Below are 53826 nucleotides of genomic sequence, written 5' to 3'. Positions count from 1 at the left end.
GGCCTGTGGAATGTGTTCCGCACCTGCGGACGCGATGACCAGCAGGGTAGCATTGCCGGTGCTTATCTCGCCGCGAACTTCAAGGACGCCAAGATCGCCGTCATCCACGACAAGACCACCTATGGCCAGGGTCTTGCCGACGAAACCAAGAAGGCAATGAATGCCAAGGGCCTGACGGAAGTCATGTATGAAGGCATCAATGTCGGCGACAAGGACTTCTCGGCGCTGATCGCCAAGATGAAGGAAGCCGGCGTTTCGATCATCTACTGGGGCGGCCTGCACACCGAAGCAGGCCTGATCATCCGCCAGGCGGCCGACCAGGGCCTCAAGGCGACACTGATTTCCGGCGACGGCATCGTGTCGAACGAACTGGCTTCGATCGCGGGCGACGCTGTTGCAGGCACGCTCAACACGTTCGGTCCGGATCCGCGCCTGATCCCCGCCAACAAGGAACTCGTCGAGAAGTTCCGCGCGCAGGGTTTCGAACCGGAAGCCTATACGCTCTACTCCTACGCCGCAGTACAGGCTATCGCCGAGGCAGCGACCGCTGCCAAGTCGAACGACCCGCAGGCAGTTGCCAAGGCGCTGCATGAAAACGGCCCGTTCAAGACCGTGCTCGGCGATCTGTCCTATGACGCCAAGGGCGACCCGACGCTGCCCGGCTACGTGATGTACGAATGGAAGAAGGGCGACGACGGCAAGTACACCTACATCCAGAAGATGTAAGACTCGTCAGTCTCCAGACCGTTTGCGGATGCCCGGCGCCTCGCGCCGGGCATTTTCTTTTGCCATTCAGGGGGCGACCGATGGAGCCGGGTCCCTTAGCCGGGAATGATCGTGCGTCACGGCAGAGCCGGCGCTTTTTCTGGCTGTTTGGATGAATGCGATGGCCTCTGGCGCAATGATTCCATTTCAATCGGTTTAAATGCGCGTCAAATTTGTTTGCACTGCAGCATTTTCACGCTAATCATTGCGCCGATTTCTCTTCCTTCCGTTGCTGGAGCCCAGTCCTTGGCCATCACGAAGATCCTCGTCGCCAACCGGTCCGAAATCGCCATTCGCGTCTTTCGCGCGGCCAACGAACTCGGCCTCAAAACCGTGGCGATCTGGGCCGAAGAAGACAAATACTCCCTGCATCGCTTCAAGGCCGACGAGAGCTACCAGGTCGGGCGCGGACCGCATCTGACCCGGGACATGGGGCCGATCGAAAGCTATCTGTCGATCGAGGAGGTGATCCGCGTCGCCAGGCTGTCGGGTGCCGATGCTATCCATCCCGGCTACGGATTGTTGTCGGAAAGTCCCGAATTCGCCGACGCCTGTGCCGAAGCCGGCATTACCTTCATCGGGCCGAAGCCGGACACAATGCGGCGGCTCGGCAACAAGGTCGCGGCGCGCAATCTCGCCATCGAGGTCGGGGTGCCGGTGATCCCCGCCACCGATCCGTTGCCGGATGACATGGAGGCGGTCAAGAAACTGGCCAAGGGAATCGGCTATCCCGTGATGCTGAAGGCATCATGGGGTGGCGGCGGCCGCGGCATGCGCGCCATCCGCGCCGAAGCCGACCTTGCCCGTGAAGTCACCGAAGGCAAGCGTGAGGCGAAAGCCGCCTTCGGCAAGGACGAGGTCTATCTCGAAAAGCTGATCGAACGCGCGCGCCATGTCGAGGTGCAGGTGCTGGGCGACACCCATGGCAATGCGGTGCACCTGTTCGAGCGCGACTGTTCGATCCAGCGCCGCAACCAGAAGGTCGTCGAGCGGGCGCCGGCGCCCTATCTCGAAATGTCGCAGCGCGAGGAGCTTTGCGGCCATGCGCTGAAGATCGCCCGCGAGACCAGTTATATCGGCGCCGGCACGGTCGAGTTCCTGCAGGATGCCGACACCGGCAAATTCTATTTCATCGAGGTCAACCCGCGCATCCAGGTCGAGCACACCGTCACCGAGCAGGTGACCGGCATCGATATCGTCAAGGCGCAGATCCATATCCTCGACGGCTTTGCCATCGGCACACCGGAATCAGGCGTGCCGGCGCAGAAGGACATAAGGCTGAACGGCCACGCGCTGCAGTGCCGCATCACCACGGAAGACCCCGAGCACAATTTCATCCCCGATTACGGACGCATTACCGCCTATCGCGGCGCAACAGGCTTCGGCATCCGCCTCGATGGCGGCACCGCCTATTCGGGCGCTGTCATCACCCGCTTCTACGATCCGCTGCTGGAGAAGGTGACGGCGTGGGCGCCGACGCCGGCCGAGACGATCGCCCGCATGAACCGGGCGCTGCGCGAGTTCCGCATCCGCGGCGTCGCCACCAATCTGACCTTCCTCGAAGCGATCATCAACCACCCGAGCTTCGCCGACAATTCCTACACGACCAAGTTCATCGACACGACGCCGGAACTGTTCCAGCAGGTCAAGCGCCAGGACCGCGCCACCAAGCTCATCAACTATCTCGCCGACGTCAGCGTCAACGGCCATCCCGAGACGCGCGGCCGGCCGCAGCCGAAGGCCGATGCGGCCGCACCCGTGGTGCCTTACCTCAACGGCAATGTGCCCGGCGGCAGCAAGCAGAAGCTGGATGTGCTCGGGCCGGAGAAGTTCGCCGCCTGGATGCGCGATCAGAGGCAAGTGCTGGTCACGGACACGACGATGCGCGATGGCCACCAGTCGTTGCTCGCCACGCGTGTGCGAACGCATGACATTGCCGGCATCGCCGGTACCTATGCGCGTGCCTTGCCGCAGCTTCTATCGCTGGAATGCTGGGGCGGCGCCACCTTCGATGTCGCCATGCGCTTCCTCACCGAGGATCCGTGGGAGCGGCTGTCGCTGGTGCGCGAGGCGGCGCCCAATCTGCTGTTGCAGATGCTACTGCGCGGCGCCAATGGCGTCGGCTACACCAACTATCCCGACAATGTCGTGCAGCATTTCGTCAAGCAGGCAGCAAGCGGTGGCATCGACCTGTTCCGGGTCTTCGATTGCCTGAACTGGGTCGACAATATGCGCGTCGCCATGGATGCGGTCGGCGCCGAGGGTAAGCTGATCGAAGCGGCGATCTGCTACACCGGCGACATCCTCGATCCGGCGCGGGCGAAATACGACCTCAAATACTATGTCGGCCTGGCCAAGGAATTGCAGGCGGCCGGCGCCCACATCATTGCCGTCAAGGACATGGCCGGACTGCTGAAGCCGGCGGCGGCACGCGTGCTGTTCAAGGCGCTGCGCGAGGCGACCGACCTGCCGATCCATTTCCACACCCACGACACGTCGGGCCTGTCGGCGGCGACGGTGCTGGCGGCGGTGGAAAGCGGCGTCGACGCCATAGACGCGGCGATGGATGCTTTCTCCGGCAACACCTCGCAGCCATGCCTTGGCTCGCTCGTCGAGGCGCTGAAGGGCACAGAACGCGACCCCGGTCTCGACCCGCAATGGATCAGGAAAATCTCGTTCTACTGGGAAGCGGTGCGCAACCAGTACGCCGCCTTTGAAAGCGACCTCAAGGGGCCAGCTTCGGAAGTCTATCTGCACGAGATGCCGGGCGGGCAGTTCACCAATTTGAAGGAACAGGCGCGCTCGCTCGGACTGGAGACGCGCTGGCACGAGGTGGCGCAGACCTATCACGACGTCAATCGGATGTTCGGCGACATCGTCAAGGTGACGCCGTCCTCCAAGGTCGTCGGCGACATGGCATTGATGATGGTCAGCCAGGATCTCACCGTTGCCGATGTCGAAAACCCGGACAAGGATATCGCATTCCCGGATTCGGTCGTCTCGATGCTGCGCGGCGACCTTGGCCAGTCGCCAGGCGGGTGGCCGGCGGCGCTGCAGGGGAAGGCGCTGAAGGGCGACAAGCCGATCACGGTGCGGCCCGGCTCACTGCTCAAGCCAGCCGACCTAAAGGCCAACCGCAAGGAAATCGAGGAGAAGCTCGAGCGCAAGCTATCGGAGTTCGAATTCGCCTCGTGGCTGATGTATCCAAAGGTGTTTACGGATTTCGCCGGAGCGCAGGAAACCTATGGGCCGGTCAGCGTCCTGCCGACGCCGACCTATTTCTACGGCATGAAGCCGGAAGACGAGATCTTCGTCGACATCGAGAAGGGCAAGACGCTGGTGGTCCGATGCCTTGCCATCGGCGATGTCGACGAAAAGGGCATGGTCACCGTGTTCTTCGAGCTCAACGGCCAGCCGCGTCGTGTCAAGGTGCCCGACCGGGCGCATGGCGCGTCCGCCGCCAAAGCCCGCCGCAAGGCCGAACCCGGCAACGAGGCGCATGTCGGCGCACCGATGCCGGGCGTCGTCTCGGCGCTTTCGGTGGCTGCCGGCCAGGCTGTGAAGGCCGGTGACGTGCTGCTTTCCATCGAAGCGATGAAGATGGAGACGGCGCTGCATGCCGAGCGCGACGGCACCGTTGCCGAGGTGCTGGTCAAGGCGGGCGACCAGATCGATGCCAAGGATCTGCTGATCGCTTTCAATTAGAGTTCGCAAAACGGACCGGTTGTCGGCTTCTGGCGGCAGCCCGCGTGGCTTGGTCGATAACGGCTTGACCCGCCGCCGCCGGTCGGGCATCGAACCGGCTCAAATTTTGCCGCAGTCGTCCGCGAGTCGCGGAGCCGATGCTTTTGGAGAAAAATATGGCCGACGATATCACCGATACCAGCCAGACTGTTGCCGCCGGCCAGCTGCGTGCCTTCATCGAGCGCATAGAGCGGCTCGAGGAAGAGAAGAAAACCATTTCTGACGATATCAAGGAAGTGTTCGCCGAGGCCAAGGGCACTGGGTTCGACACCAAGGCGATGCGCACGATCATCCGGCTGCGCAAGAAGGACCAGGCCGAGCGGCAGGAAGAGGAAACCATCCTCGATCTGTATAAGGCCGCACTCGGCATGGTGTAAGATCAGCCGGCCCCGGCACCGACACGGTTGCCGGAGATACGGTTTAAGCCATGAGCGAATTCGACTTCGGCGCCCGCCGCGCCTCTGAATTCCGCCAGCGCGGCTTCTGGACGCTGTTCGCTGAGCGGCATCCGGAAGAAAGGGCTCTGATGGCGCGGCGCGGACCCTGGTTCTGGCAGCGCGGGCTGCCCGACTTCGCCTTGGTCCTTTCCATGTATGTCGCGCCGGCGCAGAACCAGGTCGGCGTCTTCTTCGGTCGCAACGAGAAGTTCGGCGCCACGCAAGCCTGGTCGCGGCTGAAGCCGTTTCAGCGTGAAATCGAAGACAGGCTGAAGCTCAGGCCGGAACAGAGTTGCGAGGGCCTCGGCATCAATTCGATGTGGCGGGTGAACTGCTATGCCGAGGACAACTGGCCAGCCATGGCCGACTGGCTGGTGACCGAATGTTCGCGCTTCGAGCGTGCGGTAACCGAAGTCCTGGGGCAGGGATAGATATCCGGTGTTGCCAGAAGGTATCGGCTCCTTTTTCCGCTCACGCTGGCAAGGCCAGGTGCCGCTCGACCGGCTGTTCTGGCGCGACCTTGTCCTCGTCGGCACCGCGGTCAGCATCGTCGCATCGGTGCTGGCGCTCGTCTTGCTCGGATTGAAGTTGCCGCTCGGGCTTGTGCTGGCAGTGCATTTCGCGTCGGTGCCCTACAGCCTGTTCCTGACCTTGGCGGTGTGGCGGACCACCGAAAAGATTCCCGGGGCCAAGGCCTGGATGATGACGCTGGGCGCCACGCTGTGGCTGGTGGCGATGATCGTGGTCTGATCGTCTGCCCAGAGGGGGGCGACGGATATTTAAACGAAAAGGGCGACAGATGCCGCCCTTTCATAGTGTCGAACCCGGATGGCTCAGGCCGAGGGCTCGAATTTCAGCGCCACGCCGTTGATGCAATAGCGCAGGCCGGTCGGCGGCGGGCCGTCCTCGAAGACATGGCCGAGATGGCTGCCGCAGCGGGCGCAATGGCATTCGGTGCGAACCATGCCGTAGCTGCGGTCGACGGTGTTTTCGACCGAGCCCGGCACCGGGTCGTTGAAGCTCGGCCAGCCGGTGCCGCTCTCGAACTTCAGCTTGGATTCGAACAAAGGCTGGTCGCAGCCGGCGCAGGAAAAGGTGCCGGCGCGCTTCTCGTAGAGCAAAGCGCAGCTTCCCGGCCGCTCGGTGCCGTGACCGCGCATGACGGCATACTGCTCGGGCGTCAGCCGGGCGCGCCATTCGGCGTCGGTGCGAGTTACAGGGTAGGTGTGGGTGTCCATGTGATCTCCTCAGCCTTGCCGGCTCGCTCCTACAGCGCCGCGCGTCCATCGGACGCGCAAGGGACGCTGTAGCACTTTGGTTTTGCGCATGATCCTTTCCGAACCGGAGGCTCGGGGTCATGCGCGGATTGCAACCTCATATTCGCACCAAGATAGGCATTTGTTACGGCATTTTCCCGCATTTTCGATCGTGACCTTCATGCGATCGCCGCCAGATAGCGATCGACCGAAGCAGCCAACGCCGCTTTTGCGCCTCCGATGACATTCTGGTTCCACCACGCGCCGTAGATATGCTCGAATGCGAATGGCTCCAGCGCCGCCGCGATGCGGCGCACGGCCGCTGCATTGAGCGGAATGTAGTTCGGATAACTGTACATGAAGCTGACATGGCGGCGCGTCGGCGTCACCTGCAGGATATCGCCGGCCAGCAAGACGTCGCCGCCATCGCGTTTCCAGTGCAGCACCTGACCGCCGGCAAAGTGGCCACCGCAGCGGATGAGCGTCAGCGAAGGGTTTATGGCCAGCGTCTCGCCTTCCCAGCTGACGATCGCCTTGTGCGGCCGCATGATCCACTGGCGGTCATCGGCGTGGAGATAGATCGGCACGCCGCCAAACGCCTCGCTCCAACAGACCATCACCGAATAATAATGGCAGTGCGAGATGGCGATCGCCGCCAGGCCGCCGCGGCGGTTGATCTCGGCCACCGCCTCGTCGCTGACCATCGAAACGCAGTCCCACAGCACGTTGCCGTGTGGCGTCTGTGCCAGCAGCGCCCGCTGGCCGATGGCGAAGCGCGGCTCGATGCCGAAGGCGAGAACGCCGGCATCATCCTTCATCACAAGCCGATGCCCTTCAGCAAGTTCCTCCGGCGTGATCCACGCCTGCCCTTCCCAGCGCACATATTGGCGCTCGTCCTCGCAGATCGGGCAATGTTTTGGAGGCGTCTCTGTCGCCGCGAACTGGACGCCGCATTGCAGGCAGAGAAAGCAGGTCATCGGATCTCCTGTCAGTCTTTCAGTGTTTTCTTGAAAGCTGCCTGGTCGCGCCCTCAAGCCCGGCCAAAGTCAGCGGGAACATGCGGCCGCCGAAGATGTCGCGGATCATCGCAGTCGAATGGGTGTAGCCCCAGTTCTTGGGGTCTTCGGGGTTCAGCCATACCGCGTTCGGCCATTGCTGCAGCAGACGGCCGAGCCAGACACTGCCTGCCTCCGGATTCCAGTGCTCGACCGAACCGCCGGGATGAGCGATCTCGTAAGGGCTCATCGAGGCGTCACCGACGACGATCACCTTGTAGTCCGGGCCATATTTGTGGAGGAGGTCGAAGGTCGGAATCACCTCGGCATGCCTGCGGCGATTATCCTTCCACACACCCTCATAGAGGCAGTTGTGGAAATAGAAATATTCGAGCTGGCGGAATTCGGCGCGGGCGGCCGAGAACAGCTCCTCGACGCTCTTGATGTGGTCGTCCATCGAGCCGCCGACATCGAAGAACATCAAAAGCTTCACCGCGTTGCGCCGTTCGGGCCGCGTCTGCACGTCGAGATAGCCATGTTCGGCGGTGGCGTGGATGGTGCCGGGCAGGTCGAATTCCTCCTCGGCGCCTTCGCGCACCCAGCGACGCAAGCGCTTCAGCGCGATCTTGATGTTGCGGGTGCCGAGTTCGACGGCATCATCGAAATTCCTGAACTCACGTCTGTCCCACACCTTCACCGCGCGGCGGTTGCGGCTTTCATGCTGGCCGATACGCACACCTTCGGGATTGTAGCCATAGGCGCCGAAGGGCGAGGTGCCGCCGGTGCCGATCCATTTCGAGCCGCCCTGGTGGCGGCCTTTTTGCTCGTCCAGCCGCTGCTTCAAGGTCTCCATCAATTTCTCGAAACCGCCCAGCGCCTCGACCAGTTTTTTCTCTTCGTCGGTCAGGTGCTTTTCGGCGATGCGGCGCAACCATTCCTCGGGAATGTCAGCGACATCGACGGCATCCGGCCCGCCCAGCGCTTCGATGCCCTTGAAGACATGCGCAAACACCTGGTCGAAGCGGTCGATATGGCGCTCGTCCTTCACCAGCACCGCACGGGCGAGGTAATAAAAACCTTCGACGTCGTAGTCGACCAGCCCGGCTTCCAGTCCCTCCAGCAGCGACAGATATTCCCTGAGCGAAACGGGAACACGCGCGGCCTTCAGTTCGAGGAAGAAGGGGATGAACATTGTCTATCTACAGCAGATCATACTCGATGAAGCCGGTGCGGCGCGCGACATGGTCGTAGAGTTTGCGCGCGGTGGTGTTGGTTTCGTGCGTCATCCAGTAAACGTTCTTGACGCCGATTTTCGCGGCTTCTTGTCTTACTGCCTCGATCAGCGCAGCACCAATGCCCTTGCCGCGCACGTCAGGGTCGGCGAACAGATCCTGCAGATAGCAGTTGTTTTTTTCCGACCAGCCTGAGCGGTGGTAGAGATAGTGGGTGAGGCCAACCGCCTTGCTGTCCAGCGTGGCGATGAAGCCTTTCGGCTCGAACTCACCCTCGGTGAACAGCCGCTTCCAGGTGATGGCGTAGACCTCTTCCGGCAGCTTCGTCTCATAGAAGGTGAGGTAGTCGGTCCACAGCCGCCGCCAATCGGCGCGGTCGGACTGCGCGAGCGGGCGGACGATAATCTCAGCCATGTCATCTCCTCTGAAGGTTTGGCCGAGGCTGCCTGCCTGTTCGGCTGCTGGCAACGGTCCACAGAAGCGAAAGCGCTGCTGCTACCTATTGCTGCCTTCGTGCCATGAACGCCAGCCGCTCGAACAAATGCACGTCCTGCTCGTTCTTCAGCAATGCGCCATGCAACTTGGGCAGGGCGTTCTTCGGATCGGCGCGCAGATCTTCCAGCGCGATGTCGTCGGCGACCAGCAGCCTTATCCAGTCGAGCGCCTCGGAGGTCGACGGCTTCTTCTTCAAGCCGGGCACGTCGCGGATTTCGTAGAACTGGGTCAGCGCCGCGCGCACCAGGTTCTGCTTGATGCCGGGATAGTGGACATCGACGATTCTATGCAGCGTGTCGACGTCGGGAAAGCGGATGTAGTGGAAGAAGCAGCGGCGCAGGAACGCGTCCGGCAACTCCTTCTCGTTGTTGGAGGTGATGATGACGATCGGCCTGACGGCGGCGCGGATGGTTTCGCCGGTCTCGTAGACGAAGAACTCCATCCGATCGAGTTCCTGCAGGAGGTCGTTGGGGAATTCGATGTCGGCCTTGTCGATCTCGTCGATCAAAAGCACGACCTTCCTGCCGGCGGCGAACGCCTCCCAGAGCTTGCCGCGCTTGATGTAGTTCCTGATGTCGTTGAAGCGCTCGTCACCAAGCTGGCTGTCGCGCAGGCGCGAGACGGCGTCATATTCGTAAAGGCCCTGCTGCGCCCTGGTGGTCGACTTGACGTGCCATTCGATGAGGTCGAGGCCAAGTGCTGACGCCACCTGGCGGGCCAGCTCCGTCTTGCCGGTGCCTGGCTCGCCCTTGACCAGCAAGGGCCGCTCCAGCGCGATCGCCGCGTTGACGGCCACCATCAGATCCTTGTCGGCGACATAGGCCGCCGTGCCTTCGAAACGCATTCTTGCTCCTCGGTTGATCATGGCAACCGTAAGGACGCGGCTCACCCTGTGCAAGGGTGCGCCGGCCGCGACGAATGGGCTTGAACCCTGATGGAAACATATGCCCGTCTCACTGGCGCTTAGCCGGCCGGCAGCCTATATTGGGCGGGACGGTCTGTGCTTCCCGGCAGGAGAACATTTTCCCCGGGGCCTTAACGATCCTTAGGGAGCTGTCCCTGGGAAGACCCGTGGGTTTTCTCACACGGCGCCCACCTACTTTGTAGGTTCCCGGGATCGCTCTCTCCACCGGTTGTGTGGATCGTCACTTATTGCCACGCGTCCCGCATTTCGGTGGATGATTGCGGTGGAAAACGTCGCTCCCAAAACTCCATCCAGATCTGACCTTTTCTAGCCTGGCTGAATGACCTCTCTCAAAGACCTGAAAAAGCAGCTTCGCCGTGAGGCCCTCGGACGCCGCGATGCGCTCGATGAATTCTGGCGGGTGGAGGTCGCGCTTGAAATGGCCGAGACGGCACGCGATCTCCTCCACGTCGAGCCGGGCCAGATCGTTTCCGGCTTCTGGCCGATGCGTTCCGAAGTCGACGTTCGGCCGTTGATGTTTGCCTTGCGTGAAAAGGGCGCGCGGCTTTGCCTGCCGGCCATTCTCGACAAGACCACCATCGTCTTTCGCGAACTGGTGCGCGGCGCGCCGATGGTCGAGATGGGTTTCGGCACGGTCGGCCCTCACGAGGAAGCCGAGGTGCTCGACCCCTCTGTGATGCTGGTGCCGCTCGCCGCTTTCGATGCGCGCGGCCATCGCATCGGCTATGGTGCCGGCTATTACGACCGCGCCATCGCCAAGCTGATCGACAAGGGACAGCCGCCGCGGCTGGTCGGCATCGCCTTCGACTGCCAGGAGGTGGCAATGGTGCCGGATGAGGAACATGACGTCGTCATTCCGGAAATACTGACCGAGAGCGGGTTGCGCCGCTTCGCGCCAAAATTGTAGATAAGTACAAGGGACGCATGATCTTCACTGGCGTCATGCAGCTTTCGCTGACCTTCGGTGCGGGATCATATGAGACTTCTCTTCCTCGGTGACATGGTTGGAAAGACAGGACGGACGGCGGTGTGGGAACAACTGCCCGGCCTGATCTCCGACTTCAAACTCGATTTCGTCATCGTCAATGGCGAGAACGCCGCGGGCGGCTTCGGCATCACCGAAGATATCTTTCGCGAGACGATCGCCGCTGGTGCTGATGTCGTCACCACCGGCAACCATGTCTGGGACCAACGCGACGCGCTCGCCTTCGCGCCGCGCGAAGAGCGCTTCCTGCGTCCCTCCAACTTTCCCAAGGGCACGCCCGGGCGCGGCTCCGGTGTCTATATCGCCAGGAGCGGCGCGCGCGTGCTGGTCGCCAACATCATGGGCCGGGTGTTCATGCATCCCGAGCTCGACGATCCGTTCCAGGCCGGCGAACGCGAGCTTGCCGCCTGTCCGCTCGGCGAGCAGGCGGATGCCGTGATTATCGACTTCCACGCCGAGGCGACCTCGGAAAAGATGTGCTTCGCGCATTTCGTCGACGGCCGCGCCAGCCTCGTCGTCGGCACCCACACCCACCAGCCGACCGGCGATCACCAGGTCCTCAACGGCGGCACCGGTTATATGTCCGACGCCGGCATGTGCGGGGACTACGATTCCTCGCTCGGCATGGACAAGGAGGAGCCGCTCAACCGGTTCCTGTCGAAGGTGCCGAAAGGCCGCTTCGAGGCGGCGACCGGACCGGCGACCTTGTGCGGCGTTGGCGTCGATATTTCCGACCGCACAGGGCTGACCGAGCGGATCGCGCCGTTTCGTCGCGGGCCACGGCTGGAAGAAACCGCACCGTCCTTCTGGTCCTGACATTGATATAGGCACGCTTAGTACCTAACTGCCGGCGACACTGCTCTAGATCGTTAAAAGAGGGGACGACCTCCATGCAGCTCATCGAATTCCTGGCGCCGCATTTCCAATTCGTGTCCGACCCGACCGCCTGGGTCGCGCTGCTGACGCTGATTGTGCTCGAGGTCGTGCTCGGCATCGACAACCTGATCTTCATCTCGATCCTGACCAACAAGCTGCCGGAAGCACAACGGGCCCGTGCCCGCCGGCTCGGCATCTCGGCGGCGCTGATCATGCGGCTGGTGCTGCTGGCCACCATTTCGATCATCGTCCAGCTGACCACGCCGGTGTTCACGGCCTTCGGCCACGGTTTTTCCTGGCGCGACCTGATCCTGATTGCCGGCGGCCTGTTCCTGGTCTGGAAGGCGACCAAGGAGATCCATCACACGGTCGATCCCGACGACCACAAGGATACGATGATGGGCGAGACGCTGCAGATCAGCCTTGCCGGCGCGATCTTCCAGATCCTGCTGCTCGACCTGGTCTTCTCGATCGATTCGATCATCACCGCCGTCGGCATGACCGACGAGATCGCCATCATGTACATCGCCGTGATCGTGGCGGTGAGCGTGATGATGCTGGCGGCCGGGCCGCTGGCCAACTTCATCGCCAAGAACCCGAGCATTGTCATGCTGGCGCTGGGCTTCCTTCTGATGATCGGCATGACACTGATCGCAGACGGCATGGGCTACCATGTGCCCAAGGGCTACATCTATGCGGCGATGGGCTTTTCGGCATTGGTCGAGGGACTCAACATGCTGGCGCGGCGACGTAGGAAGGCGAAATCGGGTGGCGGGCACTGAGCTTGGGCTTGGGCGCATGCCGCGTTTGGATTGACTTTTACGGATTTGTACATACAATACTGTAGTCGATGGTGCTACTTTGCAGTTTGAATGGGATCCTGAAAAAGCGAGGCGCAATCTTGCCAAGCACGGCATCGCCTTTGATCTTGCACGAAAGGTGTTCGATGATCCGCTCCATCTCATCGTGCCTGACCGGTTTGAAGATGGTGAGCAACGATGGCACGCGATCGGGATGATTGAGGCTGTCGCGGTATTGCTGGTTGTGCATACCTACCCCGGTCGCGAAGATGAAGAACGGGTTCGGATCGTTGGTGCTCGGAAAGCGACAACGCATGAAAGGAAGCGCTATGAACAGGAAGGACCTTAGCCAGGATCTGCGCAATCAACTTGCCAAGCTGGCCGATTTGCCCGACAGCGAGATTGATACCTCGGACATTCCAGAAGCTCCGGCCGAGAACTGGATTCATGCTCGCCGTGGACATCTTTACCGACCACTCAAGCAGCCGGTCACCATTAGGCTCGATGCCGATGTGCTATCCTGGTTTAAGGAACATGTCGGAGGCGGTGGCTATCAAACCGAAATCAATCGCGTACTTCGCCATCATGTGACCGAACAGGAAAAGCGGCGAGGTTGATCCGATTTAGTTAGCCGGCACGCCCTTCGGGTGACGGTCGCCGATCAGGCCGAGCGTCAGGCCCTGTTCCAGCCACGCCTTGGCGCCGGCCAGTACCAGCGTGAAGCCGCCGGTTGAGCCGACGGCCTCTTTCACCTGCTCGTCGCCATTGCCGGCAAAGCCGAAATTGCGAACCTCGAGAAAAGTCGTCTCGTCGGGCATTTCGGTGAAGGTCCAGACCACCGTGGTCGGCGGATCGCTCCATTGCATGACGATCTTTTCGTTCGCGACGATCTCGCTGACGTCGACCGTCGTCGACACGCCGTACATGCGCCATTCCCAGCGGATCTGCTTGCCGCTGTCCAGCCGGCCGCTGCCATGAGTGAACCAGAATTTCGTTGTAATGGCGGGGTCGACGATGGCCTCGAACACCTCGGCGACAGGCCGCCGGATCAGCATGCCGGCTTCGGCGGTCGGTTTTTCTGGATGTCCATCGGATGCTCCTTTCGTGGCTTGGCGCTCACCAGGCGTCCGGTTCGCGCAGCATGTGGATGATATTGGCGGGGTTGGTGATCCAGCCGCCGCGGAAGCCCTCGCCCAGGGGCTCGATGGCATCGCAACGCACAACGCCAGCCTTGGCTAAATGATCCGCAGCCATGGGGAAATCCTTGGTGAACAGTTCCAGCCACACTTCGGCGTGGCTCATCATCGGCGCCTCGTCGATCCACAGACGGTTGGGGCCAAGCTCGAAGCCGATGGCCGGCGCCTTGTCCGTGAAAGGCTTCAGGCCGACGACGTCGCGGTAGAAGGCGATCGTCGCCTGATACTGGTGCGGCGGCACCTTCATGGCGATGTTGATGCCGCCGGTGATTTTCGTGGTCATAGCTGGCTCCGTTGTCGTGTTCAGCTGTTGTTGGTCGCCCTTGCCCAGACCAGTCATGCGAGATTGATCTGCCAGGAGACCCCGAACCTGTCGTTGAGCCATGCGAAACGGCGGCTGAAGCCGTAACTGTCGGGCGGCATCAGAAACCCACCGTCCTTGGCCAGTGTCTCGACAATTCGGTTCAGCTCCTCTTCTGAGGAACAGTCCACATAGAGCGAGACCGACGGCGTGAACGTGAAGGCGTGGTGCACGGGGCTGTTGAAGACCATGACTTCCAGGCCAGCGATCGACACGCGCGCCAGCTTGACCGTTCCGTCCGGGCCATCTTCGCCGGGGCCGTAATTTGTGACGTCAAGGACGCCGCTGCCGGGAATGGTCTCGCAATAGAGCGTCATTGCCTCTTCGGCCTTGCCCTCGAACATCAGGAATGGCGTTACTTTCTTCATCGCGGATCTCCATCCTCCCCATGGTGGCTCAGATATTGGTCTCGTTGGCGGGTTCGCCCTTCATCTCGCTGCGATAGTAGCCGTCGCGCAAATTGATGCCGTATTCGACATAGGCCTTCATGCAGGCCAGCATCTGCGACCAGCCCTCGCAATTGAGGTAGGACTTCTTCAGGCCGACCGCGCCTTCCTGCCAACCGCTCTCGGCGATGGTGACGAAGGTGCCGCCATCGTCCAGCGGCTCGAAATTCATCTCGATACGGGTCTTGTAGGCGGGTTTGCCGTCGGCGTCGGTGGCATCCCAGCGCAGCACGATGCGGCTGTCCTTGACCACTTCGTCGACCTCGACCGGCACCTTGCCCCACCAGACGACGCCGGTGCCAGCTTCCAGCGGGGCGCTGGCGCCGCCGATCGTGGTGAAGTAGCCGCTCAGTTTCTTTGGATTGACGACCGCGTCGAAGACGTCGGCGACCGGCTTGCCGATGCGTCCGGAAACACTGAATCCAAGTGACATATCCACAACTCCTTCCCTTGATCGGCCCAACAATATGTTATAGAAAGATAACATGTCAAGCCGATCGCAAGACGACAATGTTTTCAAGGCGCTGGCGCATCCGCGCCGGCGTGAAATACTGGATCAGCTGAAGGACGCGCCGAGGACGACCGGCATGCTGTGCGAGGCCTTTCCCGACATCGATCGCTGCACCGTCATGCTGCATCTCAAGGTATTGGAGGAGGCCGACCTGATCGTTGCGCGGCGCGACGGCCGCGAGCGCTGGAACCATCTCAACGCGCTGCCGATCAAGCAGATCCATGATCGCTGGATCAGCCAGTATGCCGGTCATGCGCTCAGCATCATCGACCGGCTGAAGTCGGATCTCGAGGCGTGAGCGGTCGCAGCATGCCATGCAGTGCCATGTCTTGCGCGGTGCGGCTGGACGAATTGAGCCGATTTATCTATAAGCCGGCCATTCCGACAGAGAACGTCGTGCTTCCACGAGTTGCACCTGGGACGCTCTGAAATTTTGAATTCGGGCATTGCGGCAGACGAGGTCAGATCACTTCGCTTCGGGATGCTCTAGCCGAGAAGACGACAGGGGTGCCATGGCCGGCCATTCACAGTTCAAGAACATCATGCACCGCAAGGGCCGCCAGGATGCGGTGCGGTCGAAAATGTTTTCCAAGCTGGCGCGCGAAATCACCGTCGCCGCCAAGAGCGGGACGCCCGATCCATCGATGAACCCGCGCTTGCGCCTTGCGATCCAGAACGCCAAGGCGGTGTCGATGCCGAAGGACAACATCCAGCGTGCCGTCAACAAGGCCTCGATGGGCGACGCCGAGAACTACGAAGCCGTGCGGTATGAGGGCTATGGCCCGGGCGGCGTCGCGGTCATCGTCGAAGCGCTGACCGACAACCGTAACCGTTCGGCGTCGAATGTGCGCGCCGCCTTTACCAAGGCCGGCGGAGCGCTCGGTGAAACCGGCTCGGTGTCGTTCATGTGGGACCGTGCCGGCGAAATCTACTATCCGGCCTCCGCAGGCAGTGCCGACAAGGTCATGGACGCGGCAATCGAAGCCGGCGCCGATGATGTCGAGTCGGATGAGGAAGGCCACACGATCTATTGCGCCTTCGAAAATCTCGGCGAGGTCTCGAAGGCGCTGGAAGGCGCACTCGGCGAGGCGGAATCGGTGAAGCTGATCTGGAAGCCGCAAAACAATGTTCCGGTCGACGAGGACCGGGCACAGTCGCTGATGAAGCTGGTTGCCACGCTCGAGGACGACGACGACGTGCAGAGCGTCTACGCCAACTTTGAAGTCGACGACGAGACCATGGCCAAGCTCAGCGCGGCATGAGCGGAAGCCCGGCATGAGCGAGCAGATACTCCCCGCCATCCGCATCACCTACTGCACGCAGTGCCATTGGCTGCTGCGCGCCGGCTGGATGGCTCAGGAACTGCTGTCGACCTTCGGCACCGATCTCGGCGAGGTGACATTGGTGCCCGGCACTGGGGGCATCTTCACCATCAGCTGCAATGACGTGCTGGTCTGGGACCGCAAGCGCGACGGCGGTTTTCCGGACGCGGCCAAACTGAAGCAACTGGTCCGCGACGTCATCGACCCGGATCGCGACCTCGGTCATTCCGATCGGAAGACAAAGGCGTAGAGGCCGCCGGCGCTGCCGTCACTTGCGTGGCCACGCACCGAAGGCGGCGCCAATCGCAATACCCACGGCAACGCCCATCGGAAGGTCATCCAGAGCGGTGCCGATCGCGGCACCGACACCAACTCCGATTGCCATGCCGAAGGCCATATTTGCGTATTGATCCTTCATCGGTCGCTCCATCGTCGTCAACGCGTGGCGAACCAGAAGGATGCCAGCGCGGCCATGCCGCTGATGGCGCGGACATGGTTCCACATTACCCATTCATTGAGGTAGCGTGGCCACAGGGCTGCGCCATTGCTGCTGGCTGGATCGACGGCGGCGAGCGCATCGTTCAGCGGGACGTTGAAGATCATCGTCACCACCACGATGCCGATGAGATAGAGCAGGCTGCCGGCAATCAGCCAGAGCGAACCCGGCTGGCTCCAGCCAATCACCGCACCGATGGCGACAACGATGCAGACGAGCGCCGTGCCGAACAGCGCTGTCATGAACAGCGGGGTTACAGCTGTGACATTGATCGAATTCATCGCGGCAATGCCGCTTGCGGCCGGCATGCGGGCGAGGCCCGGCATGACGAAGCTGGAGAAAGCAAAGAAGACGCCGCCGACGACGCCTGAGCCGAGTGCGGCAATGAAGATGAGGGTGGGAAGAAGTTTCGCGATCATGTCATTTGCTCCATATGCCCGTTGTGTTTTCCTTCGCGTCAAAACATGAATAATCCTCACATTTGCAAAACGTGATAAACCCTCGTATTTTGCGAGTCAAGCGATTTTGCTGGCATTGGAGTCAGTCATGGAAGACACGGCCGCGCCGGTCTCCCCGCGGGAGCAGGTTGCTTCACCGCGCCGCGCGCCGAGCCAGCAGCGCAGCCGCGAGCGGGTCGAGCGCATGCTGGCGGCTGCCTCGGCGCTGATCGGCGAGCAAGGCAGCGATGCCATGCGCATGGGGGAGGTGGCGGAACGGGCAGGGGTGTCGATCGGGTCGCTCTACCAGTTCTTTCCGGACAAGCGGGCGATCATCTGGGCGCTGGCCGAGCGCTACACCGCCGAAAGCCAGTCCTGCATTTCGGCAGCACTGGCTAGTGTCAGCGACGCCGAAGGCCTGCAGTCCGCGTTTTCAGAGTTAGTCGACATCTATTACCGGCTGTTCCTGGCCGAACCGGTGATGCGCGACATCTGGTCGGGCACGCAGGCCGACAAGGCGCTGCGCCAACTCGAACTCGCCGACAGCCGCGCCAACGCCGAATTCCTCACCGCGGTGCTGAAACGGCTGCGGCCGGCGGTCGATCCGGCGACACTGGACACCACGGCGTTTCTGGTCTGGCAGATGGGCGAGGCCGCCATGCGGCTGGCGATCTCCGTCGAGCGCCAGGAGGGCGACAGGCTGGTCGCCGCCTACAAGCGCATGGCGCTAAGGGAATTGCTGGCCGAGTAGCGCCGCGCCGCAACAAAAAACCCGCCACGGAGGCGGGTTTTGATCTGCGAAAGGTCGTTTGGCCTAAATGCCGAAACCTTCGAAACGCTTCTTGAACTTCGACAGGCGGCCGCCGCGGTCGAGCAGGGTCTGCTGGCCGCCGGTCCAGGCCGGGTGGGTGGTCGGGTCGATATCGAGGTTCATCGTATCGCCTTCCTTGCCCCAGGTCGAACGGGTCGTGTATTCGGTGCCATCGGTCATGACGACCTTGATGGTGTGGTAGTCGGGATGAATAGCGCTCTTCATGGCTCGGTTCCTGGCTTGCCGGCGCTGCCGACGGGCATAAGCCTGCGTCGATGCGCCTCTTTTTAAAACTCGAAGCCGCAGCTATTGAGGAGCCACGGCTTCTAAAACGGTCGGCGAGCCTATACATCAGCCGGAATTGAATCACAAGGCCGCGGCAAGCGCATATTGAGGCGTAGACCCCAAGGGCGGCTGGAGGAAACATCGGGATGGCGCAAATCACCAGCGCAGACGAGCGCCGGCGTTCGCTCAAGCCGCTCCGGCGCCTGTTCCCGTACATCACGCACTATCGCACACTGGTCGTCGGCGCCATCATCTCGCTGGTCATCGCGGCGGCAACCACGCTGGCGCTGCCGCTGGCGGTGCGACGCATGATCGATCATGGCTTCTCGTCGGCCAGCACCACCTTCATCGCCGAATATTTCGCAGCGCTGGTGGCGATGGCCGCCCTGCTGGCGGCGGCATCGGCCGGCCGCTACTATTTCGTCATCACGCTGGGCGAGCGCGTCGTCGCCGATATCCGGCGCGATGTGTTTGCCCATGTGACGACGCTGTCGCCTGCCTTTTTCGACACCGCCCAGTCGGGCGAGATCGTGTCGCGGCTTGCCGCCGACACGACGCAGGTCAAGTCGGCGGTCGGAGCGACGGCCTCGGTGGCGCTGCGCAACGTAATCCTTGGTCTTGGCGCGGTGGGGATGATGGTCATCACCAGTCCGAAACTGTCGGGCCTGGTCATCGCAGCGATACCCGTCATCGTGCTGCCGCTGGTCGCTTTCGGCCGTTCGGTGCGGCGCAAATCACGCCAGGCGCAGGATACGCTGGCCGATGCCACCGCCTATGCCAGCGAGCAGATCGGCGCGGTGCGCACGCTGCAGGCCTTCACCAATGAAAAGCTGGTCACCGGGCATTTCTCGGCCGCGGTGGAAGCCGCCTTCGAAGCAGCGCGCTCCTCGATCTTCGCGCGCTCCTTCCTTACCTTCTTCGCCATTTTCACCATCTTCTCGTCCGTTGTGGCGGTGCTGTGGTTCGGCTCGCGCGACGTGCTCGAAGGCTCGATATCGCCGGGTACGCTCGGCCAGTTCCTGCTCTATTCGGTGTTCGCCGCCGGCGCGCTGGGCGCACTCTCGGAAGTGTGGGGCGAGCTTGCGCAAGCGGCGGGTGCCGCCGAACGGCTGACCGAGATCCTGGCCGAGAAGCCGGCGATCCAGGCTCCCGCCGATCCGAAGCCGCTGCCGGCCGTCGCCAAGGGCGCGATCGTCTTCGACAATGTCTCCTTCTCCTACCCGGCAAGGCCCGACCGCGCCGCCGTGCACGGCTTGAGCTTTCAGGTCATGCCGGGCGAGACGGTGGCGATCGTCGGGCCGTCAGGGGCCGGCAAGAGCACGGTGTTTTCACTGATCCTGCGCTTCTACGATCCCGAAACAGGCAAGATCCTGATCGATGGTGTCGACGTGCGCGAGGCCGATCCCGTTTCGGTCCGCCAGCGCATCGCGATCGTGCCGCAGGACGTCACCATTTTCGCGGCAAGCGCGCGTGACAATATCGGTTTCGGCCGGCCGGGAGCCAGCAAGGCCGAAATCGAGACGGCGGCGAAGGATGCACTTGCCGATGAATTCATCCTCAAGCTGGAAAAAGGCTATGACAGCCAGGTCGGTGAGCGCGGCGTGACGCTGTCAGGCGGCCAGCGCCAGCGGGTTGCGATCGCCCGCGCCATCCTGCGCGACGCCCCGATCCTGCTGCTCGACGAGGCCACCTCCGCCCTCGACGCCGAAAGCGAGACGCTGGTGCAGACGGCGCTGGAACGGCTAATGCAGGGCCGCACCACGATCGTCATCGCCCACCGCTTGGCAACGGTGCTGAAGGCCGACAGGATCCTGGTCATGGATGGCGGCTCGATCGTCGAGGAAGGCACGCATCAAAGCCTTGTCGCCAAGGGCGGCATCTATGCGCGGCTGGCCAAGCTGCAGTTCGAAACCGGCGCCAGTGCTTTCAGGGGCGCGGCGGAGTAGGCAGAACCAACTACGTCCTGATGTGCCGCTCTACCCGGCTCCGTAGCGCTGCTTCAGATGGTTCACGAAATAGGTGGCGTTGAGCTTTTCGCCGGTGGCGCGTTCGAGCAGGTCCGGCGTCGACCAGCGTGATCCCTGCGACCAGATCTTTTGGCGGCGCCACTCGTTGATCGCCTCGAAATTGCCTTTGGCGAGATCGCCATCGGCGGCAGGATGATCCCGCGTCAGCGCCGCCCATTGCTGCGCCGCCATCATCGCGCCCAGCGTATAGGAGGGGAAATAGCCGAAGGCGGCCCCTGGCCAATGCACGTCCTGCATCGGCCCGTCGGCCGGATTGTCGATGGTGGAAAGACCGAGGTAATCGCGCATCTTGGCGTCCCAGGCTTCGGGCAGGTCGGCGACCTCCAGCCGGCCCGCGACGAGCTCCTGCTCCAGTTCGTAGCGCAGGATGACATGCAGGGGGTAGGTCACCTCGTCGGCATCGACACGGATCAGGCCGCGCTCGACGCGATGCACATGCGGCAGGATATCGTCGAGCGACCAGGCCTCACCGAGATGCTTTTCAACCACCGGCAGCGCCCAGTTCCAGAAGGCCGGGTTGCGGCCGAGCTGTTTTTCGACGAACAGGCTCTGGCTTTCATGCACGGCCATGCCGCGCGCCTTGCCGAGCGGCCAGTGCGACCATGCGTTGGGCAGGTTCTGTTCGTAGAGCGCATGGCCGGTCTCGTGAAGCACGCCCATCAGCGCCGACAGGAAGTCGGACGTCTTGTAGCGGGTGGTGATGCGCACGTCGCTCGGCACGCCGCCGCAGAAAGGATGGTGCGACACCGACAGCGACCCGTGTGTCAGGTCGAAGCCGACCGCCGCCATCATGGCAAGGCCGAGCTCGCGCTGCCGGTCGATCGCATAGGTGCCTGAGAGCGGCTTCAGCGGGCGCTTGCGCAGCCGCGCGTCCTGGACCGCCAGCGCCTCCGGCACGAAGCTTTTCAGGAAAGCCTTCAGGTCGGTGAAGACTGGCGTGATGTCGGCGGTGCGGTTGCCGGGGTCGTATTGCTCCATCAGCGCGTCATAGGGGGCTAGGTCGAGCACATCGGCACGCAGCGCCGCCTCCTCGCGCACCAGCGCCACGACGCCCTCCAGCGCCGGCTGGAAGCCTGCCCAGTCGTTCTTGCCGCGCAGGCCGCGCCACAGCTGCTCGCAACGCATGCGCGCGGTCGTCTGGCGTTCGACGAATTCGACCGGCAGGCAGGTCAGGTTGGTATATTGGCGCCGCAGTTCCGAGACCGCGGTGCGCTGCTCTTCACCCAACGCTTCCTGCTCTGCCGCGGCGATCCAGTCTGCTATCTCCGGCGCCGTTGCCCTGGTGTGATACATGCCGGCCAGTGCCGACATCGCCTCGGCACGCTTCTCGCCGCCGCCGACGGCCATGTGGGTGGCCTCGTCGGCACCGAGGATGGCCAGCGCATGCTCGAGTGCTTCGAGCTTGTGGCCGAGATTATCGAGTTTCTGAAAGGACATGGCGGCTTCCGTGATTGGGGACGGCGCGAAAAGATACCAACGCAAAGGCGTTGGCAACCCTCAGACGCCGTCCAGCAGATGCACCTTGCGCAGGCGAGGCCGCGCATGAAATGCTGCCGGCAACACATCAAGGGGGGAAAAAATGATCGGCAACATCCTGGTCGGGCTGGTGGCCTTGATCCATGCCTACATCGTCTATCTGGAGATGGTGCTGTGGGACACGCCGCGCGGACACAAGGCTTTCAACCTGACCCGGGAATTCGCCAGTGCCTCGAAAGTGCTCGCCGCCAATCAGGGACTCTACAACGGGTTCCTCGCCGCCGGGCTCATCTGGGGGTTATACCTTGGTGCGGCCGGTTTCCAGGTCAAAGTCTTCTTTCTGGCTTGCGTGGCCATTGCCGGCCTCTATGGCGCGGCAACGGTCGGGCGCAAGATCCTGTTCATCCAGACCGTGCCGGCGGCGGCTGCCCTGATCGCGGTGTGGCTCGGCTGGTAAAAAGGACGCCCGCGGGAGGCCCCCGAAGGCGTCAGGCGGTCCCTTCCACTTGGACCGTTTCAGCCGTCCTCTTGGACCGTTTAGCCGTTCGGGTAATTGCCGCCGTCGGCGCCGTCGCCGATCAGGAAACCACTGCCGGTATCGATCATCAACCGCTGGTCGACATTGTCGAGACGACGCAACAGGTCATGGTATTGCGCGGCCGGTATCCTGCCATGATAGGACGCGGCGACTTTCTCTGCCGCCTGACTGATGTGGGCCGTGCGCATTTCCAGGCGTTCCGCCACGGCCGGGGTGATGTTGTTGGCCTGTCTTGCGTCCACGATGCCCTGCCGGACGCCCTGCACCTGTGCGATAAGCGCCTCGACCGCGGGCCAGTCATGTCGGTCGGATCGGTCGCGTCGAGAGCGCCCTTGTGATGGCCCGCGGCATAGGCACCGGCAAGCGGAACGGCGATGAGGAACGCCGTGAGTGTAGCAGTTCTAAGCGAGGTCTTGAAAGAGCGCATCACGCGTCTCCTCTTGTAGAGGAAAGCGGCGGTTGTCCGCCTGCCTTCCGGCCTTGGGCCGTCCGGTTCCGTCGCGTCGCGATGAGGGGGATTCATCGCCGGCGGTTCTCGGCCCGGGCGGCAAGCTAGGACCGCCCCGCGACAATGTGTAATTAAAAAAAGATAATCTTTTCAGGCCTTGCCGGCCTCGATATGCGCCCTAGAGTTGAGCCGACGAACAAGTTCGCGTGAGTTCGCGTGATGATGGATCAACGTTCGGTGAGCTTCAGTTCAATACGGCGGTTCTTGTTGCGCGCCTCTTCGGTGTCGGCGGGATCGAGCGGCTGGAACTCACCGAAACCGGCGGCGACGAGGCGGTTGGCCGGCACGCCGTTCTCGATCAGGAATTTCACCACCGAGGTCGAACGGGCCGTCGACAGCTCCCAATTGTCGCGGTAACGGCCGGCGCCGGAGAGCGGCTTGTTGTCGGTATGACCGTCGACGCGCAGCACCCAGTTGATCTCGGGCGGGATTTCCTTCTGCAGCTCGATGATGGCGTCGGCGAGTTTTTTCATCTCGACCTTGCCGGCATCGTTGATCACCTCGGAGCCGGTCGGGAACAGCACTTCCGACTGGAAGACGAAGCGGTCGCCGACGATGCGGATGTTCTCGCGGTCGGCGAGGATTTCGCGTAAGCGGCCGAAGAAGTCGGAGCGGTAGCGGTTCAACTCCTGCACGCGCTGTGCCAGTGCGACGTTGAGGCGACGGCCGAGGTCGGCGATCTTGGTGTTTGAATCGCGGTCGCGGATTTCGGAGACGTTGAGCGCATCCTCGAGCGCGCCGATCTGCTTGCGCAGTGCCGCGATCTGCTGGTTGAGGATCTCGACCTGGCTCAGTGCCTGCTGGCTGATCTGGCGCTGGCTGTCGAGTTCGCCGCCGAGCGCCGCGGCGCGCTGGTTGGCGGCGTCGCCGGCGCCCGCACCTTGCGCCAGCAACTGCTGGAGCCGGCTCCTTTCCGCTTCCGCCGCCGACAGCGATGCCTGCAGATTGGCCAGCGAGTCATCCTTGTCCTGCGCCGTCGAGCGCTCCAGCGCCAGCAACTGCGTCAGTTCGTTGATCTGGGAGTTGAGGCGCGAGAGTGCCGTATCCTTGCCGGAGATTTCGCGTCCCAGCAGGAACTGCGCCAGCACGAAGACCGTGAGCAGGAACATGATTGCCAGCAACAACGTCGACAGCGCGTCGACGAAGCCCGGCCAGTAGTCGATGCGGCGATCGGTGCGCCGGCCCCTGGCGAGTGCCACTTCAGTGCACTCCGGGCTTCTTCAGGGCATCGGCGATCTTTTCCAGTGTGTTGCGCATCGCCTTCTGCTCGTCGGACTGGGCTTCGACCCAGTCGCGCATGATCTGCTGTTCCGAGCGCATGTTCTTGACCAGGCCGGAAATGCCGTCGGCGAGATTGGCCATGGCGGTGGCGACGCGCGGGTTGGAGCCGCCGCCATTCTCCTGCATGCTGCGCAGCCGTTCCGACAGCACCCGGATCTCGTCGGAGGATTCGGTCTTGGCCGGGTCGGCGACGACGATGTCCGACGACAGGTCGGTCACCGAGGACAGCCAGTTTTCCAGTTCGGTGTAGAAGCGCGTCTGGGCGCGGCCGGCCTGCAGGTCGAGGAAGCCGAGCACCAGCGAGCCGGAGAGGCCGAACAGCGAGGACGAGAAGGCCGTGCCCATGCCGGCCAGCGGCGCGGAAAGCCCCTGCTTCAGGGAATCGAGCACCGCGGCGGCGTCACCGGTGCCGGGATCGAGCGATTCGATGGTCTCGCGGATCGAGCCGATGGTGTTCAACAGGCCCCAGAAGGTGCCGAGCAGGCCGAGGAACACCAGCAGGCCGACGAGATAGCGCGAGGTGTCGCGGCTTTCGTCGAGGCGGGTGGCGATGGAATCGAGCATGGTGCGCATCGAACTGGTCGAGAAGGCCATCGCCGAGGAACGGCCGATCATCGCCTTCATCGGCGCCAGCAGCACCGGTTCGGTCGTCTCAGAGCCGGCACGGAAGGAGTTGACCCAGCGCACTTCGCGAAACAGTCGCCCGACCTGGGCGAAGGCCAAAAGGATGCCGACCACCAGCACGCCGACGATCAGGCCATTGAGGCCGGGATTGCTGCCAAAGGCGGTCGAGATTTGTCGGGTCAGAATGGCGGCGATGAAGGCGACGATGACCAGGAAGATCACCATGGTCAGCAAAAAGACCTGCGGGCTCGATAGTTTATGCGGGTCGTAGATCAGGACATCAGAACGTCTGCCCATGCCGAAGGATCTGAGAAAAGCCATCCGTGCCCCGTTTCCGATGCCGCCGCCGATCACGTAAACCGCGACTCTAAACGGAATTGTGACCAAATTGAATGGCGCTTGGCAATATTGCCGCGTCGATAGTGTCAGAGGCGATTGATGACCAGACAGTCGACCATGGCGGCCAGATGCAGGCCGGCGCCGGTGACGACGAAACCGTGCCACAGCGCGTTGTGGAAGCGCAGCCCCTTCCAGGCGAAGAAGATGACGCCGCAGGAATAGACAATGCCGCCGGCGACGATCAGCGCTATCGATGTCGTCGGCAGCGTCTGGACAAGCGGCTTGACCAGGATGATGCCGCTCCAGCCGATGGCAAGATAGAAGCCGATCGCCAGCCGGTCGAAACGGCCGGGAAAGAACACCTTGATGGCAATGCCCAGCACTGCCGCGGTCCAGACCAGCACGATCATCCAGCGCGCCAGCGGCGAGCCTTCGAGCTGCGCCAGAAAAGGCGTATAGGTCGCGGCGATCAGCAGATAGATCGCGGCGTGGTCGAAACGCCGCAACACCCATTTTGCCGGAGACGACACCGGCCACAGATTGTAGGTCATCGACACCGAGAGCACGGTGAGCAGCGAAACCACGTAGAAGGCGGCGGCGATGTATTCGCCCGGTCCGACACGAAACGCCGCCAGCGCAAGCAGTGCGGAACCGGCCGATATCGCCAGCACGATGCCGACCGCGTGGACGACACCGTCTGCGATCATCTCGGCACGCGAATAGTGCCAGCGTCCGATGAACGGGATATCGGGGTAGGGTTCGTTGTCTCTCACTAAGCCGGGTTCCTGCACCGCGCCCTCCAATTTGGGCGCATGCCGGGCAGTATTTCAAGCTTTCGTTGCGGTTTTGCGACTGCGGCGCATCAGCGCGGCGTGCCTGTCAGCGCGCCGAGAGCGGCTTCTTGACGGCCTTAAGCAAAGCGCGTTGGATGACCTCGTTGCCGGCGACGACCGAACCGTTGTCGAGCATGTCCTGGCCGCCGTCCATGTCGGAGACGAAGCCGCCCGCCTCGCGGATCAAAAGCAGCCCGGCGGCGATGTCCCAGGCCGACAGGCCGGTTTCCCAGAAGCCATCCATGCGGCCGGCGGCGACATAGGCAAGATCGAGCGAGGCGGAGCCGAGGCGGCGGACCCCGGAAACCTCGGCCATGACGTTGCGCAGTTCGACCAGGAAATTGCCGTGGTGGCCGCGGCCGAGATGCGGCATGCCGCAGCCGATCACGGTGTCGACCAGCTTGATGCGGCCAGCGACGCGCAAGCGGCGGTCGTTCATGAAGGCGCCGCCGCCGCGTTCGCAGGTGTAGAGTTCGTCCATCGCCGGATTGTAGATGACGCCGGCGACGATCTGGCCCTGGCGCTCCAGCGCGATCGAAACGGCAAAGAGCGGAATGCCGTGCAGGAAATTGGTGGTGCCGTCGAGCGGGTCGACGATCCAGCGATGCTGGCCGTCGTCGCCTTCGACCGCACCGCGCTCCTCCATCAGGAAGGAATAGCCCGGCCGTGCCTTGGACAGTTCGGCAAAGACGATGTCCTCGGCCTTGCGGTCGGCCTGGCTGACATAGTCGCCGGGGCCTTTCATCGAGACCTGCAGGTTCTGCACTTCGCCGAAGTCGCGCGACAGCGAGCGGCCGGCCTTCATTGCGGCCTGGACCATGACGTTGAGAAGGGCTGAGCGTGCCATAGTGCTTTTTCCCGGTGCTGCGCTTTAAACTCCGCCTCGATGCATGTCGGTGACCCAGAACCGGGGCCACTTTTGGGCGACATGCGTCAGTCGGCGCGGCGCACGTAAGTGATTTCGTTGGTGTCGACGATGATGCGCTCGCCGGCGCCGATAAAGGGCGGCACCAGGACGCGGATGCCGTTCTCCAGGATCGCCGGCTTGTAGGACGATGCCGCCGTCTGACCCTTCACCACCGGGTCGGCCTCGGTGATGGTCAGCGTCACATAGTCGGGCAGCGAAATGCCGATCGGCCGCTCTTCGTAGAGCTGGACCGTCACCATCATGCCGTCCTGCAGGAAGGCGGCGCGATCGCCGACGAAGTCCTTGTTCAATTCGAGATGCTCGTAGCTCTGGGTGTCCATGAACACCAGTGCGTCTTCCTGCGCGTAGAGGAAGGAAAAATCCTTCAGGTCGAGCCGGATCTGTTCGACCGTCTCGGCCGAGCGGAAGCGCTCGTTGAGCTTGGTGCCGTTGATGAGGTTCTTCAGTTCGACCTGATTGTAGGCGCCGCCCTTACCGGGCTTGACGGTGTTGGTCCTGACCGCCACCCAAAGGCCGCCATCATGCTCGATGACATAGCCGGGACGGATTTCGTTGCCATTGATCTTGGCCATGATGAGATGATCCGGAATGATGACGGCCACGCCGTCGGTATGGGATGTTCGCTGGGAAAGCGATTTCGGGCTCCCAAGACCACAAATCGCCAGAAGAGGCAAGGGAGCGGGCAGGTCGGTGCCAGGCGAGGGGAGCCGAGGTTACACTTGCAATGACCGCGAGAACCGCCGTCAAGGCAGCCGGTTGGCCTTCTGCAGCGCCTGCTTGGTCTGGTCGTCGTCCAGCCCCTGCAGGAAGTCGTCCATCTGGGGGTCGATGAGGCCGGCACGGCGGGCGACGACGTACCAGGCGCCGGCAAGCACAAGGTCCGCATCGGTGCCGATGCCTTGCATATAGAGCTTGGCCAGGCGGTTCTGGGCGGCGACATTGCCGCCCTCCGCCGCCTGCTTCATCCAGCCGAAGGCGGATTTCAGGTCGCGCGCACCGCCGCGGCCTTCGATCATCCAGGCGGCGAGATCGATCTGCGCGGTGTCGTAGTTCTGCCTGGCTGCCTGCGCCAGCAGGCGCCTTGCCTGGGCGTCGTCGCGTGGCTTGCCGCCGACGCCATTGGCGTAGATCTGCGACATCGCATATTGCGCGTCGGCGAGGCCGGTCGCGGCGGCGCGCTCATAGTAGGAGACCGCCTTGGCCATGCCGGCATCGCCGGGGTCCTGCTGGACCAGCATCTGCGCGAAATTGAATTGCGCCAGCCGGTTGCCGGCTTCGGCGGCGGCCTGCATCAAGGCGTAGGCCTCTTTTCCATCCTTTTTGACATAGCGGCCGTCGAGCAGCATCAGCGCATACTGGAACTGCGATTCCGGCACACCCTGTTCGGCGGCCAGCGCGTACCATTTCGCCGCCTGCGCCGAATTGACCGGTACACCGAGCCCCCGCGACAGGATCTCGGCCACCAAGGTCTGCGCCGCCGGATCGCCGTTTTGCGCCCGGACCAATGCCAGATTGTAAGCTGTCTTGTAGAGACCGCGCTGGAAAGCGCCATAGGCCGCGTCGGCGGGTTTTGCGCCGAAGCGGTCGGGATTGACCGTGTCGGCCGACGGCAGCGGCGCCGGCTCGGCCGTGGTGGCGGGTTGCGGCAGCGGCTTGTCGATCGGCTTGTCGGTGTGCACGCCGATTTCCGGCTTGGGCTGCGGCAGCGGGACGGTCTCCGCGGCCGCCGCCTGGACCATCAGCACGGCAAGCAGAGCCTGGAGGGGAAGCCTCGCCGAGGGCACGTCAGTCCTCGAAGCGCGGCGCGGTCTCGTCGAGCAGCGCGTTGGCGGTGGCGACCGCTGTCTTGGGATCGGTGCCGTCGGCAAACACGGCGCTCGACAGCGCCACGAACTCGGCACCTGTGGCGCCCACGGCTTCGACCGAGGCGATGTCGGATCCGGCCATGACGATGCACGGGATCTGGATCATGTCGGCCCACCATCTGCCGAGCGACAGGTTGCGCGGATGCGGTTCGGGCTTGTTGTCGTAGCCGAAGCGGCCGAAGAAGATGTAGTCTGGCCGTGTCTCGCCAAGCTCGAGCGCGTCGTCACGCGTCTTGGCGCCGCCGGTGCCGACCATCATCTTTGCCTGGAAATGCTCGATCGTCTCGGCGAGCTCGGCCTTGGAGACCTCGACATGGATGCCGTCGGCCTGGACGCGGCCGGCTATGCGGGTGTCGCCGGCGATGATGACAGCAACGCCGGCGGCTTGCGCCGCCGGCACGATCTGTTCGGCGAAAGCCTGGAAGGAGGCTTCATCCATGCCGTTCTCGGGCAGGATCAGCGAAGCGACATCGCCGCCATCGAATGCCGCGACAATACGGGCAGCCGGCACGCCGGACGGCGCGATCAGCACGATGCGACAGCGATTGGGGGGCGTTGCTTCATTCATGGTTCTTCGGGTCCCGCGTTTCGCCTATGCCGGGCGAAGATGGTTGGATTGCGGCATAGAGCAAAGTGCCCGCTTTGAACAGGCGGGCAGCCGGGATCGCGACGTTTGACCCGCCGGGCAGCCGGCGGGGCGCTTCATTTGATCGGGTGCGGACTCGCGACGGGCGGTTTGCCCTTCCACAGCGTCCAGCCGAGATTCATGCCGGCGGCGGCGATCAGGATGGCGGTGGCGCCGACGACCTGGCTCAGATGCAGCCGATGGCCGAAGGCGACGACATCGACCAGGATGGCGACGACGGGATAGATGAAGGACAGTGATCCCTGCAGATGCGTCGGCAGCTTCTGGATGGCGCCGTACATCAGTATGTACATCAGGCCGGTGTGGACGATGCCGAGCGTCGCCAGCATGGTCCAGCTCCAGGCATCCGCTGGAAGCTGGGAAAGATTGGCGAAGGGCGCCAGCATGACCACGCCGACGCAGACCTGGATCAGCGCAATCAGGTGCGGTGGCGTGCCCTTGAGCTTCTTGGTGACGATGGCGGCGACGGCCCAGAAGAAGGCCGCGCCCAATGCCATGACGATGCCGGTGAAATAATCCGTGCCGACATCGCCCGAGTCGGGCGTAGCCTGCACGATCAGCACCATGCCGGCGAAGGCGATGGCCAGCCAGGTCAGCTTGGTCAGGGTCAGCCGTTCGGCGAAGAAAAGCGCACCGAAGCCGACCAACATGAAGGGCTGCGTGTTGTAGACAGCGGTGGCGATCGAGATCGACGCGCGCGAGAATGCGCTGAACAGCAGCAGCCAGTTGACGACGATGGCGACGCCGCCGAGCGCGGCGATGCCGATGATGCGCAGCGACAGCTTGTTGCGCAGCAATCCCAGCCCAGCGCAGATGATGAGCAGCGTCAGCGCGCCGAAGGCGCAACGCCAGAACACCACATCCATGATCGGCTGGCCGGACAGGACGACGAACCATCCGATCGTTCCCAGGATGGCCATTGCGGCGGACATTTCGACCGTGCCGCGTACTGTCTCGTTCACAACAAACCTCCGTATCGGTTGAGCCGCAATAATCTCATGCTGCCGCGAAGCTTTCCATCTGATTGGAAAGGGTGTATGGCCTGTTGGCCTAATTATATTAGGAGAAACTCCGAATTATCGGGGAAAGAAAAAGATGCTGGACGATCTCGACCGAAATCTCCTTGAAATCCTGGTCAAGGATGCGCGAACCTCGCTGAAGGAGCTGGCCGCCCAGGTCGGACTGTCGTCGCCAAGCGTTTCGGAGCGGCTGCGACGGCTCGAGGAGCGCGGCGTCATCCGCGCATTCACCGTCGAGATCGATCCGCTGGCGCTCGGCTATACCTTGCAGGCGATCGTGCGCATCCGGCCTTTGCCGGGCAAGCTGCACATCGTCCAGAAGCTGATCGAGGACATCCCCGAATTCGGCGAATGCGACAAGGTGACGGGCGATGACTGTTTCGTCGCCCGGCTGTTCGTGCGTTCGATCGGCGATCTCGACGGGATTCTCGACCGTATCGCAGACAAGGCCGAGACAAGCACCGCCATCATCAAGGCGCAGCCGATCCGGCGGCGTCCACCGCCGCTCGATGCAGCTTCACCGCGCGACAGGGCAAAGGTCTTGCAGGCATCCTGATCGAGTTGGTGGAAAGCCGGTGGCCGGTTGGTTAGTGTGCCGGCCCAAACGAGGCCGGAACCATGGCGCAGAACATATACGACCGTGAGGATTTCTTCGCAGGCTACAGCCAGCTCGGCCGTTCGGTCGAAGGGCTGGAGGGTGCCGCCGAGTGGCCGGCACTGCGCGCCATGCTGCCCGATGTCGGCGGCTTGAGGGTCGTCGATCTCGGCTGCGGCTTCGGCTGGTTCTGCCGCTGGGCCCGCGAGCATGGGGCGGCGCAGGTGCTTGGCCTGGATCTGTCGGAGAAGATGCTTGCCCGGGCAAGGGCCGCCGGCCCGGATGCGGGCATAGACTATGAGACGGCCGATCTCGATCGGCTCAGCCTGCCGGAAGCCAGCTTCGATCTCGTCTACAGCTCGCTCGCCTTGCACTATGTCGAGGATGTGTCGCATCTGTTCGGGACCGTGCATCAGGCCCTGGCGCCTGGCGGGCATTTCGTTTTTTCGACGGAACATCCGATCTTCATGGCGCCGACCAAACCTGGCTGGGTGATCGATGCCGAAGGCCGCAAGACGTGGCCTCTCGACCAGTATCTAGTGGAAGGACCGCGCAGCACCGACTGGCTGGCCAAGGGTGTCGTGAAACATCACCGCACGATCGGCGCCACGCTCAACGCTCTGATCCGGTCCGGCTTCACTATTGGCCATGTCGAGGAATTCCGCCCGACAGCCGAGCAGATTGAGGCCAAACCCGAACTGGCTGAGGAACTCGAGCGGCCGATGTTCCTGCTGGTCTCGGCGCGTCGGTAGGCACAGGCCTGCGTCGGCTCGCATGTGCGGCCGCCACGCTCATATTTGCTGTCGCTCCGCCCGGCATTCTGGGCTATTCAAGCGTCGACACGCTTTCCCTCCGGACCAGTCCCCCTCCCATGTCAGGCCTGCTTCTCGACCCGTGGTTCTATGCGGCCGCCATTCCGGCGGTCATTCTGGTCGGCCTGTCCAAGGGCGGCTTTGGCGGCGCCGTCGGCTTCGTCGGCGTGCCGCTGATGGCGCTGACCATGCCGCCGGTGCAGGCGGCGGCCATCCTGCTGCCGATCCTGTGCCTGATGGATATCGTCTCGGTATGGACATGGTGGGGCGTTTATAACAGAAAGATGCTGGTCGACATGATGCCGGGCGCCGTCATCGGCATTGGTCTCGGCTGGCTGACGGCGGCATTCGTCACCGAAGAGGCGGTGCGGCTGATCGTCGGCGCCGTCGCCATCATCTTCGTCCTGCGCTGGCTCTATCTGCAGTTCCGCCATGGCGCCAACCACGCAGCCGCGCCCAACCGTGTGGCCGCCGCCGTCTGGGGCACGGTCGCGGGTTTCACCAGCTTCGTCGCCCATGTCGGCGGGCCGCCCTTCCAGGTCTATGCCTTGCCAATCCGGCTCGATCCGAAGGTTCTGTCGGGCACCGCCGCGATCTTCTTTGCCGCCACCAATGCGCTGAAGCTCGTGCCCTATTTCGCGCTCGGCCAGTTCGACACCGCCAACCTGACGGCGTCGGCGGTGCTGATGCCGCTGGCGCCGCTGTCGACCATCGCCGGGGCGTGGCTGGTGCGACGGATGCGCCCGGAAACCTTCTATCCCTTCACCTACGCAACCGTCGCGGTCGTGGCGCTGAAGCTGCTGTGGGATGGCATCGCAGGTCTTATGTAGAAAGGCGGCTGCGCCGCCGCCCGTCATCAGGGGGTCAGGCAGCGCTCGGGACCAGGCGACGGTTACCGCCAAACGCCAGCGTGGCACCCGCCACGACGACCAGCACCATGCCGGCGAGGATGCCGATGTCATGCACGGTCGGTTTGAACACCATGTCGGCAATGATCACCAGCATCACCGCATAGTCGAAGCGTGCCGCGCTCATCATGCGCTGGCCGATGGCAAGAACGGCTGGCGTGACGCCCTCCTTGGCGATCATCTCGCCCATGCGCTCGCCGGTCGGCTTGAAGATGAACATGCCGATCGAAAAGGTCGTGGCGTAGCCGGCCAGGCCGATCAGGATCCACAGGTCGGAGAAGCCGACCCAGAACCAGCACATGATGAGGCCGAAAATCAGCGTCAGCATCGACATCGGCGCAAAGAACCTGCCGCCCAGCTGACCGCTGGCGCGCATTGCCTGCAGTTTTTCCTCGATGTTGCCCGCCCGCTCGGCAAGCATGCCCAGCAGGAACAGCACGAAGCCGCCTCCGACCCACAGAATGGCGGTAGTGACGTGGAGGAATTTGACGATCGAGTACCAGTCCATGGGTTGCTCCTGCAGTGTCCGGTCAGGTTTGCGGCAGCGCTGATTTGCGCCGGCCGTCAGAGGAGCGGGCGTTTTGCGTGGTGCCTGTTTCGGTACGATGTCGCGAAAAATTCGGCTCTGTTTCAGCCTGCCCTCAACTTACGAAGTCGCCGAGATTGTGAATGCACTATCTGATTTTCTGCTAATATACGGATGTCGGGAGGGGTTGGCGCGACATCGTCCGGATACGCTGCCGATGCTAGTGCGCCAATGCCGGGAGCCCGGTGGCGACAACAATCGCCTGACGATCAACCCATTCCCGCAAACGGGAAAAGGCAATTCGGGGGACCATTATTATGCAAGGGATAGCACGGAATTTCTTCACGCTGGCCATCATCTATTCGCTGTGCGGCATGGCGCTCGGCCTGTACATGGCGATCAGCCAGGATCACGGACAGATGCCGACCCACGCCCACACGATGGTGGCCGGATGGCTGATGTCGGCGGTCTTCGCCTTCTTCTACCATTTGTTTCCGGCAATCGGGCAGAAGACGCTCGCTACCGTTCATTTCTGGCTGACCGCAATCAGCGGTATCGGCCTGCTGATCGGCCTCTATTTCCTGCTTGCCGGCAATGCCGCGATCGAACCGCTGGTGGCGGCCTCCTCGATGGGCTTCTACGCAGCCATGCTGTTGTTTGCCTTCATCGCCTTGCCCGCCGTCTGGAGAGCCTGAGCTAGCCTGACGTAGGAGATGCTGTGCTGTTACGGCACAGTATGGCGGCGTTCGGTCAAAAAACATCCGCGCCGTTAAGGCTTCATTAAGCTTTACAGGTGTTTACTATGTTCATCCAGTGATCTGGATTCTTACCGAGTGGTTGGAGCCACTTTGTTTGACGCCTCCCTGTTAAACTCCTGAGAGCCGCCTTATCCGCGGCTCTTTTTTTGTCTTCATTTCCCTTTTTGTCCGCATCTCGGCGGGGGCCGCCCAATGGCGGCTCGCCGTTAACCTTCTGTTAAACATGTGCTTGCCTTCGCCAGTGACGAAGCGCATTTTCAAGCTTCAGTCAGATAGGGTTCCGGGTGTATCGGCAGGGAGCCGAATCGGCCGGTTGCAAGTGCAGGGGCGTATCAATGAACGAGCCTTCGAAGGGCAGTGCGAAAACCGTCAAGCTGGCGGAGCGCCGGGTTTTCTCGCAATCCTTCAAGCCGCTTTACCAGGAAGGCATGGGCCTGGTCGAACAGGCCGCCGAATATCTCGACGGCAAGGGCCGGGCCGAGGCAAAGAAACTGTCGCGGCTGGGCGCCACGCTCTATGCGGCCGAATCGATGCGGCTGACCACCAGGCTGATGCAGGTTGCGTCCTGGCTGCTTTTGCAGCGCGCCGCCAATTCCGGCGAGATGACCCGCGACCAGGTCGCGTCGGAAAAGTCCAAGGTGCGCCTCGACACCGCTTCCGCCCATGACGAAGCCACCGGCTGGGCCGAGCTGCCCGAGGATTTCCTCGACCTCGTCACCCGCTCGCTGCGCCTGCAAGCACTGGTGCGCCGCATGGACGAGGAGATCTATGGCTCGGGCGCCTTGGTCGACATGCAACCGATGGCGCGCCGCCTCAATCCGGTTTCCGACCAGATCAGCCTGCTCAACACGGCTTTCGCTCGGGGTTAGACCTCGGTCTGTCTTTCTGTTTCCGGTTTGTTCACATTTCGCTGGCATCGCTGTGGGCCGGAGGTAAAGTCGGCAAATGGCGGAAGCGATTCGCATCATCGGTATCGATCCGGGGCTTCGGCGCACCGGCTGGGGCATCGTCGAAAGCCTCGGCAATTCGCTGCGCTTTATTGCTTCAGGCACTGTGAAGTCCGACGACAAGGCGGCGCTGGCAACGCGGCTGTGCCAGCTGCATGACGGGCTGGCGGATATCCTGCACAGCGCGATGCCGCACGAGGCGGCGGTCGAACAGACCTTCGTCAACAAGGACGCCGTGGCGACGCTGAAGCTCGGCCAGGCACGTGGCATCGCCATGCTGGTGCCGGCGCGTGCCGGTCTCGTCGTTGCCGAATATGCGCCCAACGCCGTCAAGAAGGCGGTGATCGGCGTTGGTCATGGCGACAAGAAGCAGATCCACATGATGGTGAAGGTGCTGTTGCCAAAAGCCGTCTTCGACACCGAACATGCCGCCGACGCGCTGGCCATCGCCATCTGCCACGCGCATCATCGGCAAAGCGTGGCCTACAGGATGGCGCTGGCCGGCTAGCTATGTTCTTGACTTGTTCACGTTGCAGGGATAAGTAATACCGCAGAGGTATTACCATGCGCGTGACCACCAAGGGGCAAGTTACAATCCCCAAGCCGATAAGGGACCGTCTGGGCATCGCCCCGGGCTCCGAGGTGGAGTTTGTGGCCACCGACGAGGGCGTTCGGCTGGTTGCCGTCAACGAGAACCTCTCCCAGGAAGACAAATTGCGCAGGTTCAGCGATGTCCTCGACCGGATGGAGGGGACGTTGGATCTGGGAGGCATGACCACCGATCAGTACATGGAGTGGTTGAGGGGGCCGCGTGAAGATCTCGACGTTGATTGACACAAATGTCCTGATCGACGTCTGGGGACCGGCCGGACCGCTGACAACATGGTCGGCGTCGGCGATTGCTTCCTGCCGCCGTGATGGAGCCTTGGTGGTCAACACCATCATTTGGTCCGAACTCGCGCCACTGATAGCGACGGAAACGGCGCTTCGAAAAGCAGTCGACATGCTTGAGATGGATCGCGAACTTGTACCTTGGGACGCGGCATTCCTTGCCGGCGTCACGCATTCCCGCTATCGCCGGGCCGGTGGCATCAGGGAAAGAACCTTGCCCGATTTCTTTATCGGCGCTCACGCGACCGTCGCTGGACATCGTCTTTTGACCCGCGACGCCGCGCGTTACCGCAGTTACTTCCCGGAGCTCGACATCATCTCTCCTGAGACGCACCCATGAGAGCCCATCTTCCATGAAAGGTCTGGCATGATCGGCAAGCTCAAGGGCACGCTCGACGAGGTCGACGAGGACCATTGTCTCGTCGATATCCATGGCGTCGGCTATGCCGCCTATTGCTCGGCGCGCACGCTGGCCGCGCTGCCTTCGCCCGGCGAAGCGGTGGTGCTGTTCATCGAGACCTATGTGCGCGAGGACATGCTGCGCCTCTACGGCTTCCAGTCGCAGCTCGAGCGCGAGTGGTTCCGGTTGCTGATGAACAATGTGCCGGGCGTCGGCGCCAAGGTGGCGCTGGCCATCCTGTCGACGCTGGCGCCGGCGGATCTCGCCAACGCCATTGCGCTGCGCGACATCGCCATGGTTTCGCGCGCGCCCGGCGTCGGCAAGAAAGTGGCCGAGCGCATCGTCACCGAATTGAAGAACAAGGCGCCGGCCTATGCCGGCACCGCCTCGGGCACCATCGGCCTGAAACAAGAGCTCGGCGACGGCGTGGCATCCGCGCCGATAACCGACGCGGTCTCGGCGCTGGTCAATCTTGGCTATTCGCGCGACACCGCCGCCAATGCTGTGGCGGCGGCGCTGAAGACGGCGGGCGAGGATGCCGATGCGCCGAAGCTGATCCGCTTCGGGCTGAAGGAACTGGCGCAGTGATATGGTTGTTGGAAAAGAAAATTCCAACTATCATATGATTGGTAGGAAATTTCTTAGAAAGTAAGAAAATGGGTGCTTACGCCAGTCTGACCTCGAAGGGTCAGCTTACAATTCCAAAAGATGTCCGGGATGCGCTGTCACTCAAAACGGGTGACATGATCGCCTGGACGGTCATGGATGGCTACCTGATTGGAACACCGCGCAATCTCGACTTTGCGGACCTCGCCGGATTTCTGGGCGATCCGCCCGGCGGTCCGGCGTCACTGGAGGAAATCGACCTCGCGGTGCGGGATGCAGTTGGTAGGCATGTTGTCGGAGACGGATCGCAAGGCGGACGAGAGGGCGACGAGTGACGTCGATCGGCATTGATACGAACGTTCTGCTTCGAATGGTGCTGAACGACGATGCAGAGCAACGGGCGAAAGCCCTCGCATTCGGCGAAGGCCTCAGCGACGATGCTCCCGGCTTCGTCAGCTTGATCGTGCTGGTGGAATTCAGCTGGTCGTTGATTTCGCGCTACAGACTACCGAAAGAGCAGATGCAGGCGGCAATCCAGAGACTGTTGAAGGTCAAGACACTGTTGTTCGAAGATTTCGATGCCATCGTGATTGCGCTCGAAAGATCAAATTTGCCGCAGGTAGATTTTGCCGATGCGCTGATCGCCGAGCACAATCGAAATCTGGGTTGCTCGCATACAGTCACGTTCGATCAGCGGGCCGCCAAGTCCATTGCCAGTATGGAACTGCTCGCATGAGCCTGTCGCCCCGCCTGATTGCGCCGGAAAAACGCGGCGAGGATGCCGAGCAGACCTTGCGGCCGCAGACGCTCGACGATTTTGTCGGCCAGGCGGCGGTGCGGGCCAATCTCAAAGTGTTCATCGAGGCCGCCAAAGGCCGCAACGAGGCACTCGACCACGTACTGTTCGTCGGGCCACCCGGTCTGGGCAAGACGACGCTGGCGCAGATCATGGCGCGTGAGCTCGGCGTCAATTTCCGCTCGACCTCCGGCCCGGTCATCGCCAAGGCCGGCGATCTTGCCGCGCTGCTGACCAATCTCGAGGAAGGCGACGTGCTGTTCATCGACGAGATCCATCGGCTGAGCCCGGCGGTGGAGGAGATCCTCTATCCGGCGATGGAGGATTTCCAGCTCGACCTGATCATCGGCGAAGGACCGGCGGCGCGTTCGGTCAAGATCGACCTTGCCCGCTTCACGCTCGTCGCCGCCACCACGCGGCTCGGCCTGCTCACCAATCCGCTGCGCGACCGTTTCGGCATTCCGGTACGGCTCAATTTCTACACGGTCGAGGAGCTGGAGCAGATCGTGCGGCGCGGCGCGCGCATCCTGCAAATGCCGCTTGGCGACGACGGTGCGCTGGAGATCGCGCGGCGTGCGCGCGGCACGCCACGCATCGCCGGCCGGCTCTTGCGCCGTGTGCGCGATTTCGCCTCGGTGGCCGGCGACGGCCATGTCGACCGCAAGATCGCCGACGAGGCGCTCACTCGGCTGGAGGTCGATGCGCTCGGCCTCGACGCGCTCGACCGGCGGTACCTCAGCATGATCGCGCGCAATTTCGGCGGCGGGCCGGTCGGCATCGAGACGATCGCCGCCGGCCTGTCAGAGCCGCGCGACGCCATCGAAGACATCATCGAGCCTTATCTGATCCAGCAGGGCTTCATCCAGCGCACGCCGCGCGGCCGCATGCTGACGGCCAATGCCTGGCGCCATCTCGGCCTCGACGCGCCGAAGGATCTGGCGCAGCAGCAGATCAACCTGTTCCAGGAAGAGTAATTTTCCGGCGCGCCGTCCGTGAGCGATCAACGCAGCCCACGGATCACGTCCATTACATCCGGCTCGGCCTTGTCGCCGTTGAAGGCGTCGACGATGCCGAAGGCGCCGCCATAGCTCCACACCGACCATGAGAAGCCATGCGCTTCGGCGCGCGCGATCATGTCCTTGACATAGGCGGCCCGGAACTCGGCCGGCATCACATAGGCATTGCCGTATTCCTGGCGGATCATGCCGAACTCGCCCAGCGTGATGTCTTCCGGCTTGACGCGGTTGGCCTTCGCCCATGCCTCGACCTTTTTGAACGGCGCATCCATCAAGCCGAGCAGTTTGTCGGGGCTGTCCATGCTGGCGACCTGTTCGTCGAGATAGGCAAGCAGGCCGCTCTGCCGCGTCCATGGCGCCTCGGCCTTGATCCTGGCGCGGATGGTGTCGAGCGTCACGTCGAGCTGTGCCTTGGGCACCGCGCTCAGCGGATAGGGCAGGCCAGTCACATAGGGGATGAAGTCGCCGGCCCAGGTTGCGCCCTGATGGGTGAGCAGGAACGGATCGTAGGAATGGAAGGTCCAGATGACGTTGTCGTCCGGTATTGTTTTCGGGTCGATCTTTTCCAGCGAGTTCGCAGCGGAATAGCAGGCACCAGTCAGGATCAAGGTTAGCTTGGTGGCCGAGGATCGCGCTGCCGCGAACAGTTTGCGCTGGCGGTCCGGCCACAGGCTGGTGCCGTCGCTGTCGCAGTCGACGATCGGTTCGTTCATCGGCTCGAGAGCCACTTGTCTGGGATCTTCGCCGGCCAGCGTGCGGGCCATCTTGCGCACCATCTCGAGATAGGCGTCGAAGGTCCGCGGGTCTTCCATCACTTGCGCCATGCCGATCTTGCGGCTGCCGCCGGCCGGGATCAGGTGCATGTCGACGACGACTTTCAGTCCGGCGCGGTTGATCATGCGCACGGAGTCCAGCACGCTGGCATAGAGGTCGTCACGCAAGGCCACGGTCTGGTCGGACAGGAAAGGCGAAGGGTCGACCGGCATGCGCAGGAAATCGAGGCCGGCATCCTTCAGTGCCTTGAGATCGTTCTCCCCAAGGAATTTGCGCCACTCCGGATAGGGCAGGATGGCCTTGGCGTCGCCCCATTGGTCTTCGCCGGGCCATGTGACCCATTGGTCGAGATTGAGGCCGCGCTTCATCGAAAAGCTCGCCGCCTGGCTGGGCCACGCCAAGGCCGCGAGCACAAGCAGCGCCGCCATCAAGGTCTTGATCATCTCCGTCAACAGTGCCATCCGATGCTGTGCCACGCGGGAAACAGGTGCCTCGTCGGGGCTGAAAAAGGAAGCGCAATGGGCGATCATGGTGAATCGGCGACGCTGCTGGCTGGGCTTTCCGGTGCGCTGACGGCGTTCGGCCACCGGCTGATGGCGCGGGTCTATTATGCCGACACGGATTTCTCCGGCGTCGTCTACCATGCGCGCTATCTCGAATTCTTCGAACGCGGCCGCTCCGACTATCTCCGGCTGACCGGCGTGCACCACACCGAGCTTGCCGACGGCAAGCATGGCGAAAGAATAGTCTGGGTGGTGCGCCGCATGGAGATCGACTTTCGCGGCCCCGCCCGCATTGACGACATCCTGACGGTCGACACCCGCACCGAGGAGATTTCCGGCGCGCGCATCTTCATGGCGCAGCAGCTCAAGCGCAGCGACGAGGTGCTGGTCAAGGCCAAGGTCGAGGCGGCGATCATCGGCGAGAATGGCCGCCCAAGGCGTTTTCCCAAGGAATGGGTGGCGGCGTTCATGCCGAGGGTGCGCTGATATTCAGGTGATGCCGGCCTGCAAACAGCAGCTTCCTGCGCTTCCGGTGCTCGCGTACGAAAAGTACGCTCCGCTCCGGTTCTCGGAATCTACCGTTTTCGGCTCGGCCTGACCTGAATCTCAGCACACCCTAGGCGCAGCCATTGAATTGATGGCCTTGCCGCGGGGCGTGGCAATGCGCCGCGCCTTATATACTAACCCATCCTTAACCATAACGGTTCATGAAGAGATTGGCGAAGATTGGCGTTATCGAACGCCTTCCTTTCACCAATATTTGCCCCGAAAAGGCCGATAACGGCACAGTTTGGGGTTGTTCCGGTAGCTTCGTGCGAACCGACCACAAGGGATGCCAGGGGCCAGCCGCCAGCTTCGCCCGGAAAATCTTAAGGACGTAACGATGGAAAATATCGCACTCGCCGATCCGGGCGCGCAATTGTCGGTTTGGTCGCTGTTCGTTTCGGCCAGTTGGGTGGTCAAGCTGGTCATGATCGGCCTGCTCTGCGCCTCGGTCTGGACCTGGGCGATCATCGTCGACAAGCTGGTTTCCTATGCCCGCATGCGGCTGGCGCTCAACCGGTTCGAACAGGTGTTCTGGTCGGGGCAGTCGCTGGAGGAGCTTTACCGCACGCTCGCCGACCGCAAGACCACCGGCATGGGCGCCATTTTCGTCGCCGCCATGCGCGAGTGGAAGAAGAGTTTCGAGAAGGGCGCCAAGTCGCCGCTCGGCCTGCAGACCCGCATCGACAAGGCAATGGACCTGGCGCTGACTCGCGAGATGGAAAAGCTGGAAGGGCGCCTCGGTTTCCTTGCCACCACCGGCTCGGCGGCACCCTTTATCGGCCTGTTCGGCACCGTCATCGGCATCATGACCTCGTTCCAGGCGATCGCCGGCTCCAAGAACACCAGTCTCGCGGTGGTTGCGCCCGGCATTGCCGAAGCGTTGCTGGCGACGGCCATCGGCCTGCTCGCCGCCATTCCGGCCGTCATCGCCTACAACAAGCTGTCGTCCGACGCGAGCAAGATAGCCGTGCGCATGGAAGGGTTCTCCGACGAGTTCTCCGCCATACTCTCGCGCCAAATCGATGAAAAAGTGGCCCCCAAGGCCTGAGGAGTAGCAGATGGGTATGTCCATGGGCATGGGAGGACGCGGCGGACGCGGCCACAGGCGGCGCGGCCGTCACCATGCACTGATGTCCGAGATCAACGTCACGCCGATGGTCGACGTGATGCTGGTGCTGCTGATCATCTTCATGGTCGCCGCACCAATGCTGACGGTCGGCGTGCCGATCGACCTGCCGGATACGCAGGCCAAGGCGATGAATGCCGACACGCAGCCGATCACCGTCTCGATCAACGCCGCCGGCCAGATCTATCTCCAGGAAACCGAGATCCCGATCGAGGAGCTGGTAGCCAAGCTGCAGGCGATCTCGAAGACCGGCTATGAGGAGCGCATCTTCATCCGCGGCGACAAGTCCACCGACTATGGCACGGCGATGAAGGTGATGGCCCGCATTTCGGCCGCTGGCTACAAGAACATCGGGCTGGTTTCACTGCAGGAACAGGACCAATAGACGCGCGATGAAGACCGGCCTCACCACATCGGTGATCTTGCATACGGCGGCGCTGACCTTCGGCCTGTTCACGCTGACGGCGCCGGCCGCGCTTCCGTCGTCCGACGTCGAGTCGGTCGCGGTCGATATCGTGCCGATGGAAGCCATCGCGCAGACGTTGCAGGGCGACAAGAAGGCCGTGATGCATGAAAAGCCGGCACCCGTGCCGACGCAGCGCCCGGACATCGTTCCGGATGCGCAGAAGGTGGGCGAGAACAGCGTCGACACGGACAAGCCGATAACGCCGGAAGCCAAGCCCAAGCCCGTCGACATGACCTCGGCTCCGCCGCCCGCGCCGACCCCGATCGAAAAGCCGAAGCCCGAGGACGTGCCGAAGCCGCAGGAGAAGCCCAAGCCCACCCCGGCGACGGAAGTGGCGCCGGCGCCGACGCCCAAGGAAGAGGTCAAGCCCGAGCCGGTCAAGCAGCCCGACCCCAAGCCGACACCGGCCAAGCCGGCGCCAACCCCGCCGCCGCAGGACAAGACCGCCGCCATCGATCCGACGCCCGAGGTCAAGCCCGACGCCGTCGCCGAAGCCATAGCGCAGGAGCCCCCCGCCGAGGCGACGCAGCTGCCCGACTCGGCGCCCGCGCCGGAGGCACGGCCGAAGCCGCAGCCGGCGCAGGCCGAAAGCGCCAAGGCGCCGGAGCGCAAGAACGCCGACAAGCCGGTCAAGGAAGCGTCGTCGAAGCCGAAGTCCGATGACAAGCAATTCAACGCCGACGAGATCTCCGCGCTGCTCGACAAGCAGAAGCCATCCGGCGGCGGCGCCAAGCGCTCGACCCAGCAGGCATCGCTCGGCGGCGACAAGGATCAGGGCCAGAAGCTTTCCAGGTCCGAAATGGGCGCCCTGGAAAGCCAGCTTGGCGGCTGCTGGACCCTTCCCGCGGGCCTGGAAGGTTCCGAGAACTTCGTCGTCGTGGTGCGGTTCAACCTGGATGGTTCCGGCAAGCTGGACGGGCGCCCGGCGGTCGAAAAGTCGAGCGGAAATCGCCAGTTCGACGAAAGTGCCGTTCGTGCGGTGCAAAAATGCGATGTCACCGGCCTGCAAGTTCCCGCCGGCAAGCAGGACATCTGGGCCGACGTCCGCGTCACCTTCGATCCAAGGGAGATGCTGGGCCTCTAAGGCGGCCCGCGTATCCGAAAATCAGTACGAGAAGCGAGAAGACATGAAATCAATCCTCAAGCCGCTCCTGATGGTCGCAGCAATGGCGATGGGCATGACCGCGGCAGGCACGTTGCCGGCGCTGGCGCTCGTCGAGCTCAACGTCAACAAGGGCAATGTCGAGCCGCTGCCGATCGCCATCACGGATTTCCAGGGCGGCGACGCGCTTGGGGCGCAGATTTCGCAGATCGTCACCGCCGATTTGAAGCGTTCGGGTCTGTTCGCTCCGATCGACAAAAGCGCCTTTATCGAGAAGATCACCAACCCCGATGCAGCACCGCGCTTCGACGACTGGAAGGTGATCAACGCGCAGGCGCTGGTCACCGGCAGCGTCAGCAAGGAAGCCGACGGCCGCATCCGCGCCCAGTACCGGTTGTGGGATACTTTTGCGGGCCAGCAGATGGCCGGCGAGCAGTTCTTCGCCAACGACGCCAATCAGCGCCGTGTCGCCCACATCATCGCCGACGCCATCTATGAGCGGCTGACCGGCGAAAAAGGCTATTTCGACACCCGCGTCGTCTTCATCGACGAATCCGGCGCCAAGAACGCGCGCAAGAAGCGCCTTGCCATCATGGACCAGGACGGCGCCAATGTGCGCTATCTCTCGGACGGCAGGTCGATCGTGCTGACGCCGCGTTTCTCGCCGAACCGGCAGGAAATCACCTACATGTCCTATGAAAGCGGTCAGCCGCGGGTCTACCTGCTGCAGATCGAAACGGGGCAGCGCGAACTGGTCGGCAATTTCCCCGGCATGACCTTTGCGCCGCGCTTTTCGCCCGACGGCCAGAAGGTGATCATGAGCCTGCTGCGCGACGACGGCAATTCCAACATCTTCGCTATGGATCTGCGCAGCCGCTCGACAACGAGGCTGACCAACTCGACCGCCATCGACACCTCGCCGTCCTATTCGCCCGATGGTAGCAAGGTGGTGTTCACCTCCGACCGTGGCGGCCGTGCGCAGATCTACGCGATGGGCGCCGACGGCTCGGGCCAGACCCGCATCTCCTTTGGCGACGGCGTCTATTCGACACCGGTCTGGTCGCCGCGCGGCGACCTGATTGCCTTCACCAAGCAGACCGGCGGCGAATTCCAGATCGGCGTCATGAAGACCGACGGCTCGGGAGAGCGCATCCTGTCCTCCGGCTTCCAGCAGGAGGGACCGACCTGGGCGCCGAACGGCCGCGTGCTGATGTTCTTCCGCGATTCCGCCGGTGGCCCCAAACTGGTTTCGGTCGATCTGACCGGACGCAACGAGCAATCGATCCCAACGGCGAATTTCGCTTCGGACCCGGCCTGGTCGCCGCTGCTCGAATAGGTTCGGCTGAATTGCCACACATGCTGAAAAGGGGCCGTTTCGGCCCCTTTTCCATGCCTTGGCCGCCTTTTGGCCGTATTTACGCCTAGGGTCCGCGTGAACTGTGGCTTCAGGCCGAAACGGCTGCGGACGGGCAGCTTAAACCAAAATTTAACCGTGTTTCTTGAATGCCGGTTAACCCAAACGTGGTTACTGGGTGATCAACGAAATCACTCAAAGTAGATCACTCGAAATACGAAGGAGAGGCGGCATGGGCCGTATCGCAGCACTTACCAGAAACCCGGTCATGATCGCGCTGGTGGCGATGCTCGCCATCGCAGGTTGCGCCTCGAAGAAGACGCCGAACAACGCGGCCGATCTTGGCCTCAACGGCGCCGGCGCGGCGACGCCCGGCTCGGCGCAGGACTTCACCGTCAACATCGGCGACCGTATCTTCTTCGACACCGACTCGACCTCGATCCGTGCCGACGCGCAGACGACGCTCTCGCGCCAGGCGCAGTGGCTGAACCAGTACAAGCAGTATGCCATCGTCGTCGAAGGTCATGCCGACGAACGCGGAACGCGCGAATACAATCTGGCGCTCGGCGCCCGCCGCGCCGCCGCCACCCGCGACTTCCTCGTTGCCAAGGGCGTCTCGGCCAGCCGTCTCAAGACCATTTCCTACGGCAAGGAACGTCCGGTCGCGGTTTGCGACGACATCTCCTGCTGGTCGCAGAATCGCCGCGCGGTCACCACGCTCAGCGGTGCTGGCTCCTGAGGCATCACGCAGCCGACCGGCGCGTCAAAGAACGCGCGGCCGTCTAGCGGTAAAAATGCAACATACCTGCGCGAAAGGCGGCCCTGGGGCCGCCTTTTTCATATCCGGATGCTCGAAACAAAATTTGGCCGAAGTCTCGGCTCCTGCTATGAGCCGAGGGCGCTTGGCTGGTCCCATTCTGATTGGAAGGCGCGAACAAGCTAACGAAATCACTGCGAGAGGCACATGCATTTGAGATCGGTTCTGAGCGGCACGCTTGCGCTGCTGCTCCTATCAGGCGTCACCGCCTTGGCTAGTGGCACAGGGCAATCAACCGACAGCGGCTTTACCTTCCATCTTCCCAGTATCGAATTGCCGGGGTTTTTTGGTCAAAAGAAGAAACCGGACCAGGTTCAGCTGGTGCAGTCCGATCCTGCCGCTGTCACCAGCCTGGAAGAGCAACTGCGGCAGATGAACGGCAAGATCGAGGAACTCAATTTCCAGGTCCTGCAGATGCAGGAGCAGATTCGCAAGCAGCAGGAAGATAATGAATTCCGCTTCCAGCAGCTGGAAGGTGGCGGCACGCAAGGCGGGCAGCCGCCGGCGCAGAAGAAATCGGACGCCACCACCGGCCCCGACAACGACGTGGCGGCGGCCCCGGCAATACGGGCGCCGGCCGATGCCGGCGCCGCGCCCGCCAACGACCAGTCGGCAGGCGGCAAGACGGTCGAGGACGTCATCGTCGAATCTCCCGATGGCGACCCCGGCAAGGTCATTCCCGGTACGGGAGCGCCGGAAAAGAATTTCGGCACCATCACCGTCGACAAGAATGGCAATGTCATCGATGCCGGCGGCAACACACAATCGACCGCGCCGGCGCAGGACACCGCGCCAGTCGCCGGGGCGGCGCCCAAGGCCGGCAAGTCCGACACGGTAGTCGCGGCGTTGCCCGCCACCAACAACCCGGAGGAGCTTTACCGCAACTCATACCAGTTCATCCTCTCGGGCGACTACGGCACCGCCGAGCAGGGTTTTCGCGACCACATCGCCCGCTTCCCCAGGGATGCGAAGGCGGCGGACGCGCATTACTGGCTGGGCGAGTCATTGCTCGGCCAGCAGAAATACCGCGATGCGGCCGAGACTTTCCTTGCCGCCAGCAAGGACTACCCCAAGGCCAAGAAAGCTCCCGACATGTTGCTGAAGCTCGGCGTGTCGCTGGTCGGCCTCAAGCAGCATGATGTTGCCTGTGCCACCTTCAGCGAGGTCGGCAAGCGCTACCCTGATATTTCCAGTGCGCTCAAGGAACGCGTCAAGCAAGAGAAGGCTCTGGCTGCCTGCTGATCCTTGTCCTACATGTCGTTGTCCTGAAACCGGGATCACTTTTGGGCGACATGCATTATGCTCGACACCGAGCCGGACCTTTCGTCTAACCCTTTTTCGCATATCGATTTTACCAGCGGCGCTGTTGCGGCCGTGTCCGGCGGCAGCGACTCGACCGCCCTGCTCCTTCTTCTCAGACACCATCTCGACCGTACGGCGCCGGCAACCAAGCTGCTGGCGGTGACGATCGACCACGGTTTGCGGTCCGGTTCGGCTGCGGAAGCGCAAGCAGTGGCGAAGCTGTGCGCCAGACTCGGAATTTCACACCGCATCCTGACATGGTCGGGCCCCAAGCCATCGACCGGCCTGCCCGCCGCCGCTCGCGAGGCGCGCTACCGGCTGTTGTCCGAAGCGGCACAAGCCGAAGGCGTCGGCATGATCCTCACCGGCCATACCGCCGATGACCAGGCGGAGACGGTGTTGATGCGGCAAGCGCGCGCAGAAGGATTGGCGCGGGACGAGGGCCAAGGCCATGCCGAAATGGCAGGCCGGGGACTTGCCGGCATGGCGCCGGCCACCCTGTATGACTCTCGCGCGTGGATCGTGCGGCCGCTTCTCGGGTTGCGGCGCGCGGCGCTGCGAGATGTCCTGCGGCGTGAGAATGTCGGCTGGGCCGACGACCCGACCAATGCCGACGAGGCTTTCGAGCGGCCGCGCATGCGGGCAGCCCTTGCCGACGGCAACGGTGCACAGCGCATCGGCGATGCACTGGCGTTGGCCGCGCATGAGGGCCGCGCGCGCAGTCAACTCGGCCTCGCCGCCGCAAGTTTGATCGGCGATTTCGCGACCCGGCTGTCCTGCGGGCTCATTCGTCTTGATCCGCTTTTGCTGAACACAGGTGACGAGCGAGCGGCCGTCTATGCGTTGCGTATCCTGCTGGCCATGACCGGCGGAATTGCCTTCCTGCCGGATCAGGCCCGCAGCGAGGCTCTGTTCGGTCGGCTGAGGGCTGGATTTCTTTGCGCCACATTGTCGCGGACGGTTGTCGATTCCCGGCGCTCCGGCATCTTCCTGCGCCGCGAGGCGCGCGGCCTGCCCGCCGCCGCAACCGCCACCGGCAGCACCCTGTGGGATGGCCGCCGGCGCATCACATTGAGCGACAGCAGCAGCGCATTGTTGATTGCCCCGTTAGGCACGGCAGCGGCGAAGCGGCTGGCGACGGGCCAAGGAAAAGCCCCGCCGAGCCTGATGCGCGCCGCGCTCGCGGCCGAACCGGCGTTGTGGCACGCCGGGGAATGCCTTGGTTTGCCTGGATATGGGCTGAAGTCGGCGATGATGGAAGTGCGGCCGGTCGTTACCCCCTTTGCCCGCTTCCTGCCGTCCTTCGACCTGGCGCCGGCGCAGGCCGTCGCCGGGCTGATTGGCGCGGCCCCGGTGCCGCCCTTGCCTTTCAGCGGCCACAGTGCCGGCTGATGGTTGCGCGAAAGCTTAACCCAGACGTGCTGTTCTGCTTGGCAAGGGGGGACGCTCTCCCTATGTTAGGCGCAAGTTTCCTCTCATGACGCGTGTCCGCCCCGCGGACGCCAACGGGACAATTGATGAATCCGAACTATCGCAACCTCGCGCTCTGGGCGATCATAGCGGTCCTGCTCATAGCCCTGTTCAATCTGTTCCAGACGCCGCAGACGCGAGGGGCCTCCAGCGATGTGCCTTATTCGCAGTTCCTGCAGGATGTCGCGGCGGGCCGGGTCAAGACGGTGACCATCGCGGGCGCCCGTATCAGCGGCACCTACACCGACAATGCCAGCGGCTTCCAGACCTATTCGCCCGGCGATCCTTCGCTGGTCTCGCGGCTGCAGGACAAGAACGTCACCATCAATGCGCGGCCTGAAACAGACGGTTCCAATTCGCTGTTCGGCTATCTGATCTCGTGGCTGCCGATGATCCTCATCCTCGGCGTCTGGATATTCTTCATGCGCCAGATGCAGTCCGGCTCCGGTCGCGCCATGGGCTTCGGCAAGTCGAAGGCCAAGCTGCTCACCGAAGCGCATGGCCGCGTCACCTTCCAGGACGTTGCCGGCGTCGACGAAGCCAAGGAAGATCTGGAAGAGATCGTCGAGTTCCTGCGCGATCCGCAGAAATTCCAGCGGCTCGGCGGCAAGATTCCGCGCGGCGTGCTGCTCGTCGGCCCTCCGGGAACCGGCAAGACGCTGCTTGCGCGCTCGGTTGCCGGCGAAGCCAATGTGCCGTTCTTCACCATTTCCGGTTCCGACTTCGTCGAGATGTTCGTCGGCGTCGGTGCAAGCCGCGTCCGCGACATGTTCGACCAGGCCAAGAAGAACGCGCCCTGCATCATCTTCATCGACGAAATCGACGCTGTCGGCCGTCATCGCGGCGCCGGCCTCGGCGGCGGCAATGACGAACGCGAGCAGACGCTGAACCAGCTGCTGGTCGAGATGGACGGTTTCGAATCCAACGAAAGCATCATCCTGATCGCTGCCACCAACCGGCCCGACGTGCTCGATCCGGCACTGCTGAGGCCAGGCCGCTTCGACCGCCAGGTCGTGGTGCCGAACCCTGACATCGTCGGCCGCGAGAAGATCCTCAAGGTGCATGTACGCAACGTGCCGCTGGCGCCCAATGTCGATCTCAAGGTGATCGCGCGCGGTACGCCGGGCTTTTCCGGCGCCGACCTGATGAACCTTGTCAACGAATCCGCGCTGATGGCGGCACGGCGCAACAAGCGCCTCGTCACCATGGCCGAATTCGAGGACGCCAAGGACAAGATCATGATGGGCGCCGAGCGCCGCTCGTCGGCCATGACGCAGGCCGAGAAGGAGCTGACCGCCTACCACGAGGCAGGCCACGCCATTCTCGCGCTGAACGTGCCATCGGCCGATCCGCTGCACAAGGCCACGATCATCCCACGCGGTCGCGCGCTCGGCATGGTCATGCAGTTGCCCGAAGGCGACCGTTATTCGATGAGCTACAAATACATGATCTCGCGGCTCGCCATCATGATGGGCGGCCGTGTCGCCGAGGAGTTCAAGTTCGGCAAGGAAAACATCACCTCGGGTGCCTCTTCGGATATCGAGCAGGCGACCAAACTGGCGCGCGCCATGGTCACGCGCTGGGGCTTTTCCGACAAGCTCGGCCATGTCGCCTATGGCGACAACCAGGAAGAAGTGTTCCTCGGCCATTCGGTGGCACGCACGCAGAACGTCTCGGAAGAGACAGCGCAGATCATCGATGCCGAAGTACGCCGCCTGATCGACGAGGCCTACTCATCGGCGAAGTCCATCCTGACCAAGAAGAAGAAGGAATGGATCGCGCTGGCGCAGGGCCTGCTGGAATACGAGACGCTGTCCGGCGAGGAGATCAAGCAGTTGATCGCCGGCCACAAGCCAGCGCGCGACCTTGGCGACGACACGCCGCCGAGCCGTGGCTCTGCCGTGCCGAAGTCCGGCGGCCGGCGCAAGAAGGGGCCGGAGCCCGAAGGCGGCATGGAACCGCAGCCATCGAGCTGAGCTTGACCACTGATTTCATCGAACGCCGCGGCTTGCTCCGCGGCGTTTTTTGTCTTTGGCGTTGGGGAGGAGTTGTCCGCGACCTCGCATCTGCGACGATGACGATTGGCGAAAGCCTAGGTGATAGCCAATCTCCCCCCTTGCGGGGGAGATTGGCAACGTCGCCGCTGGCGTGCCCTCGAAGGCAACAAGAAGGCCCGCGAACCCTGCGGTTCGCAGGCCTTCTCTTCTTCAGATGTCTTGTCGCTCAGCTCTTCAGCTTGGCATTGCACAGGCTGTAATAACCGCCGCCCTTCTGGATCCAGCGAAGGCCGTTCAACGTGCCCGCGTCCTTGTTGCCATGGTAGCCCTGGAGACAGGTCTTCATGCGCGCCTTCGCGGGCTTTTCGGTCTTGAACTCGGCGGCCAGCGTGGTCGGGAATGTCACGCCCGCGGGCGCTACAGTGGGGGCGACCGCCGCGCTGGTTTCCTTTTTCGTCTGCGGCTCGGTTTTGACCGTATCCTCGCTGACACTGTCCGCTGCTGATGTCGCGCACTTCTCCTTGCGAAAAGCCGTCCAGTCCATGCCGTTCAGAGTGCCGCCTTCCTTGGCTGTTCGATAGGTCTCGCCGCATTCCTTCATCGTCAGTGCGCTTGCGGGGGCGACGCTCCAAGCGACAAATGCGGTCGCAGCCAATACCGCCAATTTCAAACTGTGCATAAGACCCTCCTGGTTGATAATAAGTTTGACGTCTTTTTGTATATGGTTTGTTCTTTATATGTTCAACAGAATCTTTTCGGACTACCGATGAGCTTGGCGGTGGGCAGTGTAGGCGAATTGATGATGCCGGCAGCCCGGCGACATGCAGATGCGAGCAAGGCAGTGTGCGTCTTCGCGCAACAAAAAAGGCCCGCGCATCTTGCGATGCGCGGGCCTTTGTTTGGAGACTATGGCTAAGCGATCAGCTCTTGAGCTTGGCGTTGCACAGGCTGTAGAAGCCGCCGCCCTTCTGGATCCACTTCAGGCCGCCAAGCGCATTGGCGTCCTTGAGGGCATAGTACTGGTCGAGGCAAGTGTGCATGCGGCCTTTACCGGGGGTCTCGCTGGCATATTTAGCCGAGATCGCGGACGGGAAAGTGACGCCCTTGGGTGCGGCCGTGGTCGGCTTTGCCGGCTCCTTGGTGTAGCTCGCCTCGTCGGCGGCCGGCACGGTGTCGTCATCCGAGGCACTGGTGCCGCATTCCGTCTTGCGGAAGTCGTTCCACTTCATGCCTTTCAGCGTGTTGGCCGTCTTGGCAGCCTGGTACTTGGTGCTGCATTCGGCCATGCTCAGACCCTTGCCGTCGGCGGGAGCCGCGGCAGCCTTGGTGGTTGCCGGCTTGGCGGCGGCAGCGGCGGATGCACCGGCGACGCATTCGGACTTGCGGAAGTCGTTCCACTTCATGCCGTTCAGCGTGCCGGCAGCCTTCGCCGCCTGGTATTTCGTGCTGCATTCCTTCGCCGTCAGGCCCTTGGCTGTGCTGTCGTCCGTCGCGGCGGCAGCCTTGGCAGCCTTGGCCGGCTTCGTTTCCGCGGCCTTCTTGGTATCGGCCGGCTTGGCGTCGGTGGTTGCCGCGGCATCGGTGCCGCATTGAGCCTTGCGGAACTGATTCCAGGTCGCTCCGGCGAGTGTCCCCGCATCCTTGGCGGCGTTATACTTCGTGCTGCACTCGGCCATCGTCAGTGCGTTGGCTGGCGCGGCCAGGAACAAGGTCGCGACGGCGAGGCCGGTCAAAGTGGCAAGTCGGTGGATGAGCATAGCGTTTCTCCGTTGCAGCAGCCCATGATACGTCCCTGCAAATCAATAACGCTCAACGGCCGGTTGCGCCAGATGCTAAGTGGCGTATATATCGCCGAAAACCGGCTTCTCCCGATAAGGTGATGAAATCGTTGTCCATTGCCTGGTTGAGAGCAAGATTTTCCTGATGCATCCGCGCTGAAAGGCTCGAATGACTTGTATATTGCAGCATGGCAGTCTGGGCATGTCAGGTTGCAGCCACGTTGTGTGCAGTGCACAACAATGGTTTTCTAAGAATTGGTAACGTATAATCACACAATGTGATCATAGCGCGCCGGCCAATTGTGGCATGACGTGCCGGGGAAGAAACTTCGAGGAAGCTGACTAGCATGGCAGGGAATTATTTCGGCACGGACGGCATTCGCGGGCGCGCCAACAAGTTTCCGATGACTGCGGAAATCGCGATGCGGGTCGGCATGGCCGCCGGCCTTTCCTTCCAACGCGGCAGCCATCGTCATCGTGTCGTGCTCGGCAAGGACACCAGGCTTTCCGGCTATATGATCGAGAATGCCATGGTCGCCGGTCTTTGTGCCGCCGGCATGGACGTGTTCCTGCTCGGCCCGATCCCGACTCCGGCTGTCGCCATGCTGGTGCGTTCGCTGCGCGCCGATATCGGCGTCATGATCTCGGCCTCGCACAACCCCTATTACGACAACGGCATCAAGCTGTTCGGACCCGACGGCTACAAGCTCTCCGACGAAATCGAGGAGCGCATCGAGAGCATGCTCGACAAGGATATCGAACTGGCGCTCGCCGATTCCGACGGGCTTGGCCGCGCCAAGCGCGTCGATGGCGTGCATGACCGCTACATCGAATTCGCCAAGCGCACCTTGCCGCGCTCGATGTCGCTCGCGGGCTTGAGGATCGTCGTCGATTGCGCCAATGGCGCGGCCTACAAGGTGGCGCCCGAGGCGCTGTGGGAACTGGGCGCCGAAGTCGTCGCCATCAATGTCGAGCCCAACGGCTTCAACATCAACAAGGAATGCGGCTCGACCCATCCGGCCGGCCTGCAAAAGAAGGTGCACGAAGTGCGCGCCGACATCGGCATCGCGCTCGACGGCGACGCCGATCGCGTCGTCATCGTCGATGAAAACGGCGCGATCGTCGATGGCGACCAGATCATGGCGCTGATCGCCGAATCCTGGCACCAGAGCGGGCGGCTTGCGGGCGGCGGCGTCGTTTCGACGGTGATGTCCAATCTCGGCCTCGAGCGCTTCCTCGGCGGCATGAAGCTGCAATTGCACCGCACCAAGGTTGGCGACCGTTATGTCGTCGAGCATATGCGCGCGCATGGCTTGAATGTCGGCGGCGAACAGTCAGGTCATATCGTGCTGTCCGACTTTTCGACGACCGGCGACGGCCTGGTCTCGGCGCTGCAGGTGCTGGCCTGCATCAAGCGGCAGGGGCGGCCGGTCAGCGAACTGTCGAAAAAGTTCGAACCGGTGCCGCAGCTTCTGAAGAACGTCCATATTTCCGGCGGCAAGCCGCTCGAGGAGGCGCCGGTCAAGGCCGCCATCGAAGACGCCCGTAACCGCCTCGGCAAGACCGGACGGCTGGTTATCCGGCCATCAGGGACAGAACCGCTGATCCGCGTGATGGCCGAAGGCGACGACCCGCAGCTGGTCGAGTCCGTCGTCAACGGCATCGTTGAAGTCATCTCGGAAACGCGCAGCGCCGCCTGACCCCAGCGCGTCCAGCAGGACGTGGATCGGACAACCAGGCGCGCCGCGCTCCCTTAACCGGTCCAAGGCCCGCCCCTCGGCGTAATGCAGTTCACTTAGGCACCTTCAGTGTTCTGACAGGATATTTGGCTGGTAGCTTTTTGACGACACGGGGGCATGATCGCCCCCGTGTTTTTG

General features: G+C 62.8%; 63 protein-coding genes, 1 other RNA gene and 1 pseudogene (1 of these 65 only partly in view). 39 read left to right on the top strand and 26 right to left on the bottom strand.

Annotated features, from left to right (window positions below; translation table 11 throughout):
- From NKJ11_RS08290 to NKJ11_RS08270, 5 genes are all read left to right on the top strand, one after another.
- Window positions 1–726, top strand: partial view of a branched-chain amino acid ABC transporter substrate-binding protein gene (locus NKJ11_RS08290; protein ID WP_023811805.1) — the 3' portion only. It extends 393 nt beyond the left edge of the window; only the last 726 of its 1119 coding nucleotides appear in the window; the start codon falls outside the window, past its left edge; the stop codon is at window positions 724–726.
- 285 nt (window positions 727–1011) lie between these two features.
- Complete coding sequence (gene pyc, locus NKJ11_RS08285; RefSeq protein ID WP_352793042.1) at window positions 1012–4470, top strand: pyruvate carboxylase; 3459 nt, start codon at window positions 1012–1014, stop codon at window positions 4468–4470.
- Between the two features lie 155 nt (window positions 4471–4625).
- Window positions 4626–4886 (top strand): DUF2312 domain-containing protein, encoded by a 261-nt coding sequence (locus tag NKJ11_RS08280; protein WP_013529099.1) that lies wholly within the window; start codon window positions 4626–4628, stop codon window positions 4884–4886.
- A gap of 50 nt (window positions 4887–4936) precedes the next feature.
- Window positions 4937–5377 (top strand): hypothetical protein, encoded by a 441-nt coding sequence (locus NKJ11_RS08275; RefSeq protein WP_127296220.1) that lies wholly within the window; start codon window positions 4937–4939, stop codon window positions 5375–5377.
- 7 nt (window positions 5378–5384) lie between these two features.
- Window positions 5385–5696 (top strand): hypothetical protein, encoded by a 312-nt coding sequence (locus tag NKJ11_RS08270; RefSeq protein WP_127296219.1) that lies wholly within the window; start codon window positions 5385–5387, stop codon window positions 5694–5696.
- Window positions 5697–5779: 83 nt separating this feature from the next.
- On the opposite strand, the gene msrB is transcribed toward NKJ11_RS08270, so the two are convergent.
- The 5 genes from msrB to NKJ11_RS08245 all read right to left on the bottom strand — a co-directional run bounded on the left by msrB (window position 5780) and on the right by NKJ11_RS08245 (window position 9768).
- The gene (gene msrB, locus NKJ11_RS08265; RefSeq protein WP_127270383.1) at window positions 5780–6184 is read right to left on the bottom strand and encodes a peptide-methionine (R)-S-oxide reductase MsrB; all 405 of its coding nucleotides are present in this window, start codon (window positions 6182–6184) and stop codon (window positions 5780–5782) included.
- A gap of 197 nt (window positions 6185–6381) precedes the next feature.
- On the bottom strand, window positions 6382–7179 hold the full coding sequence (locus NKJ11_RS08260; RefSeq protein ID WP_352611382.1) for an MBL fold metallo-hydrolase: 798 nt from the start codon (window positions 7177–7179) through the stop codon (window positions 6382–6384).
- A 19-nt stretch (window positions 7180–7198) separates the two neighbouring features.
- Window positions 7199–8389 (bottom strand): vWA domain-containing protein, encoded by a 1191-nt coding sequence (locus NKJ11_RS08255; RefSeq protein WP_352611383.1) that lies wholly within the window; start codon window positions 8387–8389, stop codon window positions 7199–7201.
- Window positions 8390–8396: 7 nt separating this feature from the next.
- On the bottom strand, window positions 8397–8843 hold the full coding sequence (locus tag NKJ11_RS08250; RefSeq protein WP_352611384.1) for a GNAT family N-acetyltransferase: 447 nt from the start codon (window positions 8841–8843) through the stop codon (window positions 8397–8399).
- A gap of 85 nt (window positions 8844–8928) precedes the next feature.
- Complete coding sequence (locus tag NKJ11_RS08245) at window positions 8929–9768, bottom strand: AAA family ATPase (protein ID WP_352793041.1); 840 nt, start codon at window positions 9766–9768, stop codon at window positions 8929–8931.
- A gap of 148 nt (window positions 9769–9916) precedes the next feature.
- Here NKJ11_RS08245 and ssrS point away from each other — a divergent pair.
- The 6 genes from ssrS (at window position 9917) to NKJ11_RS08215 (ending at window position 13127) form a co-directional block, all read left to right on the top strand.
- Window positions 9917–10072, top strand: a non-coding RNA gene (ssrS, locus tag NKJ11_RS08240) — 6S RNA.
- A gap of 96 nt (window positions 10073–10168) precedes the next feature.
- The gene (locus NKJ11_RS08235; RefSeq protein WP_023811814.1) at window positions 10169–10756 is read left to right on the top strand and encodes a 5-formyltetrahydrofolate cyclo-ligase; all 588 of its coding nucleotides are present in this window, start codon (window positions 10169–10171) and stop codon (window positions 10754–10756) included.
- Window positions 10757–10825: 69 nt separating this feature from the next.
- Window positions 10826–11650, top strand: a complete 825-nt coding sequence (locus tag NKJ11_RS08230; RefSeq protein ID WP_023811815.1) for a TIGR00282 family metallophosphoesterase — start codon at window positions 10826–10828, stop codon at window positions 11648–11650.
- Window positions 11651–11724: 74 nt separating this feature from the next.
- Window positions 11725–12492 carry a TerC family protein gene (locus NKJ11_RS08225; protein ID WP_031213449.1) on the top strand — a complete coding sequence of 256 codons (768 nt, stop codon included), beginning with the start codon at window positions 11725–11727 and terminating at the stop codon, window positions 12490–12492.
- Window positions 12493–12571: 79 nt separating this feature from the next.
- Complete coding sequence (locus NKJ11_RS08220; RefSeq protein ID WP_081734874.1) at window positions 12572–12859, top strand: BrnT family toxin; 288 nt, start codon at window positions 12572–12574, stop codon at window positions 12857–12859.
- Window positions 12840–13127 carry a BrnA antitoxin family protein gene (locus NKJ11_RS08215; protein ID WP_023811818.1) on the top strand — a complete coding sequence of 96 codons (288 nt, stop codon included), beginning with the start codon at window positions 12840–12842 and terminating at the stop codon, window positions 13125–13127. The genes NKJ11_RS08220 and NKJ11_RS08215 overlap by 20 nt, the downstream gene beginning before the upstream one ends.
- A gap of 6 nt (window positions 13128–13133) precedes the next feature.
- Here the strand turns inward: NKJ11_RS08215 and NKJ11_RS08210 are convergent, their stop codons facing one another.
- The 4 genes from NKJ11_RS08210 to NKJ11_RS08195 all read right to left on the bottom strand — a co-directional run bounded on the left by NKJ11_RS08210 (window position 13134) and on the right by NKJ11_RS08195 (window position 14946).
- Window positions 13134–13565: an SRPBCC family protein gene (locus tag NKJ11_RS08210; protein WP_352793039.1), complete on the bottom strand. Its 432-nt coding sequence runs from the start codon at window positions 13563–13565 to the stop codon at window positions 13134–13136.
- 61 nt (window positions 13566–13626) lie between these two features.
- Window positions 13627–13989 (bottom strand): VOC family protein, encoded by a 363-nt coding sequence (locus NKJ11_RS08205; RefSeq protein ID WP_352554268.1) that lies wholly within the window; start codon window positions 13987–13989, stop codon window positions 13627–13629.
- A gap of 53 nt (window positions 13990–14042) precedes the next feature.
- The gene (locus NKJ11_RS08200) at window positions 14043–14435 is read right to left on the bottom strand and encodes a VOC family protein (RefSeq protein WP_352554267.1); all 393 of its coding nucleotides are present in this window, start codon (window positions 14433–14435) and stop codon (window positions 14043–14045) included.
- Window positions 14436–14463: 28 nt separating this feature from the next.
- Entirely contained in the window at window positions 14464–14946 is a 483-nt protein-coding gene (locus tag NKJ11_RS08195; protein ID WP_352554266.1) for an SRPBCC domain-containing protein, read from the bottom strand.
- A gap of 52 nt (window positions 14947–14998) precedes the next feature.
- Here NKJ11_RS08195 and NKJ11_RS08190 point away from each other — a divergent pair, with 52 nt between their 5' ends.
- From NKJ11_RS08190 to NKJ11_RS08180, 3 genes are all read left to right on the top strand, one after another.
- Window positions 14999–15322, top strand: a complete 324-nt coding sequence (locus NKJ11_RS08190) for an ArsR/SmtB family transcription factor (protein ID WP_352793036.1) — start codon at window positions 14999–15001, stop codon at window positions 15320–15322.
- A 214-nt stretch (window positions 15323–15536) separates the two neighbouring features.
- Window positions 15537–16286 carry a YebC/PmpR family DNA-binding transcriptional regulator gene (locus tag NKJ11_RS08185; protein ID WP_352440974.1) on the top strand — a complete coding sequence of 250 codons (750 nt, stop codon included), beginning with the start codon at window positions 15537–15539 and terminating at the stop codon, window positions 16284–16286.
- A gap of 13 nt (window positions 16287–16299) precedes the next feature.
- Window positions 16300–16596 carry an Rdx family protein gene (locus NKJ11_RS08180; RefSeq protein WP_352440973.1) on the top strand — a complete coding sequence of 99 codons (297 nt, stop codon included), beginning with the start codon at window positions 16300–16302 and terminating at the stop codon, window positions 16594–16596.
- Window positions 16597–16614: 18 nt separating this feature from the next.
- Here NKJ11_RS08180 and NKJ11_RS08175 read toward each other — a convergent pair whose 3' ends face one another.
- A complete protein-coding gene (locus tag NKJ11_RS08175) occupies window positions 16615–16776 on the bottom strand; it encodes a glycine zipper domain-containing protein (protein ID WP_502895188.1) in 162 nt (53 codons plus the stop codon).
- 5 nt (window positions 16777–16781) lie between these two features.
- Window positions 16782–17261 (bottom strand): anthrone oxygenase family protein, encoded by a 480-nt coding sequence (locus NKJ11_RS08170; RefSeq protein ID WP_352554264.1) that lies wholly within the window; start codon window positions 17259–17261, stop codon window positions 16782–16784.
- A 127-nt stretch (window positions 17262–17388) separates the two neighbouring features.
- Here NKJ11_RS08170 and NKJ11_RS08165 point away from each other — a divergent pair, with 127 nt between their 5' ends.
- Window positions 17389–18030, top strand: a complete 642-nt coding sequence (locus tag NKJ11_RS08165) for a TetR family transcriptional regulator (RefSeq protein ID WP_352793035.1) — start codon at window positions 17389–17391, stop codon at window positions 18028–18030.
- A 63-nt stretch (window positions 18031–18093) separates the two neighbouring features.
- Here the strand turns inward: NKJ11_RS08165 and rpmE are convergent, their stop codons facing one another.
- The gene (gene rpmE / locus NKJ11_RS08160; protein WP_023811830.1) at window positions 18094–18315 is read right to left on the bottom strand and encodes a 50S ribosomal protein L31; all 222 of its coding nucleotides are present in this window, start codon (window positions 18313–18315) and stop codon (window positions 18094–18096) included.
- Between the two features lie 206 nt (window positions 18316–18521).
- Here rpmE and NKJ11_RS08155 point away from each other — a divergent pair, with 206 nt between their 5' ends.
- The gene (locus NKJ11_RS08155; RefSeq protein ID WP_352793033.1) at window positions 18522–20321 is read left to right on the top strand and encodes an ABC transporter transmembrane domain-containing protein; all 1800 of its coding nucleotides are present in this window, start codon (window positions 18522–18524) and stop codon (window positions 20319–20321) included.
- A 30-nt stretch (window positions 20322–20351) separates the two neighbouring features.
- On the opposite strand, the gene NKJ11_RS08150 is transcribed toward NKJ11_RS08155, so the two are convergent.
- Window positions 20352–21839, bottom strand: coding sequence for a carboxypeptidase M32 (locus tag NKJ11_RS08150; RefSeq protein ID WP_352793032.1), 1488 nt, complete (start codon window positions 21837–21839; stop codon window positions 20352–20354).
- A gap of 142 nt (window positions 21840–21981) precedes the next feature.
- Here NKJ11_RS08150 and NKJ11_RS08145 point away from each other — a divergent pair, with 142 nt between their 5' ends.
- Window positions 21982–22335: a DUF1304 domain-containing protein gene (locus tag NKJ11_RS08145; RefSeq protein WP_352554260.1), complete on the top strand. Its 354-nt coding sequence runs from the start codon at window positions 21982–21984 to the stop codon at window positions 22333–22335.
- Window positions 22336–22415: 80 nt separating this feature from the next.
- On the opposite strand, the pseudogene NKJ11_RS08140 reads toward NKJ11_RS08145, so the two are convergent.
- The 9 genes and pseudogenes from NKJ11_RS08140 to NKJ11_RS08100 all read right to left on the bottom strand — a co-directional run bounded on the left by NKJ11_RS08140 (window position 22416) and on the right by NKJ11_RS08100 (window position 30402).
- Window positions 22416–22843, bottom strand: a pseudogene (locus tag NKJ11_RS08140) (hypothetical protein).
- A gap of 248 nt (window positions 22844–23091) precedes the next feature.
- Window positions 23092–24123 carry a peptidoglycan -binding protein gene (locus tag NKJ11_RS08135; protein ID WP_023811834.1) on the bottom strand — a complete coding sequence of 344 codons (1032 nt, stop codon included), beginning with the start codon at window positions 24121–24123 and terminating at the stop codon, window positions 23092–23094.
- A gap of 1 nt (window position 24124) precedes the next feature.
- Complete coding sequence (locus tag NKJ11_RS08130) at window positions 24125–25150, bottom strand: MotA/TolQ/ExbB proton channel family protein (protein ID WP_013529124.1); 1026 nt, start codon at window positions 25148–25150, stop codon at window positions 24125–24127.
- Between the two features lie 104 nt (window positions 25151–25254).
- Window positions 25255–25941, bottom strand: coding sequence for a PAQR family membrane homeostasis protein TrhA (trhA, locus tag NKJ11_RS08125; RefSeq protein ID WP_352554259.1), 687 nt, complete (start codon window positions 25939–25941; stop codon window positions 25255–25257).
- A gap of 106 nt (window positions 25942–26047) precedes the next feature.
- Entirely contained in the window at window positions 26048–26848 is an 801-nt protein-coding gene (locus NKJ11_RS08120; RefSeq protein ID WP_352554258.1) for an inositol monophosphatase family protein, read from the bottom strand.
- Window positions 26849–26934: 86 nt separating this feature from the next.
- Complete coding sequence (efp, locus tag NKJ11_RS08115) at window positions 26935–27501, bottom strand: elongation factor P (RefSeq protein ID WP_352793030.1); 567 nt, start codon at window positions 27499–27501, stop codon at window positions 26935–26937.
- A gap of 171 nt (window positions 27502–27672) precedes the next feature.
- On the bottom strand, window positions 27673–28713 hold the full coding sequence (locus NKJ11_RS08110) for a tetratricopeptide repeat protein (RefSeq protein ID WP_352793028.1): 1041 nt from the start codon (window positions 28711–28713) through the stop codon (window positions 27673–27675).
- Between the two features lies 1 nt (window position 28714).
- Entirely contained in the window at window positions 28715–29362 is a 648-nt protein-coding gene (locus NKJ11_RS08105; protein WP_352793027.1) for a thiamine phosphate synthase, read from the bottom strand.
- A gap of 134 nt (window positions 29363–29496) precedes the next feature.
- Window positions 29497–30402, bottom strand: coding sequence for a DMT family transporter (locus NKJ11_RS08100; RefSeq protein ID WP_352678054.1), 906 nt, complete (start codon window positions 30400–30402; stop codon window positions 29497–29499).
- A 133-nt stretch (window positions 30403–30535) separates the two neighbouring features.
- On the opposite strand from NKJ11_RS08100, the gene NKJ11_RS08095 reads away from it, so the two are divergent.
- The 3 genes from NKJ11_RS08095 (at window position 30536) to NKJ11_RS08085 (ending at window position 32696) form a co-directional block, all read left to right on the top strand.
- Window positions 30536–31015: an Lrp/AsnC family transcriptional regulator gene (locus NKJ11_RS08095; protein WP_127296193.1), complete on the top strand. Its 480-nt coding sequence runs from the start codon at window positions 30536–30538 to the stop codon at window positions 31013–31015.
- A gap of 62 nt (window positions 31016–31077) precedes the next feature.
- The gene (locus NKJ11_RS08090; protein ID WP_352793026.1) at window positions 31078–31806 is read left to right on the top strand and encodes a class I SAM-dependent methyltransferase; all 729 of its coding nucleotides are present in this window, start codon (window positions 31078–31080) and stop codon (window positions 31804–31806) included.
- A 119-nt stretch (window positions 31807–31925) separates the two neighbouring features.
- Window positions 31926–32696: a sulfite exporter TauE/SafE family protein gene (locus NKJ11_RS08085; RefSeq protein ID WP_352793025.1), complete on the top strand. Its 771-nt coding sequence runs from the start codon at window positions 31926–31928 to the stop codon at window positions 32694–32696.
- A 34-nt stretch (window positions 32697–32730) separates the two neighbouring features.
- Here the strand turns inward: NKJ11_RS08085 and NKJ11_RS08080 are convergent, their stop codons facing one another.
- Window positions 32731–33282 (bottom strand): DUF2269 family protein, encoded by a 552-nt coding sequence (locus NKJ11_RS08080; RefSeq protein WP_352793024.1) that lies wholly within the window; start codon window positions 33280–33282, stop codon window positions 32731–32733.
- A 335-nt stretch (window positions 33283–33617) separates the two neighbouring features.
- Here NKJ11_RS08080 and NKJ11_RS08075 point away from each other — a divergent pair, with 335 nt between their 5' ends.
- The 9 genes from NKJ11_RS08075 (at window position 33618) to ruvB (ending at window position 38672) form a co-directional block, all read left to right on the top strand.
- On the top strand, window positions 33618–33995 hold the full coding sequence (locus NKJ11_RS08075) for a hypothetical protein (RefSeq protein WP_352793022.1): 378 nt from the start codon (window positions 33618–33620) through the stop codon (window positions 33993–33995).
- A 398-nt stretch (window positions 33996–34393) separates the two neighbouring features.
- Window positions 34394–34927 carry a protease adaptor protein RcdA gene (rcdA, locus tag NKJ11_RS08070; RefSeq protein WP_023811844.1) on the top strand — a complete coding sequence of 178 codons (534 nt, stop codon included), beginning with the start codon at window positions 34394–34396 and terminating at the stop codon, window positions 34925–34927.
- Between the two features lie 76 nt (window positions 34928–35003).
- Window positions 35004–35513: a crossover junction endodeoxyribonuclease RuvC gene (ruvC, locus tag NKJ11_RS08065; protein ID WP_127296188.1), complete on the top strand. Its 510-nt coding sequence runs from the start codon at window positions 35004–35006 to the stop codon at window positions 35511–35513.
- 56 nt (window positions 35514–35569) lie between these two features.
- Window positions 35570–35839 (top strand): AbrB/MazE/SpoVT family DNA-binding domain-containing protein, encoded by a 270-nt coding sequence (locus tag NKJ11_RS08060; protein ID WP_023811846.1) that lies wholly within the window; start codon window positions 35570–35572, stop codon window positions 35837–35839.
- Entirely contained in the window at window positions 35817–36236 is a 420-nt protein-coding gene (locus NKJ11_RS08055) for a type II toxin-antitoxin system VapC family toxin (protein WP_023811847.1), read from the top strand. Before NKJ11_RS08060 ends, NKJ11_RS08055 begins: the two co-directional genes overlap by 23 nt.
- 27 nt (window positions 36237–36263) lie before the next feature.
- Entirely contained in the window at window positions 36264–36884 is a 621-nt protein-coding gene (ruvA, locus tag NKJ11_RS08050; RefSeq protein ID WP_352611400.1) for a Holliday junction branch migration protein RuvA, read from the top strand.
- Between the two features lie 68 nt (window positions 36885–36952).
- Window positions 36953–37237 carry an AbrB/MazE/SpoVT family DNA-binding domain-containing protein gene (locus tag NKJ11_RS08045; RefSeq protein WP_023811849.1) on the top strand — a complete coding sequence of 95 codons (285 nt, stop codon included), beginning with the start codon at window positions 36953–36955 and terminating at the stop codon, window positions 37235–37237.
- A complete protein-coding gene (locus NKJ11_RS08040; protein ID WP_127296186.1) occupies window positions 37234–37638 on the top strand; it encodes a type II toxin-antitoxin system VapC family toxin in 405 nt (134 codons plus the stop codon). The genes NKJ11_RS08045 and NKJ11_RS08040 overlap by 4 nt, the downstream gene beginning before the upstream one ends.
- Window positions 37635–38672 (top strand): Holliday junction branch migration DNA helicase RuvB, encoded by a 1038-nt coding sequence (gene ruvB / locus NKJ11_RS08035; protein WP_023811851.1) that lies wholly within the window; start codon window positions 37635–37637, stop codon window positions 38670–38672. Before NKJ11_RS08040 ends, ruvB begins: the two co-directional genes overlap by 4 nt.
- A 26-nt stretch (window positions 38673–38698) precedes the next feature.
- Here the strand turns inward: ruvB and NKJ11_RS08030 are convergent, their stop codons facing one another.
- Window positions 38699–39949, bottom strand: coding sequence for a glycoside hydrolase family 5 protein (locus NKJ11_RS08030; RefSeq protein WP_128305343.1), 1251 nt, complete (start codon window positions 39947–39949; stop codon window positions 38699–38701).
- Between the two features lie 57 nt (window positions 39950–40006).
- Here NKJ11_RS08030 and ybgC point away from each other — a divergent pair, with 57 nt between their 5' ends.
- The 9 genes from ybgC (at window position 40007) to ftsH (ending at window position 50150) form a co-directional block, all read left to right on the top strand.
- Window positions 40007–40477 carry a tol-pal system-associated acyl-CoA thioesterase gene (ybgC, locus tag NKJ11_RS08025; RefSeq protein WP_128305344.1) on the top strand — a complete coding sequence of 157 codons (471 nt, stop codon included), beginning with the start codon at window positions 40007–40009 and terminating at the stop codon, window positions 40475–40477.
- Between the two features lie 397 nt (window positions 40478–40874).
- Entirely contained in the window at window positions 40875–41585 is a 711-nt protein-coding gene (gene tolQ, locus NKJ11_RS08020) for a protein TolQ (protein WP_013529145.1), read from the top strand.
- A 10-nt stretch (window positions 41586–41595) separates the two neighbouring features.
- A complete protein-coding gene (gene tolR, locus NKJ11_RS08015) occupies window positions 41596–42048 on the top strand; it encodes a protein TolR (protein ID WP_023811855.1) in 453 nt (150 codons plus the stop codon).
- A gap of 7 nt (window positions 42049–42055) precedes the next feature.
- Window positions 42056–43213, top strand: a complete 1158-nt coding sequence (gene tolA / locus NKJ11_RS08010) for a cell envelope integrity protein TolA (RefSeq protein ID WP_352440960.1) — start codon at window positions 42056–42058, stop codon at window positions 43211–43213.
- Window positions 43214–43283: 70 nt separating this feature from the next.
- Window positions 43284–44567, top strand: coding sequence for a Tol-Pal system beta propeller repeat protein TolB (tolB, locus tag NKJ11_RS08005; protein ID WP_502900202.1), 1284 nt, complete (start codon window positions 43284–43286; stop codon window positions 44565–44567).
- 250 nt (window positions 44568–44817) lie between these two features.
- The gene (gene pal, locus NKJ11_RS08000) at window positions 44818–45324 is read left to right on the top strand and encodes a peptidoglycan-associated lipoprotein Pal (protein ID WP_013529149.1); all 507 of its coding nucleotides are present in this window, start codon (window positions 44818–44820) and stop codon (window positions 45322–45324) included.
- A 225-nt stretch (window positions 45325–45549) separates the two neighbouring features.
- Window positions 45550–46644, top strand: a complete 1095-nt coding sequence (gene ybgF / locus NKJ11_RS07995) for a tol-pal system protein YbgF (protein WP_128305347.1) — start codon at window positions 45550–45552, stop codon at window positions 46642–46644.
- A 57-nt stretch (window positions 46645–46701) separates the two neighbouring features.
- Window positions 46702–48096, top strand: a complete 1395-nt coding sequence (tilS, locus tag NKJ11_RS07990; RefSeq protein WP_352611402.1) for a tRNA lysidine(34) synthetase TilS — start codon at window positions 46702–46704, stop codon at window positions 48094–48096.
- Between the two features lie 125 nt (window positions 48097–48221).
- Complete coding sequence (ftsH, locus tag NKJ11_RS07985) at window positions 48222–50150, top strand: ATP-dependent zinc metalloprotease FtsH (protein ID WP_023811859.1); 1929 nt, start codon at window positions 48222–48224, stop codon at window positions 50148–50150.
- 247 nt (window positions 50151–50397) lie between these two features.
- Here ftsH and NKJ11_RS07980 read toward each other — a convergent pair whose 3' ends face one another.
- Together NKJ11_RS07980 and NKJ11_RS07975 are read right to left on the bottom strand one after the other, a co-directional pair.
- A complete protein-coding gene (locus NKJ11_RS07980; RefSeq protein WP_023811860.1) occupies window positions 50398–50850 on the bottom strand; it encodes a hypothetical protein in 453 nt (150 codons plus the stop codon).
- A gap of 241 nt (window positions 50851–51091) precedes the next feature.
- Window positions 51092–51928, bottom strand: a complete 837-nt coding sequence (locus NKJ11_RS07975; RefSeq protein WP_352611403.1) for a hypothetical protein — start codon at window positions 51926–51928, stop codon at window positions 51092–51094.
- A 368-nt stretch (window positions 51929–52296) separates the two neighbouring features.
- Here NKJ11_RS07975 and glmM point away from each other — a divergent pair, with 368 nt between their 5' ends.
- On the top strand, window positions 52297–53649 hold the full coding sequence (gene glmM, locus NKJ11_RS07970; RefSeq protein WP_023811863.1) for a phosphoglucosamine mutase: 1353 nt from the start codon (window positions 52297–52299) through the stop codon (window positions 53647–53649).
- Window positions 53650–53826 lie beyond the last annotated feature (177 nt).

Origin of the sequence: Mesorhizobium sp. M0243 (genome assembly GCF_040321775.1) — a bacterium.
Classification (GTDB): Bacteria; Pseudomonadota; Alphaproteobacteria; order Rhizobiales; family Rhizobiaceae; genus Mesorhizobium.
Note: the sequence above shows the minus strand (reverse complement) of the source record. Positions and strands in the feature narration are given on the sequence as shown.

What these genes read in the sequence shown, in the direction of transcription:
- NKJ11_RS08280 (WP_013529099.1), top strand. Translation starts at nt 4,626, where the DNA reads ATGGCCGACGATATCACCGATACCAGCCAGACTGTTGCCGCCGGCCAG.
- NKJ11_RS08275 (WP_127296220.1), top strand. Translation starts at nt 4,937, where the DNA reads ATGAGCGAATTCGACTTCGGCGCCCGCCGCGCCTCTGAATTCCGCCAG.
- msrB (WP_127270383.1), bottom strand. Translation starts at nt 6,184, where the DNA reads ATGGACACCCACACCTACCCTGTAACTCGCACCGACGCCGAATGGCGC.
- NKJ11_RS08260 (WP_352611382.1), bottom strand. Translation starts at nt 7,179, where the DNA reads ATGACCTGCTTTCTCTGCCTGCAATGCGGCGTCCAGTTCGCGGCGACA.
- NKJ11_RS08255 (WP_352611383.1), bottom strand. Translation starts at nt 8,389, where the DNA reads ATGTTCATCCCCTTCTTCCTCGAACTGAAGGCCGCGCGTGTTCCCGTT.
- NKJ11_RS08250 (WP_352611384.1), bottom strand. Translation starts at nt 8,843, where the DNA reads ATGGCTGAGATTATCGTCCGCCCGCTCGCGCAGTCCGACCGCGCCGAT.
- NKJ11_RS08245 (WP_352793041.1), bottom strand. Translation starts at nt 9,768, where the DNA reads ATGCGTTTCGAAGGCACGGCGGCCTATGTCGCCGACAAGGATCTGATG.
- NKJ11_RS08235 (WP_023811814.1), top strand. Translation starts at nt 10,169, where the DNA reads ATGACCTCTCTCAAAGACCTGAAAAAGCAGCTTCGCCGTGAGGCCCTC.
- NKJ11_RS08230 (WP_023811815.1), top strand. Translation starts at nt 10,826, where the DNA reads ATGAGACTTCTCTTCCTCGGTGACATGGTTGGAAAGACAGGACGGACG.
- NKJ11_RS08225 (WP_031213449.1), top strand. Translation starts at nt 11,725, where the DNA reads ATGCAGCTCATCGAATTCCTGGCGCCGCATTTCCAATTCGTGTCCGAC.
- NKJ11_RS08215 (WP_023811818.1), top strand. Translation starts at nt 12,840, where the DNA reads ATGAACAGGAAGGACCTTAGCCAGGATCTGCGCAATCAACTTGCCAAG.
- NKJ11_RS08210 (WP_352793039.1), bottom strand. Translation starts at nt 13,565, where the DNA reads ATGCTGATCCGGCGGCCTGTCGCCGAGGTGTTCGAGGCCATCGTCGAC.
- NKJ11_RS08205 (WP_352554268.1), bottom strand. Translation starts at nt 13,989, where the DNA reads ATGACCACGAAAATCACCGGCGGCATCAACATCGCCATGAAGGTGCCG.
- NKJ11_RS08200 (WP_352554267.1), bottom strand. Translation starts at nt 14,435, where the DNA reads ATGAAGAAAGTAACGCCATTCCTGATGTTCGAGGGCAAGGCCGAAGAG.
- NKJ11_RS08195 (WP_352554266.1), bottom strand. Translation starts at nt 14,946, where the DNA reads ATGTCACTTGGATTCAGTGTTTCCGGACGCATCGGCAAGCCGGTCGCC.
- NKJ11_RS08190 (WP_352793036.1), top strand. Translation starts at nt 14,999, where the DNA reads ATGTCAAGCCGATCGCAAGACGACAATGTTTTCAAGGCGCTGGCGCAT.
- NKJ11_RS08185 (WP_352440974.1), top strand. Translation starts at nt 15,537, where the DNA reads ATGGCCGGCCATTCACAGTTCAAGAACATCATGCACCGCAAGGGCCGC.
- NKJ11_RS08180 (WP_352440973.1), top strand. Translation starts at nt 16,300, where the DNA reads ATGAGCGAGCAGATACTCCCCGCCATCCGCATCACCTACTGCACGCAG.
- NKJ11_RS08175 (WP_502895188.1), bottom strand. Translation starts at nt 16,776, where the DNA reads ATGGAGCGACCGATGAAGGATCAATACGCAAATATGGCCTTCGGCATG.
- NKJ11_RS08170 (WP_352554264.1), bottom strand. Translation starts at nt 17,261, where the DNA reads ATGATCGCGAAACTTCTTCCCACCCTCATCTTCATTGCCGCACTCGGC.
- NKJ11_RS08165 (WP_352793035.1), top strand. Translation starts at nt 17,389, where the DNA reads ATGGAAGACACGGCCGCGCCGGTCTCCCCGCGGGAGCAGGTTGCTTCA.
- rpmE (WP_023811830.1), bottom strand. Translation starts at nt 18,315, where the DNA reads ATGAAGAGCGCTATTCATCCCGACTACCACACCATCAAGGTCGTCATG.
- NKJ11_RS08155 (WP_352793033.1), top strand. Translation starts at nt 18,522, where the DNA reads ATGGCGCAAATCACCAGCGCAGACGAGCGCCGGCGTTCGCTCAAGCCG.
- NKJ11_RS08150 (WP_352793032.1), bottom strand. Translation starts at nt 21,839, where the DNA reads ATGTCCTTTCAGAAACTCGATAATCTCGGCCACAAGCTCGAAGCACTC.
- NKJ11_RS08145 (WP_352554260.1), top strand. Translation starts at nt 21,982, where the DNA reads ATGATCGGCAACATCCTGGTCGGGCTGGTGGCCTTGATCCATGCCTAC.
- NKJ11_RS08130 (WP_013529124.1), bottom strand. Translation starts at nt 25,150, where the DNA reads ATGGCTTTTCTCAGATCCTTCGGCATGGGCAGACGTTCTGATGTCCTG.
- NKJ11_RS08120 (WP_352554258.1), bottom strand. Translation starts at nt 26,848, where the DNA reads ATGGCACGCTCAGCCCTTCTCAACGTCATGGTCCAGGCCGCAATGAAG.
- efp (WP_352793030.1), bottom strand. Translation starts at nt 27,501, where the DNA reads ATGGCCAAGATCAATGGCAACGAAATCCGTCCCGGCTATGTCATCGAG.
- NKJ11_RS08105 (WP_352793027.1), bottom strand. Translation starts at nt 29,362, where the DNA reads ATGAATGAAGCAACGCCCCCCAATCGCTGTCGCATCGTGCTGATCGCG.
- NKJ11_RS08095 (WP_127296193.1), top strand. Translation starts at nt 30,536, where the DNA reads ATGCTGGACGATCTCGACCGAAATCTCCTTGAAATCCTGGTCAAGGAT.
- NKJ11_RS08090 (WP_352793026.1), top strand. Translation starts at nt 31,078, where the DNA reads ATGGCGCAGAACATATACGACCGTGAGGATTTCTTCGCAGGCTACAGC.
- NKJ11_RS08085 (WP_352793025.1), top strand. Translation starts at nt 31,926, where the DNA reads ATGTCAGGCCTGCTTCTCGACCCGTGGTTCTATGCGGCCGCCATTCCG.
- NKJ11_RS08080 (WP_352793024.1), bottom strand. Translation starts at nt 33,282, where the DNA reads ATGGACTGGTACTCGATCGTCAAATTCCTCCACGTCACTACCGCCATT.
- NKJ11_RS08075 (WP_352793022.1), top strand. Translation starts at nt 33,618, where the DNA reads ATGCAAGGGATAGCACGGAATTTCTTCACGCTGGCCATCATCTATTCG.
- rcdA (WP_023811844.1), top strand. Translation starts at nt 34,394, where the DNA reads ATGAACGAGCCTTCGAAGGGCAGTGCGAAAACCGTCAAGCTGGCGGAG.
- ruvC (WP_127296188.1), top strand. Translation starts at nt 35,004, where the DNA reads ATGGCGGAAGCGATTCGCATCATCGGTATCGATCCGGGGCTTCGGCGC.
- NKJ11_RS08060 (WP_023811846.1), top strand. Translation starts at nt 35,570, where the DNA reads ATGCGCGTGACCACCAAGGGGCAAGTTACAATCCCCAAGCCGATAAGG.
- ruvA (WP_352611400.1), top strand. Translation starts at nt 36,264, where the DNA reads ATGATCGGCAAGCTCAAGGGCACGCTCGACGAGGTCGACGAGGACCAT.
- NKJ11_RS08045 (WP_023811849.1), top strand. Translation starts at nt 36,953, where the DNA reads ATGGGTGCTTACGCCAGTCTGACCTCGAAGGGTCAGCTTACAATTCCA.
- ruvB (WP_023811851.1), top strand. Translation starts at nt 37,635, where the DNA reads ATGAGCCTGTCGCCCCGCCTGATTGCGCCGGAAAAACGCGGCGAGGAT.
- NKJ11_RS08030 (WP_128305343.1), bottom strand. Translation starts at nt 39,949, where the DNA reads ATGGCACTGTTGACGGAGATGATCAAGACCTTGATGGCGGCGCTGCTT.
- ybgC (WP_128305344.1), top strand. Translation starts at nt 40,007, where the DNA reads ATGGGCGATCATGGTGAATCGGCGACGCTGCTGGCTGGGCTTTCCGGT.
- tolQ (WP_013529145.1), top strand. Translation starts at nt 40,875, where the DNA reads ATGGAAAATATCGCACTCGCCGATCCGGGCGCGCAATTGTCGGTTTGG.
- tolR (WP_023811855.1), top strand. Translation starts at nt 41,596, where the DNA reads ATGGGTATGTCCATGGGCATGGGAGGACGCGGCGGACGCGGCCACAGG.
- tolA (WP_352440960.1), top strand. Translation starts at nt 42,056, where the DNA reads ATGAAGACCGGCCTCACCACATCGGTGATCTTGCATACGGCGGCGCTG.
- tolB (WP_502900202.1), top strand. Translation starts at nt 43,284, where the DNA reads ATGGTCGCAGCAATGGCGATGGGCATGACCGCGGCAGGCACGTTGCCG.
- pal (WP_013529149.1), top strand. Translation starts at nt 44,818, where the DNA reads ATGGGCCGTATCGCAGCACTTACCAGAAACCCGGTCATGATCGCGCTG.
- ybgF (WP_128305347.1), top strand. Translation starts at nt 45,550, where the DNA reads ATGCATTTGAGATCGGTTCTGAGCGGCACGCTTGCGCTGCTGCTCCTA.
- tilS (WP_352611402.1), top strand. Translation starts at nt 46,702, where the DNA reads ATGCTCGACACCGAGCCGGACCTTTCGTCTAACCCTTTTTCGCATATC.
- ftsH (WP_023811859.1), top strand. Translation starts at nt 48,222, where the DNA reads ATGAATCCGAACTATCGCAACCTCGCGCTCTGGGCGATCATAGCGGTC.
- NKJ11_RS07980 (WP_023811860.1), bottom strand. Translation starts at nt 50,850, where the DNA reads ATGCACAGTTTGAAATTGGCGGTATTGGCTGCGACCGCATTTGTCGCT.
- NKJ11_RS07975 (WP_352611403.1), bottom strand. Translation starts at nt 51,928, where the DNA reads ATGCTCATCCACCGACTTGCCACTTTGACCGGCCTCGCCGTCGCGACC.
- glmM (WP_023811863.1), top strand. Translation starts at nt 52,297, where the DNA reads ATGGCAGGGAATTATTTCGGCACGGACGGCATTCGCGGGCGCGCCAAC.